At 67.7% G+C, this 55,086-nt stretch carries 60 protein-coding genes and 1 tRNA gene (2 of these 61 running past the window's edge); 31 read left to right on the forward strand and 30 right to left on the reverse strand.

Going from position 1 to position 55,086, the window contains the following annotated elements; translation table 11 throughout:
- Positions 1–117, reverse strand: partial view of an iron-sulfur cluster assembly scaffold protein gene (locus BW981_RS11960; RefSeq protein ID WP_076439375.1) — the 5' end (the start) only. 330 nt of this gene lie to the left of the window's left edge; the window shows 117 of its 447 coding nt (coding positions 1–117); its start codon is at positions 115–117; its stop codon lies off the left edge, out of view.
- Positions 118–281: 164 nt separating this feature from the next.
- Between BW981_RS11960 and folE the strand changes: the two genes are divergently transcribed.
- The 3 genes from folE (at position 282) to BW981_RS11975 (ending at position 2,533) form a co-directional block, all read left to right on the forward strand.
- Positions 282–923 carry a GTP cyclohydrolase I FolE gene (folE, locus tag BW981_RS11965; protein ID WP_076439377.1) on the forward strand — a complete coding sequence of 214 codons (642 nt, stop codon included), beginning with the start codon at positions 282–284 and terminating at the stop codon, positions 921–923.
- Entirely contained in the window at positions 920–1,327 is a 408-nt protein-coding gene (gene hisI, locus BW981_RS11970) for a phosphoribosyl-AMP cyclohydrolase (protein WP_076439379.1), read from the forward strand. Before folE ends, hisI begins: the two co-directional genes overlap by 4 nt.
- A 195-nt stretch (positions 1,328–1,522) precedes the next feature.
- Positions 1,523–2,533, forward strand: a complete 1,011-nt coding sequence (locus tag BW981_RS11975; RefSeq protein ID WP_244560301.1) for a patatin-like phospholipase family protein — start codon at positions 1,523–1,525, stop codon at positions 2,531–2,533.
- A 21-nt stretch (positions 2,534–2,554) separates the two neighbouring features.
- On the opposite strand, the gene BW981_RS11980 is transcribed toward BW981_RS11975, so the two are convergent.
- On the reverse strand, positions 2,555–2,986 hold the full coding sequence (locus BW981_RS11980; RefSeq protein ID WP_076439381.1) for a CBS domain-containing protein: 432 nt from the start codon (positions 2,984–2,986) through the stop codon (positions 2,555–2,557).
- 191 nt (positions 2,987–3,177) lie between these two features.
- Positions 3,178–3,990 carry a rhomboid family intramembrane serine protease gene (locus BW981_RS11985; protein WP_076439383.1) on the reverse strand — a complete coding sequence of 271 codons (813 nt, stop codon included), beginning with the start codon at positions 3,988–3,990 and terminating at the stop codon, positions 3,178–3,180.
- Positions 3,991–4,268: 278 nt separating this feature from the next.
- Between BW981_RS11985 and BW981_RS11990 the strand changes: the two genes are divergently transcribed.
- The 3 genes from BW981_RS11990 (at position 4,269) to BW981_RS12000 (ending at position 6,610) form a co-directional block, all read left to right on the forward strand.
- Positions 4,269–4,844, forward strand: a complete 576-nt coding sequence (locus tag BW981_RS11990) for a PAS domain-containing protein (protein ID WP_175624107.1) — start codon at positions 4,269–4,271, stop codon at positions 4,842–4,844.
- A gap of 116 nt (positions 4,845–4,960) precedes the next feature.
- On the forward strand, positions 4,961–5,539 hold the full coding sequence (locus BW981_RS11995; RefSeq protein WP_244560302.1) for a PilZ domain-containing protein: 579 nt from the start codon (positions 4,961–4,963) through the stop codon (positions 5,537–5,539).
- 423 nt (positions 5,540–5,962) lie between these two features.
- The gene (locus tag BW981_RS12000; protein ID WP_076439385.1) at positions 5,963–6,610 is read left to right on the forward strand and encodes a transglutaminase-like cysteine peptidase; all 648 of its coding nucleotides are present in this window, start codon (positions 5,963–5,965) and stop codon (positions 6,608–6,610) included.
- Between the two features lie 139 nt (positions 6,611–6,749).
- Here the strand turns inward: BW981_RS12000 and BW981_RS12005 are convergent, their stop codons facing one another.
- Positions 6,750–7,280 carry a gamma carbonic anhydrase family protein gene (locus tag BW981_RS12005; RefSeq protein ID WP_076439387.1) on the reverse strand — a complete coding sequence of 177 codons (531 nt, stop codon included), beginning with the start codon at positions 7,278–7,280 and terminating at the stop codon, positions 6,750–6,752.
- A gap of 91 nt (positions 7,281–7,371) precedes the next feature.
- Positions 7,372–7,698, reverse strand: a complete 327-nt coding sequence (locus BW981_RS12010) for a DUF6949 family protein (RefSeq protein WP_076439389.1) — start codon at positions 7,696–7,698, stop codon at positions 7,372–7,374.
- 263 nt (positions 7,699–7,961) lie between these two features.
- On the opposite strand from BW981_RS12010, the gene BW981_RS12015 reads away from it, so the two are divergent.
- Together BW981_RS12015 and BW981_RS12020 are read left to right on the forward strand one after the other, a co-directional pair.
- The gene (locus BW981_RS12015; protein WP_076439390.1) at positions 7,962–9,209 is read left to right on the forward strand and encodes a GGDEF domain-containing protein; all 1,248 of its coding nucleotides are present in this window, start codon (positions 7,962–7,964) and stop codon (positions 9,207–9,209) included.
- A 178-nt stretch (positions 9,210–9,387) separates the two neighbouring features.
- Positions 9,388–10,107 (forward strand): hypothetical protein, encoded by a 720-nt coding sequence (locus tag BW981_RS12020; RefSeq protein WP_076439392.1) that lies wholly within the window; start codon positions 9,388–9,390, stop codon positions 10,105–10,107.
- A gap of 120 nt (positions 10,108–10,227) precedes the next feature.
- Here BW981_RS12020 and BW981_RS12025 read toward each other — a convergent pair whose 3' ends face one another.
- A complete protein-coding gene (locus BW981_RS12025; RefSeq protein ID WP_076439394.1) occupies positions 10,228–10,440 on the reverse strand; it encodes a DUF3126 family protein in 213 nt (70 codons plus the stop codon).
- A gap of 153 nt (positions 10,441–10,593) precedes the next feature.
- Here BW981_RS12025 and BW981_RS12030 point away from each other — a divergent pair, with 153 nt between their 5' ends.
- The 3 genes from BW981_RS12030 to prmB all read left to right on the forward strand — a co-directional run bounded on the left by BW981_RS12030 (position 10,594) and on the right by prmB (position 13,403).
- Positions 10,594–11,973 (forward strand): serine hydrolase domain-containing protein, encoded by a 1,380-nt coding sequence (locus tag BW981_RS12030; RefSeq protein ID WP_076439395.1) that lies wholly within the window; start codon positions 10,594–10,596, stop codon positions 11,971–11,973.
- A gap of 59 nt (positions 11,974–12,032) precedes the next feature.
- A complete protein-coding gene (locus BW981_RS12035) occupies positions 12,033–12,425 on the forward strand; it encodes a GFA family protein (protein WP_076439397.1) in 393 nt (130 codons plus the stop codon).
- 75 nt (positions 12,426–12,500) lie between these two features.
- Positions 12,501–13,403, forward strand: a complete 903-nt coding sequence (prmB, locus tag BW981_RS12040) for a 50S ribosomal protein L3 N(5)-glutamine methyltransferase (protein ID WP_076439399.1) — start codon at positions 12,501–12,503, stop codon at positions 13,401–13,403.
- A 116-nt stretch (positions 13,404–13,519) separates the two neighbouring features.
- Here the strand turns inward: prmB and BW981_RS12045 are convergent, their stop codons facing one another.
- Positions 13,520–14,842, reverse strand: a complete 1,323-nt coding sequence (locus tag BW981_RS12045) for a serine hydroxymethyltransferase (protein WP_076439401.1) — start codon at positions 14,840–14,842, stop codon at positions 13,520–13,522.
- Between the two features lie 117 nt (positions 14,843–14,959).
- Between BW981_RS12045 and BW981_RS12050 the strand changes: the two genes are divergently transcribed.
- Positions 14,960–15,853, forward strand: coding sequence for a LysR family transcriptional regulator (locus BW981_RS12050; RefSeq protein WP_139333741.1), 894 nt, complete (start codon positions 14,960–14,962; stop codon positions 15,851–15,853).
- Here the strand turns inward: BW981_RS12050 and cysE are convergent.
- Both cysE and BW981_RS12060 read right to left on the reverse strand, forming a co-directional pair.
- Positions 15,817–16,665 carry a serine O-acetyltransferase gene (gene cysE / locus BW981_RS12055; protein ID WP_076439402.1) on the reverse strand — a complete coding sequence of 283 codons (849 nt, stop codon included), beginning with the start codon at positions 16,663–16,665 and terminating at the stop codon, positions 15,817–15,819. The genes BW981_RS12050 and cysE overlap by 37 nt on opposite strands.
- 188 nt (positions 16,666–16,853) lie before the next feature.
- Complete coding sequence (locus tag BW981_RS12060; RefSeq protein WP_076439404.1) at positions 16,854–17,621, reverse strand: alpha/beta fold hydrolase; 768 nt, start codon at positions 17,619–17,621, stop codon at positions 16,854–16,856.
- A gap of 110 nt (positions 17,622–17,731) precedes the next feature.
- Between BW981_RS12060 and BW981_RS12065 the strand changes: the two genes are divergently transcribed.
- From BW981_RS12065 to BW981_RS12080, 4 genes are all read left to right on the forward strand, one after another.
- Positions 17,732–18,718: a heparan-alpha-glucosaminide N-acetyltransferase gene (locus tag BW981_RS12065; protein ID WP_175624108.1), complete on the forward strand. Its 987-nt coding sequence runs from the start codon at positions 17,732–17,734 to the stop codon at positions 18,716–18,718.
- A gap of 107 nt (positions 18,719–18,825) precedes the next feature.
- On the forward strand, positions 18,826–19,077 hold the full coding sequence (locus tag BW981_RS12070) for a zinc-finger domain-containing protein (RefSeq protein WP_076439406.1): 252 nt from the start codon (positions 18,826–18,828) through the stop codon (positions 19,075–19,077).
- A gap of 97 nt (positions 19,078–19,174) precedes the next feature.
- Positions 19,175–20,350 (forward strand): FAD-dependent monooxygenase, encoded by a 1,176-nt coding sequence (locus BW981_RS12075; RefSeq protein WP_076439408.1) that lies wholly within the window; start codon positions 19,175–19,177, stop codon positions 20,348–20,350.
- Positions 20,351–20,408: 58 nt separating this feature from the next.
- Positions 20,409–20,729, forward strand: a complete 321-nt coding sequence (locus tag BW981_RS12080) for a hypothetical protein (RefSeq protein WP_076439409.1) — start codon at positions 20,409–20,411, stop codon at positions 20,727–20,729.
- Between the two features lie 56 nt (positions 20,730–20,785).
- Here the strand turns inward: BW981_RS12080 and BW981_RS12085 are convergent, their stop codons facing one another.
- Complete coding sequence (locus BW981_RS12085) at positions 20,786–22,051, reverse strand: CNNM domain-containing protein (protein ID WP_076439560.1); 1,266 nt, start codon at positions 22,049–22,051, stop codon at positions 20,786–20,788.
- A gap of 107 nt (positions 22,052–22,158) precedes the next feature.
- On the opposite strand from BW981_RS12085, the gene BW981_RS12090 reads away from it, so the two are divergent.
- The 4 genes from BW981_RS12090 to BW981_RS12105 all read left to right on the forward strand — a co-directional run bounded on the left by BW981_RS12090 (position 22,159) and on the right by BW981_RS12105 (position 23,862).
- Positions 22,159–22,833 (forward strand): DUF938 domain-containing protein, encoded by a 675-nt coding sequence (locus tag BW981_RS12090; RefSeq protein ID WP_244560303.1) that lies wholly within the window; start codon positions 22,159–22,161, stop codon positions 22,831–22,833.
- Positions 22,834–22,878: 45 nt separating this feature from the next.
- Positions 22,879–22,964 (forward strand) — tRNA-Leu (locus tag BW981_RS12095).
- A gap of 125 nt (positions 22,965–23,089) precedes the next feature.
- Positions 23,090–23,347, forward strand: coding sequence for a hypothetical protein (locus BW981_RS12100; protein WP_076439411.1), 258 nt, complete (start codon positions 23,090–23,092; stop codon positions 23,345–23,347).
- Between the two features lie 176 nt (positions 23,348–23,523).
- Positions 23,524–23,862 carry a hypothetical protein gene (locus BW981_RS12105; RefSeq protein WP_076439413.1) on the forward strand — a complete coding sequence of 113 codons (339 nt, stop codon included), beginning with the start codon at positions 23,524–23,526 and terminating at the stop codon, positions 23,860–23,862.
- Between the two features lie 30 nt (positions 23,863–23,892).
- Here the strand turns inward: BW981_RS12105 and BW981_RS12110 are convergent, their stop codons facing one another.
- The 3 genes from BW981_RS12110 to BW981_RS12120 form a co-directional block, all read right to left on the reverse strand.
- Positions 23,893–24,552: a DUF1190 domain-containing protein gene (locus BW981_RS12110; RefSeq protein WP_076439414.1), complete on the reverse strand. Its 660-nt coding sequence runs from the start codon at positions 24,550–24,552 to the stop codon at positions 23,893–23,895.
- A 45-nt stretch (positions 24,553–24,597) separates the two neighbouring features.
- Positions 24,598–26,163: an AMP-binding protein gene (locus BW981_RS12115; protein WP_076439416.1), complete on the reverse strand. Its 1,566-nt coding sequence runs from the start codon at positions 26,161–26,163 to the stop codon at positions 24,598–24,600.
- Positions 26,164–26,256: 93 nt separating this feature from the next.
- Complete coding sequence (locus BW981_RS12120) at positions 26,257–29,052, reverse strand: phosphoenolpyruvate carboxylase (RefSeq protein ID WP_076439564.1); 2,796 nt, start codon at positions 29,050–29,052, stop codon at positions 26,257–26,259.
- 238 nt (positions 29,053–29,290) lie between these two features.
- Here BW981_RS12120 and BW981_RS12125 point away from each other — a divergent pair, with 238 nt between their 5' ends.
- Positions 29,291–30,184 carry a DMT family transporter gene (locus tag BW981_RS12125; RefSeq protein ID WP_076439418.1) on the forward strand — a complete coding sequence of 298 codons (894 nt, stop codon included), beginning with the start codon at positions 29,291–29,293 and terminating at the stop codon, positions 30,182–30,184.
- A gap of 21 nt (positions 30,185–30,205) precedes the next feature.
- Here the strand turns inward: BW981_RS12125 and gpt are convergent, their stop codons facing one another.
- The 3 genes from gpt to BW981_RS12140 all read right to left on the reverse strand — a co-directional run bounded on the left by gpt (position 30,206) and on the right by BW981_RS12140 (position 32,568).
- Entirely contained in the window at positions 30,206–30,715 is a 510-nt protein-coding gene (gpt, locus tag BW981_RS12130; protein WP_076439420.1) for a xanthine phosphoribosyltransferase, read from the reverse strand.
- 117 nt (positions 30,716–30,832) lie between these two features.
- Entirely contained in the window at positions 30,833–31,594 is a 762-nt protein-coding gene (locus BW981_RS12135; RefSeq protein ID WP_076439566.1) for a competence/damage-inducible protein A, read from the reverse strand.
- A 122-nt stretch (positions 31,595–31,716) separates the two neighbouring features.
- Positions 31,717–32,568: an FkbM family methyltransferase gene (locus BW981_RS12140; RefSeq protein ID WP_076439422.1), complete on the reverse strand. Its 852-nt coding sequence runs from the start codon at positions 32,566–32,568 to the stop codon at positions 31,717–31,719.
- Between the two features lie 123 nt (positions 32,569–32,691).
- Here BW981_RS12140 and map point away from each other — a divergent pair, with 123 nt between their 5' ends.
- The 8 genes from map (at position 32,692) to BW981_RS12180 (ending at position 41,268) form a co-directional block, all read left to right on the forward strand.
- Positions 32,692–33,516, forward strand: coding sequence for a type I methionyl aminopeptidase (gene map / locus BW981_RS12145; RefSeq protein ID WP_076439424.1), 825 nt, complete (start codon positions 32,692–32,694; stop codon positions 33,514–33,516).
- Between the two features lie 62 nt (positions 33,517–33,578).
- On the forward strand, positions 33,579–34,331 hold the full coding sequence (gene radC, locus BW981_RS12150; protein ID WP_076439568.1) for a RadC family protein: 753 nt from the start codon (positions 33,579–33,581) through the stop codon (positions 34,329–34,331).
- 12 nt (positions 34,332–34,343) lie between these two features.
- Positions 34,344–34,697, forward strand: a complete 354-nt coding sequence (locus tag BW981_RS12155) for a DUF488 domain-containing protein (RefSeq protein ID WP_076439426.1) — start codon at positions 34,344–34,346, stop codon at positions 34,695–34,697.
- A gap of 178 nt (positions 34,698–34,875) precedes the next feature.
- A complete protein-coding gene (locus BW981_RS12160; protein WP_076439428.1) occupies positions 34,876–36,291 on the forward strand; it encodes a circularly permuted type 2 ATP-grasp protein in 1,416 nt (471 codons plus the stop codon).
- Positions 36,292–36,361: 70 nt separating this feature from the next.
- Entirely contained in the window at positions 36,362–37,303 is a 942-nt protein-coding gene (locus BW981_RS12165; RefSeq protein WP_076439430.1) for an alpha-E domain-containing protein, read from the forward strand.
- A 63-nt stretch (positions 37,304–37,366) separates the two neighbouring features.
- Positions 37,367–38,194, forward strand: a complete 828-nt coding sequence (locus BW981_RS12170; protein ID WP_076439570.1) for a transglutaminase family protein — start codon at positions 37,367–37,369, stop codon at positions 38,192–38,194.
- A gap of 41 nt (positions 38,195–38,235) precedes the next feature.
- A complete protein-coding gene (locus BW981_RS12175) occupies positions 38,236–38,985 on the forward strand; it encodes a proteasome-type protease (protein WP_076439432.1) in 750 nt (249 codons plus the stop codon).
- 126 nt (positions 38,986–39,111) lie between these two features.
- Positions 39,112–41,268, forward strand: coding sequence for a putative bifunctional diguanylate cyclase/phosphodiesterase (locus tag BW981_RS12180; protein WP_076439434.1), 2,157 nt, complete (start codon positions 39,112–39,114; stop codon positions 41,266–41,268).
- Between the two features lie 13 nt (positions 41,269–41,281).
- Here BW981_RS12180 and BW981_RS12185 read toward each other — a convergent pair whose 3' ends face one another.
- The 3 genes from BW981_RS12185 to BW981_RS23065 form a co-directional block, all read right to left on the reverse strand.
- The gene (locus BW981_RS12185) at positions 41,282–41,881 is read right to left on the reverse strand and encodes an exopolysaccharide biosynthesis protein (RefSeq protein ID WP_076439436.1); all 600 of its coding nucleotides are present in this window, start codon (positions 41,879–41,881) and stop codon (positions 41,282–41,284) included.
- A gap of 196 nt (positions 41,882–42,077) precedes the next feature.
- Entirely contained in the window at positions 42,078–42,347 is a 270-nt protein-coding gene (locus BW981_RS12190) for an usg protein (RefSeq protein WP_076439438.1), read from the reverse strand.
- Between the two features lie 65 nt (positions 42,348–42,412).
- Positions 42,413–42,772 (reverse strand): hypothetical protein, encoded by a 360-nt coding sequence (locus BW981_RS23065; RefSeq protein WP_175624110.1) that lies wholly within the window; start codon positions 42,770–42,772, stop codon positions 42,413–42,415.
- Here BW981_RS23065 and bcsS point away from each other — a divergent pair.
- Complete coding sequence (bcsS, locus tag BW981_RS12195; protein ID WP_348521405.1) at positions 42,681–43,280, forward strand: cellulose biosynthesis protein BcsS; 600 nt, start codon at positions 42,681–42,683, stop codon at positions 43,278–43,280. The two genes, BW981_RS23065 and bcsS, sit on opposite strands and share 92 nt — an antisense overlap.
- 26 nt (positions 43,281–43,306) lie before the next feature.
- Here bcsS and BW981_RS12200 read toward each other — a convergent pair whose 3' ends face one another.
- The 11 genes from BW981_RS12200 to BW981_RS12250 all read right to left on the reverse strand — a co-directional run bounded on the left by BW981_RS12200 (position 43,307) and on the right by BW981_RS12250 (position 53,760).
- On the reverse strand, positions 43,307–44,920 hold the full coding sequence (locus BW981_RS12200; RefSeq protein WP_076439442.1) for an NTP transferase domain-containing protein: 1,614 nt from the start codon (positions 44,918–44,920) through the stop codon (positions 43,307–43,309).
- Positions 44,921–44,927: 7 nt separating this feature from the next.
- On the reverse strand, positions 44,928–45,620 hold the full coding sequence (locus tag BW981_RS12205) for an XdhC family protein (protein ID WP_076439445.1): 693 nt from the start codon (positions 45,618–45,620) through the stop codon (positions 44,928–44,930).
- A gap of 1 nt (position 45,621) precedes the next feature.
- Positions 45,622–46,251: a LysE family translocator gene (locus BW981_RS12210; protein ID WP_076439448.1), complete on the reverse strand. Its 630-nt coding sequence runs from the start codon at positions 46,249–46,251 to the stop codon at positions 45,622–45,624.
- Positions 46,251–46,598, reverse strand: a complete 348-nt coding sequence (locus BW981_RS12215; RefSeq protein ID WP_076439450.1) for an XdhC family protein — start codon at positions 46,596–46,598, stop codon at positions 46,251–46,253. Before BW981_RS12215 ends, BW981_RS12210 begins: the two co-directional genes overlap by 1 nt.
- A gap of 146 nt (positions 46,599–46,744) precedes the next feature.
- Positions 46,745–47,944 carry a vWA domain-containing protein gene (locus tag BW981_RS12220; RefSeq protein ID WP_076439453.1) on the reverse strand — a complete coding sequence of 400 codons (1,200 nt, stop codon included), beginning with the start codon at positions 47,942–47,944 and terminating at the stop codon, positions 46,745–46,747.
- Positions 47,941–48,321 carry a nuclear transport factor 2 family protein gene (locus BW981_RS12225; RefSeq protein WP_076439456.1) on the reverse strand — a complete coding sequence of 127 codons (381 nt, stop codon included), beginning with the start codon at positions 48,319–48,321 and terminating at the stop codon, positions 47,941–47,943. Before BW981_RS12225 ends, BW981_RS12220 begins: the two co-directional genes overlap by 4 nt.
- A gap of 91 nt (positions 48,322–48,412) precedes the next feature.
- A complete protein-coding gene (locus tag BW981_RS12230; protein ID WP_076439572.1) occupies positions 48,413–49,333 on the reverse strand; it encodes an AAA family ATPase in 921 nt (306 codons plus the stop codon).
- Between the two features lie 35 nt (positions 49,334–49,368).
- A complete protein-coding gene (locus tag BW981_RS12235) occupies positions 49,369–49,956 on the reverse strand; it encodes a LysE family translocator (protein WP_076439458.1) in 588 nt (195 codons plus the stop codon).
- 14 nt (positions 49,957–49,970) lie between these two features.
- Entirely contained in the window at positions 49,971–50,774 is an 804-nt protein-coding gene (locus BW981_RS12240) for an FAD binding domain-containing protein (RefSeq protein ID WP_076439461.1), read from the reverse strand.
- A 17-nt stretch (positions 50,775–50,791) separates the two neighbouring features.
- Positions 50,792–53,155: a xanthine dehydrogenase family protein molybdopterin-binding subunit gene (locus BW981_RS12245; RefSeq protein WP_076439463.1), complete on the reverse strand. Its 2,364-nt coding sequence runs from the start codon at positions 53,153–53,155 to the stop codon at positions 50,792–50,794.
- 104 nt (positions 53,156–53,259) lie between these two features.
- Positions 53,260–53,760, reverse strand: coding sequence for a (2Fe-2S)-binding protein (locus tag BW981_RS12250; RefSeq protein WP_076439465.1), 501 nt, complete (start codon positions 53,758–53,760; stop codon positions 53,260–53,262).
- Positions 53,761–54,056: 296 nt separating this feature from the next.
- On the opposite strand from BW981_RS12250, the gene BW981_RS12255 reads away from it, so the two are divergent.
- On the forward strand, positions 54,057–55,086 hold the 5' portion of the coding sequence (locus BW981_RS12255; RefSeq protein WP_076439468.1) for a methyl-accepting chemotaxis protein. The gene runs 329 nt beyond the window's last position; 1,030 of the gene's 1,359 nt are visible here — the first part of the coding sequence; the start codon lies at positions 54,057–54,059; the stop codon falls past the right edge of the window.

Here is a 55,086-nt window from a genome sequence, read left to right on the forward strand (position 1 = left end):
CGAACCACAGAGCTTGGAATGGGCGCGGGCCGTCGCGTCCGGAGATGGCAGGCGCTCCAGCAGCGGAATATTCGCTGCGAGGGAGAGAATGCGCTTGTTGTAGACGTCGTCCAGCATGGCAGCTTCCCGTCTGCGGGCTGGCAAGCCCGCTCCGCGCACCAATATAAGCTTGATCGCGATGCGGCGGGAGGGCATGGACGCTTCCTCTCGCTGCATGGCGGGATGTTGCCGCTGGCCTGCGCCGTACGAGGGCATGACAGGCACCGAATGCGAGGCGAATCATGACCTCAGTGGTCAAGACCCTGCCGGTCGGCAGGGCCTCCCCCGCCGCCGACAAGATCATCGGCAGGCGGCCGACGCGCGAGGAGGCCGAGGAGGCCGTCCGCACCCTCATCCGCTGGGCCGGAGACGACCCTGCGCGCGAGGGTCTGGCCGAGACGCCGCAGCGCGTGGTCAAGGCCTATGGCGAGCTCTATCGCGGCTATGGCGAGGACCCGCGCGACATTCTCGATCGCGTTTTCGAGGAGGTCGAGGGCTATCAGGACATGGTCCTGGTCCGCGACATTCCGTTCCATTCGCATTGCGAGCATCACATGGCGCCCTTCTTCGGCAAGGCGCATATCGGCTATTATCCGTCCGGCGGCGTGATCGGGCTCTCCAAGCTTGCCCGCGTCGTCGAGGTCTTCGCCCGCCGCCTGCAGACGCAGGAGACGATGACGGCCCAGATCGCCGATGCGATCGAGGACAGCCTGAGGCCACGCGGCATCGCCGTGCTGATCGAGGCCGAGCATATGTGCATGTCGATGCGCGGCGTGCAGAAGCAGGGGTCCTCGACCATGACCAGCCAGTATCGCGGCCTGTTCCGCGACGATCCCGCCGAGCAGGTCCGGTTCTTCACCATGGCCAAGGCGCCCGGGCTGTGACGACCCCCTTCCCGCCCGCCGCCGACAAGCACGCGCTCGAAGAGGGCACGGCGCTGAGCCCGCGCTTCGATGCCAACGGCCTCGTCACCTGCGTGACCACGGACGCCGAGTCCGGCGAACTGCTGATGGTCGCCCATATGAACGCCGAAGCGCTGCGGCGTTCGATCGAGACCGGCGAGGCCTGGTACTGGTCGCGCTCGCGAAGGGAACTCTGGCACAAGGGTGCGACCTCCGGCCAGATCCAGACCATCGTCGAGATGCGGGTCGACTGCGACCAGGACGCGCTCTGGCTCAAGGTCAAGGTAGCGGGCGACGGCGGATGCTGCCATACCGGCCGCCGCTCCTGCTTCTACCGCATCCAGCCCCTGCGCGAACAGGGCGCCGAACCGCTGCGCTTCGCCTGACGGTCCCGACCATCCGCCATGTCGCGGCTGGCCTTCACCGGATCGTCAAGGCCCGGCGATAATCGATGGCGGCCGCGGCGTTCACCATTCGCTCATCCAGTCCTGCCATCCTCGATGGACGGCGGAGGGCTGGAACCGATGTTCTGGGACGGTGTCGCGCGGCGGGCTTCTGGTCTTGGCGGAGGTGGTACCGCGATGAATGATGGAAGCGCGGCGGTAAAGCCGGTCGATTCGCGCCACTCACAGCCTCGCGGCGGCCGTCCGCGGATCGGCCTCGCGCTCGGCGGCGGCGCCGCGCGCGGCTGGGCCCATATCGGTGCGCTTGAAGTCCTGGTCGAGGCCGGATTCGCCCCGCAGGTCATCGCCGGCACCTCGATCGGCGCGGTCGTGGGCGGCTGTTATGCGGCCGGCAAGCTCGACGAACTCAAGGCCTTCGCCACCGGTTTGACCAAGCGCCGTGTCGTCGGGCTGATGGATTTCCATATCGGCGGCGCCGGACTGATCTCGGGCGGCAAGCTGAAGCGCCTGCTCGAGCGCGACCTTGCCGACATGCGGCTGGAGGATCTGCAACAGCGCTTCGTCGCCATCTCGACCGAGCTGGGCACGGGCCACGAGATCTGGCTGACCCATGGCCCGCTGATCGAGGCGCTGCGCGCCTCCTACGCCCTGCCCGGCATCTTCGACCCGGTGAAGCTCGGCGGGCGCTGGCTGATGGATGGCGCGCTCGTCAATCCGGTTCCGGTGACCGCCGCCCGCGCGCTCGGCGCCGACATCGTGATCTGCATCAACCTGAACAATGATCTCGCCGGCCGCGGCACCGTCATCCAGAATCACGGCTCCGAGCCCGATGTCGAGCCAGCGGAGGAACTCGTGCCGGAGCTCGAGGTCCGCCCCAGTTCGCACTGGTTCACGGGCATCACGGGCGCGGCCCGGCGGGTGCGCAATCTCGTTGGCCGCGCCAGCGAGAACCGTCCCGGCCTCGCCGGCGTGATGATCGACGCCTTCAACATCACGCAAGACAGAATCTCGCGCTCGCGTCTGGCCGGCGATCCGCCCGATGTGATGCTGGGGCCACGCCTCGGCCGCGTCGGCCTGTTCGATTTCCACAGGGCCGAGGAGACCATCGCCCTCGGGCGCCAGGCGGCCGAACGCGCATTGGACGAGATCGAGGCGGTGGTCGCGGCGAACTATCTCCCGGCGGGCTGAGCCGCCGGGAAACGCCGGCGCTCAGGCCATCGCGATGTATTCGCGCATCGCCTGGCTTTCGGCCTCGATCGCGGCGACGCGATGCTTCACGACGTCGCCGATCGAGACGATCCCCGTGACGCGGCCATTCTCTACCACCGGGACGTGACGGAAGCGGCCCATCGTCATGATCTCCATCAGCTCGTCGACGCTGGTCTGCGGCCGGCAGGTGACCACCTTGGCCGTCATGACGCTGGAGACGGCGCTCTCCAGCGCAGCCTCGCCCTTGGCACCCAGAGCCCGGATGATGTCGCGCTCGGACAGGATGCCCACCAGCGCCCCGTCGGCGCCCATCACCACCACGGCACCGATGCGCTTTTCGCTGAGCGTCTTGATCGCCTCGGCCAGCGTCCGGTGCGGCAGCACAGTGACGAGATCTCGGCCCTTGTCGTTGAGAAGCTGCTCGACATGCATGGAAAGTTCCTCCTGCTCGCGTGCCGTTGGCCGGCACGCTTTCCGCGGATGCTTCCCAGGCTGCCGGCGAGCTCACGATGCCGACAGGCCCGGAAACGCTTCGCAATCGCTGGCAGTGTGGGCGAAGACAGGGGCGCAGGCAAGGCGGCCGATGCCAGCCGCCGGGAGAACCTGAAGCCGGCGAGAGAGCTTCAGGCCCGTCGCGGCGCGCGGTCGAAGAGCGGGAACAGGAACAGCCCGACGAGGAAGCCGCCGATATGGGCCTGCCAGGCGATGCTGGTTTCCTCGCCGAAGATCGGCACCAGCCCGGCGCCGAACAGGATGTTGGTCACGAACCAGATCGCCGTGAACAGCAGCGCCCGCGAATTGCGCCAGAGCCGGCCGAGCGGCTCGATCGGGATAGACCGCACGACCGCGTCGTTCCCGAGCGCTCCGAAGCGCAGGCCAGGCGCGAAGACGAAGCGGATGGCCGCTGCCGTCGCCCCCGAAATGCCGGCCGAGGCACCGACCAGGGGCAGCACGTCGAGGTCGCGCGTCCACCAATGCAGCAGCGCGCCGCCGACCGTGCAGAGGGCGAGCAGGTTGAGGAAGCGGCCGGCCCCCAGCCGCCGAGCGACCGGGCTGCCGAAGGCGGCGAGCCAGAGCCCGTTCGAAGCAAGGTGCATCCAGGAGCCGTGAAGCAATCCGTAGGTCAGCAGCGTCCACAGCCTGACGCCACCATCGGCGAGCAACAGACGCACCAGTTGCAGTTTGTCCGCCACATTCTGCCCTGCGGTGGACTGAGCCAACGCGTTGACCACCTCGTCGATGCGCTCCGGTTGGGCCCACAGCGTCAGCCGGGCAGGCACGAAGGCGAGCCAGGAGATCACGGCATAATCGTCGATGTCGGAGAGCAGCCCTCGCCCGGCCTGAATCAGCGCGAGGATGACCAGGAGCCAGACGACGACGGGGGGCAGGTTGAGTGCGGGCTCGTGCGCCGGCGGGCGGGGATCATAGGGGGCCATCGGGCGCCACAGTTGCCGAAGGCGCAGGCCGGCGCAAGCGCGTTTGCAGCCGCGGCAGCCCGGCCGTCATGCCGGGCATTTTATGTTTCATCCACAGCGGCAATACTTTGTTAACCCTACCGGCCCGCTCGCCTCCCCCGACTCGGATGGGGGTGGCAAGACGGCATGGCGGATGCGTCCTCGATTCCCTGAAGGACTGTTTCGTCCCCCGAGCGTACGATTCTGCGCCATCACGGCACGCGGAGCGGCTCGCAGGGGGACGCCGGCTGAAATGGGCGATGATGAAGAACACGAGCACACGTCTGGTCTTCGACTATTGGGACAAGCTGCGCGGCGACCGCTCGGCCCCTGAGCGTGGCGAGATCGAACCCGGCGCTCTTCGCCACGCGCTGGCGGACACCTTCGTGCTGGAGAACGAGCCGATCGGCCCCGTCTTTCGCCTCGCCGGCACGCGGCTTTGTGCCCTGACCGGCCACGAGCTGCGCGGGCGCCCGTTCACGGCGCTCTGGCCCGATGTCGAATCGCAGGCCGATATGCGCCGCCTCGTCCAGACGGTGATGGACGAGAGCGCCGGCGCGGTCGCGGGCCTCTCCGGCGAGACCAGCACCGGCCTGCCGATCTATCTGGAGCTGATCCTCCTGCCGCTGCGCTATCGCGGCCGCACCCATGCTCGCGTCATGGGCGCCCTGTCCCCCGCTTTGACGCCGGACTGGCTCGGGCTCGACACGGTCGCAGGCATGCGGATGATCTCCCTGCGCATGCTCTGGCCGGCCGCCGCGTCTCGCCCGTCAACGCCGGAGCCCCAGCGTACCGCCCCCCCTCGCCTCGTCGTCCTGCCGGGCGGCCGCGCCTGATCCTTAAGCGGATTTTGCGTCACGGAACGGTCCGTTAACCGCGACTCTTCTAGACTCGGCTCGAATTCAAGCTGGTCATGATGTTGAGCGCGCTCCAAACGCCCAGAACGGCAACGATGCCGCAGGAACGCAGGCGCCACCACCGGATGAAGGTGGTGCTGCTCGGCCGCTACATGCTGCCCAATCGCATGGAGTATCCCTGCCAGAGCATCGATATCTCGCCGGGCGGCCTCCACCTGGCCGCGCCAGCCAAGGCCGCGCCGGGCGAGCGCGTCATCGTCTATCTCGAACATCTGGGCCGCATCGAGGGCACCTGCGTGCGCACCACGATGGAAGGCTTCGCGATGACCATCACCGCGACCAGCCGCAAGCGCGAGAAGTTCACCGCACAGCTCACCTGGCTCGCCAACCGCGAGGAGCTGGGCCTGCCGGAAGACCGGCGCCACGAGCGCATCGTGCCGCGCAATCCGCGCTCGCTCCTGCTCCTCGATGACGGCACGGACCACCCCGTACGCATCATCGACATCTCGCTGTCCGGAACCGCGATCTCGACCGATCTCGACCTGCCGGTCGGCACCGCGGTCAGGATCGGCAGTACGCCGGCGCGGATCGTCCGCCGTTTCGACGGCGGCCTTGGCCTGGAATTCCGCTTCCCGCTTTCGGCCGACCTGCTCGACGAGAATCTCGAGCTCTGAGCGCCCGCCGCTCGGGCGCGCTGAATCCTGACCTGAAGCAAGTCAGTATCTGCGGCGCGCGCTGTTGCTCGGCGCGCCATCCCCGACCAGCTCTGACCTGGGCGCCCGCCGGCGCCGCCGCTCCCGACGCACATCCGCGCCTCGCCCGAAAACCTCTTGAGAACCCTGTATCGGTGGCGGGCTGGACTCGCGCCGGGAGTAACACTTCAGTAAGCTAACCGTCCCCTAAACGTCTTCCGGCTATCCACCGTTAATTTTGTATTGCCGCATCGTCGAGAAAAGTTACCCGCCGATTTGATCCGAATTGATGCTGATCCTGATCGGCAGATCACGCCGCGCGAATACAGACAATTTGACGCTTTCACTTCAAGCGAATTCCATCGGCGCAGCAGCATCGTCTCCCCGGGACAGAAAGGGGACGACATGCTCCATCATCGACTTGACCTTCGCCACAAGCTGACCGGCGCCGCGCTGGCCTTCGCGTTCGGCCTCGGCGCCGCTGGCGTCGCCCAGGCGCAGAGCGCTCCCGGCATCCCGGTGGCGAGCGCGCCGGCTACAGCTTCCGGCGAAGCCCGCGCGCCCTATGCCTGGGTCGATTTCTGCAAGCGCATGCCGTCCGAGTGCCGGCTGGACACCCGCGAGCCCGAGCGCGTCGAGCTGAACGCCAAGAGCTGGAAGACGATCGTCGCGGTCAACGGCAAGGTGAATCGCGAGATCGAGCCGGTCACGGACGAGGAGCATTGGGGCGTCGTCGACCGCTGGGACATTCCGACCGACGGCAAGGGGGACTGCGAGGACTATGTCCTGCTGAAGCGCAAGCGCCTGGCCGAGGCTGGCGTGCCGCGCCGCGCCATGCTGGTCACGGTCGTGATCGACGAGGAGAATGCGGGCCACGCCGTGCTGATGATCCGCACCGACAAGGGCGACTTCATGCTCGACAACAAGCGCAACGCGATCCTGCCCTGGAGCCAGACGGGCTATGTCTACGTCAAGCGGGAGTCGCAATACCAGACCGGCTGGACCTCGCTGGGCGGCCAGCAGTCGCCGACGGTCGCCTCGGTCCAGCGCTGAGAATTCGAGCGGCGCCTCCAGGGCGCTGCTCGCCAGGACGACGAGGCCCGGTCACGTCCCCACCCACCCGTCCCAGGCCGGGCTTCGTTGAAGGGCCGGTTTCCCGCCGCAGGGAAGCCGGCCCGCTTCTTTTTTGCCCTCAGTCGATGCGGCTCAGGCCTGCAGCGAACTGCTTCCAACGGGCGACGTAGCCGCGGGCCGAGGCGGCGATCCCCTCGGCGGCCTTGTCGTCCAATGTGCGGATCGCGCGCGCGGGCGCGCCGACGATCAGCGAATTGTCGGGGAATTCCTTGCCCTCGGTCACCAGGGCATTGGCACCGACCAGGCTGTTGCGCCCGATCTTAGCGCCGTTGAGCACCGTCGCCCCCATACCGACGAGGCTGTTCTCGCCGATCGTGCAGCCATGCAGGATGGCCCGGTGCCCGATGGTGCAGCCCGCGCCAATCGTCAGCGGAAAACCCATATCGGTGTGCAGCACGCAGCCTTCCTGGATGTTGCTGTCGGGTCCGATCGCGATCCATTCATTGTCGCCGCGCAGCACCGCGCCGAACCAGATGCCGACCCCGGCCGCGATCCTCACACGGCCGACCACATGGGCATCGGGCGCCAGCCACCACTGGCCTTCGGCCGCGGTTTCAGGACGGGTCCCGTCGAGCGCATAGAGCGGCATGGGGCGTTTCTCCAGATCGCGTTTCAGCGCCGTCGAAGCGGACCGGAACGGTCGCGCCGACGCCCGAGGATTCAGGCGGAGGGCCGCCCGGTCAAGCGGTGATGACGTGAAGCAGGTCGAGCACGACGCGGCCTGACGCCATGCTCCAGACCCCGGCGATCATGCTGGCGAGCATGACGAACAGGAAAGGTCGTCCCTCGATCCGCCGGCCGCGCACCGTGTTGCGCAGGATCAGGAAGGGCGCGCTGAAGATCACGACCGGGACACTCGCGACCGCGGCGAGCCCACCCTCCTGCAGCAGCTTGAAGTCGGCCCGCCTTGCGGTGAACAACTCGAAGGCACTCGCCAGCAGGCCGGCGAAGGCAAAGCCCAGCAACAAGGACTGCAGGGCCTCCAGCACTTCGGGGCGGATGAACATGGCGTGGCCTCTGGCTGTGCGAATGCGCCGGACCCTGCCTCATGGTTTACGAACGGTGAAGAAAAGTCTTAATCAATAGTAAACGAGCATGGTTAACCGCAGGCGCAGCGCGGCGCGAATGTGCCTGGCCGCCGCGGAAGAGCAGATGCTCCTGTTGCCCCAAGGCCGCTCCACTTGCTACTATCGCTCCGGGCGAAACCGAAGCCGATCTCTGCGTCGCTCATCCTTCCGTAACGTCAGGCTTTCGGTGCATTGATCTGACGATGTCCGGTATCATCCTCCTCCTGACGCAGGCCCTGATCTATTTCGGCGTGATGGCCACGCTGTTCCGCCTGCGGCACGCGATGGGGCTGGGCGCCTTTCTCTGCGCGCTCGGCGTGATGCATTTCCTGGAGACCTATCTCGCGGCGGTCTTCTTCATCCAGCTTCCATTCGGCCTGCTCTCCCCAGGTTCGACCGTGCTGTTCTCCGGCAAGCTGGCGATCATCCTGATGTTCTATATCCGGGAGGACGCCGAGGCCGTGCGCCAGCCGATCTACGGGCTGCTGATCGGCAATTTCCTGATGGTCGCGCTGGTTCTGACGCTGCGGCTCTATGGAGCCCCCGTCTCCCTCCCCGGCTACAATCCTGATCTCGTGCTGATCGACGAGATGGGCGCGCTGATGATCTGGGGCACCTCGCTGCTCTTCATCGATGCGATCGCGATCATCCTGCTCTACGAAAAGCTGCATACCCTCCTGCCGCGTTCGGTGGTGCTGCGCGCGGGCGTGAGCCTCGCGCTGATCCTGACGTTCGACCAGGTCGGGTTCTTCATCGGCCTGCATTACATCGCGGGCACGCCCTGGGACGCGCTGGCCGGCGGCTGGATCGCCAAGATGGGTGCGGCACTGGTCTACAGCGCCCTGATGGGACTGTATCTCTCGGTCCTGGAACGCGACACGGCCGAGACCGCGCCGTTGCCGCTATCCGACATCTTCCACAAGCTGACCTACCGCCGCAAATACGAGGAGCTTCTCGGAACCAGCGGGCGCGATGCGCTGACCGGCGCGCTGACTCGCGAGCGCTTCGACAGCGTCGGCCTGGCCATGCTCGGCCGCGCGGTCGCGATGAGGCGCCCGCTGACCCTGGCCCTCGTCGATGTCGATCACTTCAAGAGTATCAATGACCGATACGGCCACATTGCGGGCGACGAGGTGCTCACCCGCATCGTCGAGTGCCTGCGGGCAGAGATGCGGGCAGAGGATCGAATCTTCCGCTATGGCGGCGAGGAGTTCGTCGTGCTGTGCGAGAACATGCCGCATCCAGCGGCGATCGCCTATGCAGAACGGTTGCGGGCCTCGGTCCAGCGCACGCTGTCGGTCGAATTCGCGGCCGCTCCCACTGTGAGCATCGGACTTGCCACCTATCCGGACGACGCCGCCAGCATGCGTGATCTCATCGCCCATGCCGACCGTCATCTGTACGAGGCCAAGCGGCTCGGGCGCGACCGCGTCGTCGGGAATGTCGGCTGAGGCCCCGGTGGGCAACGCAACTCCCGCTTCGGCGCAGTCGGGCGGGCAAGCCGGCTGATCGTTCGGAGCGGAGCTTTGTCCCGAGCCTGCCCCGGATCGCATCCGGCCGCTTATGGTTTACGCGCCGTTAAGCGCCCGGTGATTCAGTGGCGGCATGGCCGTTGCGAGACCACAGAACATGACCGCGTCGCTTCCCCATCACCTGCCCGGGCATCAGGCGACTGCCTTGACCGCCATGGTGAGGACGCGCCTGCAGCGCACCGCCCCACCGCTTCCGCGTGCCGACCTCGCCCTGGTGAAGGCCGCCTCCGCGATCATCGCCGCCGGCGTCGCCGCAACGGCGCTTGCAACCTACCTCACCCACCGAAAGCCGGAGCCTGTCGACACGCTGCAGCCGGCCCGCGTCGGCGATGTCGCGCTGATGATCCCGAAGGAGCTGACGGGGCTGGACGAGAATGACGGCACAGGTCGTCTGGTCGGCATGGTCCGCCTACGGCTCGCCTGGCCCGACCTAGGGCCGGCGCATCCGCAGGACAAGCGCCGCCTGCTGATCACGCTGAGCCCGCCCGACAAGGTCAACGAGCCGGCGCGCCAGCTCGCCACCTATGCCCGCTTCCTCACCCCGACCGTCTGGTCCAATCCCGGCGGCCTCGTCGTGCGCGGCTTCCGCAAGGGTTCGCCCTTCGAGGGCGACGAGTTTTACGTTTCGGTGCCGGACGGGCGCGGCTTTGCCGCTCGTTGCCCGGTCGACACCGGCAGCAACCTCGACGAGCCCTGCCGCGTCACCTTCCAGCACCGCGGCATGGACGTGAACATCCGCTTCCCCCGCACCATCATCGCGGATTGGGCGGTCATGCTGGGCGGCGTGCGCCGCACGCTCGACGGGCTGATGCGGTAGGACGGATCGTCATTCTCGGGCGAAGCGAAGCGCAGGCCCGAGACCGCACGCAGGATGAGGTGCCGGAACCTCATTTTCGACGATGCTCGGGTCAAGCCCGAGCATGACGGCCTTGAAGCTTCAATCCTCGAGATCGACGTCGAGGATCGCCATGGTGAAGTTGAAGGAGCGGTCGCCATCCTCGTCGTCGACATGGATGATGCCGATATACTCTTCGCCCATATAGACCTCGGCCGAATCGGTCTTCTTCATCCGCGCGCGGACGCTGATATTGGCGTTGTTGAAGGTCTTGCGCAGATAGGCCTGCAGCTTGGCGAGTTCGGTCTTGTCCACGATGCTAAGTCCTTTCGATTGGCGGGAGCGATGCCACGCCGCGCCGGAGAGGGCAAGCGAAAGCCGGCCGTCCCGCCTTGCGCCGGCGCCGCTTGCGCTGTGATCCATGACCCTTAGCATGCGGGTCGAACTGCTCCGGCATGGATCCCAACGATGAAGCCCTGGCTCTCCCCCGCCCTCGCCTATGTCGAAAGCTGGCTCGCGTTCCAGCGACGGCACCACGATCAGCCCGGCGTCTCGGTCGCGATCGCCGAAGGCACGCAGATCGTGCTGGAGGCCGCCTTCGGCAGCGCCGATCTCGCCACGGGCGAGCCGCTGACGCCCCGCCACGGCTTCCGCATCGCCTCGCATTCCAAGAGCTTCACATCGGCGGGCATCCTGCGCCTGGTCGAGGACGGCCGGCTCAGGCTCGACGACAAGGTCGGCTCCCTGATCGACGGGCTGCACCCGGAGATCGCCGCCGTCACCGTCGGCCAGGTTCTCTCCAACAGCGCCGGCCTGACCCGCGACGGGCCTGATGCCGGCCAGTTCCTCGACCGCAAGCCCTATTGCGACAAGGCCGAACTGCTGCGCGATCTGGCCGCCCCGCCGGTTTTCCCGGCAGCGCAGCGCTTCAAATACTCCAATCACGGCTTCGCCCTGCTCGGCCTCGTCATCGAGGCGGTGACCGGGCAGAGCTATCCGGAATGGATCACCGACGAGGTGATCGGCAGGGTCGGGCTGACCGAGACAAAGGCCGACATCGAACTCTGGGGCGAGCGCCCGATGGCGAAGGGGCATAGCGGCCGGCAACCGCTCGACCGGCGCGTCGTCATCCCCGGCGACAACCCCTGCCGGGCGATGATCTCGGCCGCCGGCTTCGTCTCCACGGCCGCCGATACCGCCCGCTATTTCGCGCAGCTTTCTCCGGCCGCCGGAGCCTCGATCCTCTCCCCGCTGAGCCGACGCGAGATGAGCCGCCGGCTTTGGCCGGACGAGGAATCGGCGCTCGGCCGGCATTACGGCCTCGGCACGATTTCCGGCGGCGATGGCGACTGGCGCTGGTTCGGCCATTCAGGCGGCTTCCAGGGTTTCATCACCCGCACCTGCATCTTCCCGGGCCAGAATCTCACCGTCAGCGTGCTCACCAACGCGGTCGACGGGCTCGCCCATCCCTGGCTCGACGGCATCGCCCATATCCTCAGGACCTTCGCGGAGCGCGGCGCGCCGCCGGCGTCGGCCGCCGATTGGCGCTGGCGCGGCTGGTCGATCTGGGGAGCGACCGACCTCGTGCCGGTTTCCGACCGCGTGCTCGTCGCCAACCCGGCGCTGCTTGCGCCCTTCCTCGATACGTTCGAGGTGACGCTCGAAACGCCCGACGAAGGCCGCGTGACCAAGGGATCGGGTTTCGGCAGCCCGGGTGAGTCCGTCAGGCTGGTCCGGGATCAGGCCGGCAAGATCCAAAATGTGCAGTTTGCCGGCGGCCGGTTGGTCGATGAAGACGCCATCAGGTCGGAGATGCGCGGCCGGTACGAAGCCGGCGCCGGTCGTTGAAACCCGATCGGGCTCGCCCCGGTTGAAGTGGCTGTCGGGCGATCGGGCGGGAGGTTTCGATGGAGCAGGAGAGAGGCGGTTGCCGGTGCGGCGCGGTGCGCTTCGCTGCGGAGGGCGCGCCTTATCGCGTCGGCATCTGCCATTGCATGGATTGCCGCAAGCAGCACGGCGCGCTGTTCCAGGCCTCCGCGATCTTTCCTGAGGATGCGGTCGCGATCGAAGGGGAAACCCGCGCCTACGAGGGGCGTCATTTCTGCCCCCGCTGCGGCTCGCAGGTCTTCGCCCGCAGCGCCGACGAGATCGAGCTCAATCTCGGCGCCTTCGACGACATCGACCGGTTCCAGCCGACCTATGAGCTCTGGACCATCCGCCGCGAATCCTGGCTGCCGGACTTCCCTGTGAAACATCGCTACGAGCGGGACCGCGCAGGGAGCGGCCGCAGCGAGGACTGAGCACGGCACTTCCATGGCTGGCGCGGTTCCGTTTCGGCCTGTAAGAGGCGGCACCTCCCGCCAACAGCGAATGCCATGACCGCCATCGACGACCTGATCACGCTGCGCGACCTGCTGCGCTTCGCCGTCTCGCGCTTCAATGTGGCGGGCCTCAGCTTCGGCCACGGCACCACCAATGCGCTGGACGAGGCGGCCTTCCTCCTGCTGGAGGCGCTGAAGCTGCCGGTCGACGACATCAATCCCTGGCTGGACGCGCGCCTCACCCGCCTGGAACGACAGAGCCTGCTCGACCTGATCGAGGCGCGCGTGACGACCCGCAAGCCGGCCGCCTATCTGGTCGGCAAGGCTTACATCCACGGTCTCGGCTTTCGCGTCGACGAGCGGGTGATCGTGCCGCGCTCCTATATCGGCGAACTGCTGATGCGCGGCGTGCTCGAATCGGAAGGCCTCGGCCTGGTGCCCGAGCCGGAGGCGATCGGCAGCGTGCTCGACCTCTGCACCGGCTCCGCCTGCCTTGCCATCATCGCCGCCGGCCGCTTTCCCCAGGCGCAGGTCGATGCCGTCGAACTCTCGCCGGATGCGATCGAGGTCGCGAAGCTCAACATCGCCGATTACGAGATGGGCGAGCGCGTCCATCTGCTCCGGGGCGATCTCTTCGCGCCGTTGAGGGGCCGTCGCTACGACCTGATCATCGCCAACCCGCCCTATGTCAGGGCGGAGGAGGTCGCGGCCTTCCCGCCGGAATATGGCGCCGAGCCGCAGATGGCCCATATCGCCGGCACCGACGGGCTCGACCTCGTCCGCCGCATTCTCGCAGAGGCGCACGGCCATCTGAACCCGGGCGGCGCCCTGCTCTGCGAAGTCGGCACCGGGCGCGAGGCGCTGGAAGCGGACTACGACCTGCCCTTCACCTGGCTCGACACCGAGGACAGCGAGGCGGAGGTCTTCTGGATCGCGGCGGAGGACCTGCCGGGCTGACCCCATGCGTCATTCTCGGGCTTGCCCCGAGAATCTTCCGAAGCCACGGCTCGGGAGCCGCATCTGCACGAGATGCTCGGGTCGAGCCCGCGCATGGCGGCGCGGCCATTCCGTGCTCACCGCATGAAATGCAACTCGCGGAACCGGCCGCGGAAGGCCGTCACATCCTTCGCGATGGCATCGGCGGGGCGCGAGCCGTTCAGCCCCTCGGCGATGTAGCCGGCGAGTTCCGGCATGTCGGCCGCCGTCATGCCGAAGCGCACGATCTCCGGCGTGCCGAGCCTGAGCCCGTTGACGTCTCCCGGAACCTGAGTGGCCGGCAGGCCGATGCCGCAGGAGAGGATGTTCACCCCGCGCAGCCGCTTCGCCGCCGCCTGCCCGCCGCCATAGGCGGCCGCCTCGATCGCGAACTGGTGCGAGGTCGTCATGCCGCGGTCGCGGGCGAAGACCGGCACCTGCCGCTCCGACAATGCCTCGGCCAGGGCCTTCGCCGTCCTTGCCATCTCCTGCGCATAGTCCCGGCCGAAGGCCTTCCAGTCGAGCAGCGAGATCGCCAGCGCGGCCGATTTCGCCGCGTCGAAATTCGCGGTGAGCCCGGGATAGGCGATGGCATCGAGCTTTTCGGCGATGGCGGCGTCATTGGTGACGATCAGGCCCGAAGGTGGGCCGCCGAGGCTCTTATAGGTGCTCATCGTCATCAGATGGGCGCCCTCCGCCAGCGGCTGCTGCCAGCCATGGCCCGCGATCATCCCCGACATATGCGCGGCGTCGAACAGCACCAGCGCGCCGACCTCGTCGGCGATGGCGCGGATCTCGCGGATCGGATGGGGGAAGAGGTTGAGGCTGCCGCCGATGGTGATCATCTTCGGCTTCAACCGCAGCGCGTCCGCCCGCAGCCGCTCGACATCGACGGTATACTTCACCGGATCGACGGGCGCCGGATGCGTGACGATGCCGTAGAGACCGGCCGCTCCGGCGCCGTGATGGGTCACGTGTCCGCCGATCTCGCCCGTCGGCGCGATGATGCAGTCGCCGGGCTTGGCGGCGACCATGAAGGCATAGAGATTGGCGATCGCGCCGGACGGCACCCGAATCTCGGCATATTTGGCGCCGAAGACCTCGGCCGCGAGTTCGGCAGCGACGATCTCGATCTGCTCGATCGCCTCCAGCCCCATCTCGTATTTGTCGCCGGGATAGCCGAGCGAGGGCCGCGCCCCGATTCCGGCCGAGAGCAGCGCCTCGGCCTTGGGGTTCATGACGTTGGTGGCGGGGTTGAGGTTGACGCAGTCGCGCTCGTGGATCGCGCGGTTCTCGGCGGTGAGCGTTGCGATGCGCTCGGCGATGGCGTCGAGCGGCTGGCCGGCGGTCTCGCCGGCGACCCGCTGGATGTAATCCTCACTCGCCTGCGGCACCCAGCCGCGCCGTTCCAGAGCCGTCATCGCCAATTCCCCGCCTGTCGTTCCTGGCCCTCATAACAGCGGTTTGCAGGCGAGCGCGCAAACGAGTATTCATCGTCGGAAGACTGAGGAATTCTCAGCCTCTGCCAGGAATGATCCTTGTCCGTCAGGCCGCCGCGCCCACGCCTGCCCGCGCTCAACGCCCTGCGCGCCTTCGAGGCCGCGGCGCGCCTCGAAAGCTTCGCCAAGGCCGCCGACGAACTCGGCGTGACGCCCGGCGCGGTCACGCAGCAGGTCAGGCAATTCGAGGCCTGGCTCGGCTTTCCCGTCTTCCGCCGCCTGCCGCAGGGGGTGGTGCTGACGGACGCCGCGCGCGAGGCCCTGCCGCGGCTGACGCGCGGCTTCGACATGCTGGGCCAGGGCGTTCAGGCGCTGCGGGAGGCGCGGCCGTCCCGCCCGCTCGCTATCGCCGCCCTGCCCTGCATCGCCCAGCTCTGGCTCTCGCCGCGCCTGCCCGCGCTGCAGCAGGCCTTTGCCGGCCTGCAGGTTTCGGTGGCAGCGATGGAGGAGGTCCCGGATCTGCGCCGCGAGCCTTACGATCTCACCCTGTTCTACGGACCGTCGTCCGGCACCGACGCCATCCTGCCCGTCTGCGCTCCCGCCCTGGCGACACGACTCGCCACCCCAGCGGATCTTGAGCGTGAGACGCTGCTTCACGATGCGGTCTGGCGGCACGACTGGGCGCGCTGGCTGAGCTTCGCCGCTCCGGATGCCGGCATCGATGCCGCGCGCGGTCCCGCCTTCTCGCTCTACAGCCTGGCGCTCGACGCCGCCCTGGCCGGCGCGGGCGTCCTGATGGGCCGCCTGAGCCTGATCGGTCCGCCGCTGGAGACCGGGCGTCTGGTCGCGCCCTTCCCGCACGCGATGCCGACGCCGGACGCGCTGGCGATCGCCTGCTCAAGCTCATCCGGCGCCCATCGCGAGCGGCAGGCGGTGCTGGATTGGTTGTCGGCCGCTCAGATGCAGCCGCCGCAATCGCCTTCGAGGATCTGATCCATCGAGCGCGACGGCTCGGCGCATCCGGCCTCGCCCACCACCTTGGCCGGCACGCCCGCCACGGTCTTGTTGCGCGGCACGGCCTGGAGCACCACGGAGCCCGCAGCGACGCGACTGCACTGCCCGACCTCGATATTGCCGAGGATCTTGGCACCGGCGCCGATCAGCACGCCCTTGCGAATCTTGGGGTGGCGGTCGCCCCCCTGCTTGCCCGTGCCGCCCAGGGTCACGCCGTGCAGCATCGAGACATCGTCCTCGATCACCGCCGTCTCGCCGACGACGAGCCCGGTCGCGTGGTCGAGGAAGATGCCCTTGCCGATGGTCGCGGCCGGATTGATGTCGGTCTGGAAGATCTCCGAAGACCGTCCCTGCAGGTAAAGCGCGAAATCGCGCCGCCCCCGTCCCCAGAGCCAATGTGCCAGCCGGTGGCATTGCAGGGCGTGGAAGCCCTTGAAGAACAGCACCGGCTCGAGCACGCGGTAGCAGGCCGGATCGCGATCCAGCACGGCCACGACATCCGCGCGCATGCCGGCACCGATCGCCGCATCGTCGGCGAGCGCCTCGGTGAAGGCCTGCTCGATCAGGTCGGCCGGCACGGACGGATGCCCGAGCCGTGTCGCGACGCGATGCGCCACCGCCGCCTCGAAGCTCGGCTGGTTGAGCACCGAGGCCATGATCAGCGTGCCCAGCGCCGGCTCGGCCGCCACCGCGACCTCGGCTTCCGCGCGCAGGCGCGACCAGGTCGGATCGACCCGGTCGAGACCGCTGACGGGGTCACGACGTTCTGCGACGGAGCGTCCGGCTGGCATGGTTGCTCTCCGATACGGGCCTGCGGCGGAAGGACATTCTAGCATCCGAACGGGCCTCTTGCCCAAGATGAAAGGCGCCGCTGCCCTTCACCGATATGAGATGCGCTGAATCAAAGTCAAAGCATCTCGCGACAAGTCGCGAGAAAAGAAAGATTTTCTCCGGCCAGGCCGGCAGCGGTGCACCGCGATCACAAGCGAGCGAGGAAGGCCAGGACCGCCTGCTTGTGGCTCTTGTCGCCGACGGCGAGATTGTGGTCGCGCCCTTGGATGGCGAAGGATTCCGCGTCGGGAATGAGCTTTGCCAGTTCCGGCCCGGAGCCGGAGACGGCGTCGGTCGTGCCCACGCTGACCAGAGTCGGGACCGCGATCTGCCCCACCTGCTCGGCGCTCAGCGTCTGGCGCGAGCCGCGAATGCAGGCGGCGAGTGCCTTGAGGTCGCTGCCCGTCTGCTCGGCGAAGGCGCGGAACATGCGCTGCATCGGGTCGGTCAGGGTATCGAGCGAGGGCGCCTCCATCGCGTCCGCGATCCCCAGCGGCAGCCCGACGCCCTCCACCAGATGGATGCCGAGCCCGCCGAGCAGCAGCGCATTCAGCCGGCGCGGATGCGCCAGCGCCAGATGAGCCGAAATCCGCGCGCCCATCGAATAGCCCATCACCGCCACGCGCGGGATGTCGAGATGGTCCATCAGCCGGCGGACATCCTCCGCCATCACATCGGAGGAGTACGCGGCGGGCTCGTAGAGCTTCTCGCTCTGCCCGTGGCCGCGATTGTCGAGCGCGACGACGCGGTAGCCGGCATGGGTCAGCGTCTTCGTCCACTGGGTGTTGACCCAGTTGACGGCATGGTTCGAGGCGAAACCATGGACCAGGACGATGGTCTCGTGTTTCGGCGTCTCGCCGGTCGGGGCGAGATCGACATAGGCGATCCGCACGCCATCGGAGGAAAAGCTCTGCATCGCTCGGTCAGTCCAGCCTGTCTTGCCGATGTCCCTGCCACGAGAGGGCGACTTTGGGTAGCTGCAGCCGAGCCTCTTGCGTATGAGCCGGGGCCATGGGACCCACAGCCATGACCGAGCCAGCCCCGACGCCCGCGCCACCCGCGGCGCCGCCGCCGATGCGCGGCGCGCGCTTCGCGCAGGTCGATGTCGCGCGCGGCATCGCGCTGCTGGCGATGTTCGTGTTCCATTTCGCCTATGACCTGTCGAATGCCGGCCTGATCGAGACCGACATCGCCTTCGAGCCCGGCTGGCGCTGGTTCGCGCGCTGCATCGCCGGCTCCTTCCTGACCCTCGTCGGCGTCAGTCTCGTGCTGGCGACGCGCAGGGGCCTGAACCGTGCCTCCTTCCTGAGGCGCCTCGCCATGGTCTCGGCCGCCGCTCTCCTGGTCACGGCCGGCACCGTCGTCGCGATGCCCGCCAATTTCATCTTCTTCGGCATCCTGCACCATGTCGCGGTGGCGAGCGTGCTCGCCTTGCCGTTCCTGCGCCTTCCGGTCGCCAGCGTGATCCTTTCGGCCGCGGTCGCCTTCGCCCTGCCCTCCCTCGTCGCAAGCCCGGTCCTGGATCAGAGCTGGGCGGTCTGGCTCGGCTTCTCGCGCCTTCCGCTCCAGACGGCCGACTTCGTGCCGGTCTTCCCCTGGTTCGGCTGCGTCCTCACCGGGATCGCGCTGGCGCGGATCGTTCTCCCCCGCATCGAGGACAGCGCGGTGGCGAGCTGGCGCCCGCGCCTCCTGCCCGTCCGCATCCTCGCCTGGGGCGGCCGTCACAGCCTGCTGGTCTATCTCGTGCACCAGCCGCTCTTCATCGGACTGATCATGCTGGCGGCGCAGGTAATCGCACCCGTGCCTCGCGAGGAGAGCCGGTTCCTCGGCGACTGCCAGGCGACATGCGTTCGCTCCAATGCGGACGAAACGCTCTGCCGGGATACGTGCGCCTGCACGGTGGCGGGCCTCAAGCGCGAGAACCTGTGGGGCAAAGCGCTCGCCGATCAGCTCTCGGCCGAGGAGACGGCGCGCCTCAGCCGCCTCGCCCAGGCCTGCCTGCGCGGGCCCTGACGGCCTCCATGAGGCAATTCGCGCCAGCTTCCGCCGCGATCGGCTCTGGCATCCCGCAACGCAACCGGCTAGGTTGCGCCCACATTCGAGCCTGAAGAGCGACGACCATGGCCGAGCACGGCATTCCGCATTTCCAGAACGATTCCGGCGTCGGGACGATCCATATCGGCGCGCGCGAATTCATGTGCATCGGCGCCAAGCCGCCCTTCGACCACCCGCATGTCTTCCTCGACATGGGCGCCGATTCCGAGATCGTCTGCCCCTATTGCTCGACGCTCTACAAATACGATCCGGCGCTGAAGGGCGGTGAGACGAATCCGGCCGGCTGCGCCTGGCACGACACGCCCAAGGCGGCCTGAGCCCACCGATATTTCGCCATCGCGCGGGCTCTGAGGGGCGCCCGCGCGCACTGTCAGGGCCGCGCTGTCGCGGCCGCCGCTGGAAAGGCATGATGCCGTGGCCGCTCCTCATATCGTCATCGCCGGCGCCGGCATCGGCGGCTTGACGGCGGGTCTGTGCCTCGCCCGGCGCGGCATCGCGGTCACCATCGTCGAGAAGCGCACCGGCTTCGGCGAGCTCGGGGCCGGCCTGCAGATCTCGCCGAACTCCGGCCGCGTCCTGGACGGGCTGGATCTGGCCCTGCCGCTGAAGCGCGTCGCAGTCTCCTCCCGCGGCCTGACGATTCGACGCTGGCGCAGCGGCGCCGAGCTTCTGGCGATGCCGGTTACGCAGGAGCCGGGAGAGCCGCCCTTCCGCCTGCTGAAGCGCAACGACCTCCACACCGTCCTGCTCGACGCCATCCGGGCGATGCCGAACATCCGCCTGCTGGTCGGGCGCGGGGTGCAGGACGCGGCACAGGATGCCGAAGGCGTCACGATCACGCTCGACGGCAAGAACGGCGAGCCCCTGCGCGCCATCGCGCTGATCGGCGCCGATGGCGGCCGCTCCCGCGTGCGCGAACTCGCGGGCGACACCGCCCCGCCGGTCTTCACCGGCTACGAGGCCTGGCGCACCGTGCTGCCCGCCACCGGCGCGGAGATTCCGGGCGTGACGCTGCATCTGGGGGCCGGCCGTCACGCCGTGCACTATCCGGTCGCGGCCGGCCGCGAGATCAATCTCGTCATCCTCCGGCAGGCGCAGGAGGCGCGCGAAGGCTGGTCGCGCGAGGGCGACCGCGCTTTGCTGCTCGACCATGTCGCGAAGGCCTCACCCGCCCTGCGCGACCTCGCGCGCTCGGCCCCCGGTTGGCTGGTCTGGTCGCTGTTCGACCGCGCGCCTGCGGCCATGGCGAAAGGCCGGATTGCGCTCATCGGAGACGCGGCCCACCCCGTCCTGCCCTTCCTCGCCCAGGGCGCATCGCTCGCGATCGAGGACGCGGCGGTGCTTGCGCGGCATCTCGCCACGACGCTCGCCAGCGACGGGAATGCCGGCGTGGCGACGGCCCTCGCCACCTTCGCGGCCGCCCGCGCCGGCCGTGCCGCACGCGTCCAGAGCGAAAGCCGCAGCAATGGCCGCACCTATCATCTCGGCCTTCCGCTGAGCCTCGGCCGCGATCTCGTGCTGCGCAGGCTCGGCGCCGAGGGCATGCGCGCCCGCTATCGCTGGCTCTACGACTGGCGCGAGGAGGCCTGATCTCGCGCTCGCCGCAATTCGTTCCTATCTCTGCGTCAGGGAAGGGACCTGAAACGACATGATCCGAACCAATCTGTTCGACCAGCTCAATCGCCGCCCCGCCGGCATGCCGCGTTGGGCCGCCTGGCTCGCCATGGCGGCGAGCTTCGCCGTCGGCATCACGCTGTTCCTGGTGGCGGCAAGCCTTGCGCTGATCCTGATCCCGGTCGTCGCGCTCGCCGGCGCGATCGCGATCTGGAGGCTGAAGGCCAGGCTCAAGGCCGCCGGCTTCGACGACCGCGCCGACCCCTTCGCGGGTCAGGCGAGGCCGCAGGGGCGCATCGAGATCATCGACGCCGAGTACCGGATCATCGAGCCCGGCGAGCCGCCGCGCCGCTGACGCGCCAGGACCGAAGCAAGCGGCTTTGAGACCGAAGCGGCTTGGCGCATCCCTGCTCAGTCGATCCGGCTGAGCAGGATCTTGTCGATGCGACGCCCGTCAAGATCGACGATCTCGAAGCGCCAGTGATCCTTGTCGAAGGTCTCGCCGACATTCGGCAAATGGTTCATCTCGGCCAGGATGAAGCCTGCGACGGTCTGGAAATCGGCGTCGCGCGGGACGGGAATCCCGAACTCGTGCGAGAACTCGTCGACCTGCATCCAGCCGGCGACCAGGAAGGAGCCGTCCTGCCGCTGGACGACGGCGGGCTCGCTCTCCTCTTCCTCCTGGAAGGCGCCGGTGATCGCCTCGAGCACGTCGCCGGGCGTGATGATGCCTTCGAAATGGCCGTATTCGTCGAAGACCAGCGCCATGTGCACCCGGCTCATGCGGATTTCGCGCAGCACGACGAGCGAGCTGGCCGTATCCATCACGACAGGCGCCTCATGGATCTGCTTGCGCAACGACGCGATGTCGCCGCGCCCCGCCAGGAAGTCCAGAAGCTCCTTCACGATCAGCACGCCGATGATCGCGTCGGATTCACCATCATGGACCGGCAGGCGCGAGCGGCGCGTCTCGCGCAGCTGCGTGCGGATCTCCTCAAGCTCGTCGGAGAGATCGACGGTCTCGACCTCCCGGCGCGGCGTCATCAGCGCCCTCGCCGAACGGTCCGCAAGCCGCATCACGCCGGAGATCATCTCGCGCTCGTCGCGCTCCAGCACGCCGGCCGTTTCGGCCTCGGCGATGATGGTGCGCACCTCTTCCTCGGTGACCCTCTCCTCGGATTCGCCCTTCTGCCCGAGCAGCCGCAGCACCGCCTTGCCCGAGATGTCGAGCAGGAACACGATCGGAGCCCCGACCCGCGCGATCAGAAGCATCGCCGGCGCAACACGGGCGGCGACCTTTTCCGGATCGCGCAGCGCGATCTGCTTTGGCACGAGCTCGCCAAGGATGAGCGAGAGATAGGTGATCAGGACGACGACGGCACCGACGCCGAGCGTATCGGAGACCGACTGCGAAAGCCCTTGTCCCACCAGCCATTCCGAGAGGCGCGCACCGAGCGTCGCGCCCGAAAAGGCGCCGGACAGGACGCCGACCAGCGTGATGCCGATCTGTACCGAGGACAGGAAGCGGCCGGGATCTTCCGCGAGGCGCATGGCGGTGGCGGCGCCTTTGCTACCTTGATCGCTCAGAACCTTGAGCCGCGCCGGCCTTGATGAGACCACTGCGAGTTCCGACATGGAGAGCAGACCGTTGATCACGGTCAGCGCCACGACGATCAGAATTTCGGTTAACAAAACCAGCCTGCGAACTGCGAAAGCCACAACGTCTGGCGGCCCGCTTCCGCGCTCCTTATAGCGTATTGCCGCCCCGACGCGATGGGGGGCCCATGATTATTCGCGAGGCGCCGATGGCGAGCGACAGGCCAGCATTCTGGAACCCGGCCGAACAGGGCACCGCCCCCGCGCTGGCAAAGCTCAGCGCCCCGGCCGCGGCCCGTAACCGCGACGCGATCCTCGCCATCCTGCGGGAGATCCTTCCGGCGCAGGGCCTTGTGCTGGAGGTCGCCAGCGGCTCGGGCGAGCATGTGGTGCATTTCGCCCGTTCCCTGCCCGGACTGGTCTTCCAGCCCAGCGACCCGAGCCCGCAGGCGCGGGCCAGTATTGCCGCCTGGGTGGTTGAAGCTGATATCGCCAACATCCGCCCGCCACTGGCGCTCGACGCCTCCGCCGCGGCCTGGCCGGACATCGCGCCCGACGCGGTGATCTGCATCAACATGGTCCACATCGCGCCCTGGAGCGCGGCGGAGGGCCTGTTCCGCCACGCAGGCGAAGGGCTCGCTGCGGGCGCACCGCTCTATCTCTACGGCCCCTTCAAACGCCCGGACTGCCCGCTGGAGCCGAGCAATGCGGCCTTCGATGCCAGCCTGCGCGAGCGCGACCCGCAATGGGGCCTGCGCGATCTCTCCGCCATATCCGCTCTGGCCGAAGCCAGCGGGTTCGCTGCGCCGGAGATCGCCGAGATGCCCGCCAACAATCTGAGCCTGACCTTCCGCAAGCGCTGACGGCGCTTGCGTCGGCGCCGCCTCGCCGCTACCGCTCGAAACCGTGCGGACGTGGCGAAACTGGTAGACGCAAGAGACTTAAAATCTCTCGGCCTCTGGCCGTGCGGGTTCGATCCCCGCCGTCCGCACCATTCGGCCTCCAAGCCCATCGCCTTCCCCTGCCGCGTTCGGATTGGAACGCGGAAGCCCATCCGGCGTTCGGGTCCTGAACGCCCTCAGCGGGCGCAGATGCAGAAACGGGGCAGATGGGCCGACCATGATCAAATCATCCTTGACCAGCCTGGCGGGCGTGTTCGTGGCACGCGAAGTCGGGAAAGGGGCCGTGCCCGCAGCCTTGTCCGTGCCGCTGAGCCTGCTCATCGCGCGGCTGCCGGGGCCCGTCCTTCTGCTCGGCGCCGCCGGCTACGGCGCCTACCGCCTCGCCGCAGCGTCCCGCGCCTCGCGGAAGCCCTCGCAGACGGCAGGCGAGAAGCCGCGCAGGCGTGCAGCCCGCACATCGATCGCCAAGAGCTGAACAGGACGGAGCGCGCTGAACACAACGGAAGTGTCCTTCCCGCGAATCCGTCCGGCCGCCTTTTCCCGGCGGCCGGACGCGAGATCGGGGCCGTGGCCCTGATGCCCCGGAAGACCGCCGCCGGACTGGCCTGATGGTTGCTGAATGATGAACGAAGCAACCCAGGATGTACCCGGATGGCACAGACTTCTCCCAAAACGAATGCCGGCCGCGGCAAGCGCAGCCGCCTCGCCGCTTCCCGCGCGAGGAAAAGCGCACTGGCGGGCAGCGTCTGCGCGGTCGCGCTGCTGCTTTCGCAGGAGAGCCAGGCCGACTTCCAGGTCGACACCCGCTATCATCCGGACGGTCGCACCACCGTGGTTCGCCGGATCAAGCCTCTGAACTTCTCGCTCGGCACCACGCCCGATGGCCCGGCCCCGTCGAACGACTGCCCCGGAAGCGCTTTCCAGATCGCCAATCCCCGCGATGGCGAGCCTGCCTGTGTCGGCTATGTCTACCGGCGTCGGCCGCGCTGACCCTCTGGCCCGCGTTCCTCGGAGTGCCGCTCAACGCTTGTGCGCGGGCTTGTACCATTCCACGCCATCGGGATCGACATAGAGACCCGGTGGAACATCCGCGCCGATCGATTCTTCCTTCATCGGGACGCGTTCGGTGTCATCGTGGATCCCGGCCGGCTTCGTCGCCGTCTCCGGCGTGTCCTTGATATGCCGACGCGAGCTGCGAGCCGCATGGCTGACGACGCCGACGATGCGGCCTTGCCCGACGACGCGCTCCTGCAGTTCCGCCACCGGCCGCCCGGCAAAAGCGATCTGCGTTGCACCCTCGATCACCGGCAGGGCCTTGCCGCTCGCCCCCTCGCCGGTGACGCGCACGCCGAGGAAGCGCGGCACATAGGTTGCGCCGCCCTTGCCGAACGATTCCCAGCCTCCGGCCGAAACCATCTGCGCGGCGCAGCGCTTGTGAGCGCGCTCGCAGGCCGTGCGTGAGGCATAGCGGGGAGTTTTCTGAAGAAACTCCGCCCGCGCATTGCGATAGGCGAATTCGCACTGCTCGGCCGTCAGCTTGCCGGCGGCGACGCATTCGTCGCGCCGGACATAGACGCTGCCGCCCGCCTGCGCCGCAAGATCGGACGGCCCCGCCAAAGCGAGAGCCGGGGCGAGCGTCGCCACGCGCAGCATGGACAGGGCGGATGCCGGAATCATCATGCGATGTAACAACATTACGATTATGGCTTTAAAGCAGCTATGGCTTTAAAGCAGCGAGCGGCGTGAGGCGGCGAGCTCACGAGTCGCGCCGTAATCGATCTTGCCGTTGCCGAGAACCGGGATCGCCTGCGTCACCAGAATCGCACGCGGAACCCAGAGCTCGGGAAAACCCTCTTCCTTGGCCGCCTCCTGGAGCGCGGCGCGGTCGGCGTCGGGCTTCTCGGTGATCAGCACGAGCTGCTCCCCCTTTCGCGCGTCCGGCAGGCCGACCACGACGTGGTTCTGGTCCGGCCAGAGCTTGGCGATCATCGTTTCGACGGCGGCCAGCGACACCATCTCTCCGCCGAGTTTGGCGAAGCGCTTGGCCCGCCCACGGATCGCGACGAAGCCCTCGTCCAGCACCACGATGTCGCCGGTATCGTGCCAGCCGCCTTCGGGCGGAACGATACGGCCCGGCTGTTCGGGATCGAGATAACCGGCCATGACGTTCGGGCCGCGCAGGCGCAGCCGGCCGCCCTCATGGATGCCCTCGACGGGGTCCAGCACCGCCTCCAGCCCCGGCAGAAGCTTGCCGACCGTGCCCTCGCGCATGGCTTGCGGCGTGTTGACCGCGATGACCGGCGAGCATTCGGTGCAGCCATAGCCTTCGAGGATGGTGGTGCCATAGGGCTCCCACATCCGCTTCGTCTCGGCCTTCACCCGCTCGCCTCCGGCCACGACATAGCGGACGCTCTTCAGGTCGTCCGGCGCCGCGGCGCGCGCATACCCCTGGAGAAAGGTATCGGTCGCGAGCAGGAAGGTCGCCTTCATGTCGCCGATCAGCTTGGGAACCTGCTTGTAGTGCAGCGGGCTCGGATACAGCACCACCTTCATGCCGTGCAGCAGCGGCACCAGCAGCCCCGCCGTCAGCCCGAAGGAATGAAACGCCGGCAACGGGTTCATGAACACGTCGCGCTCCGAGATGGCGCCGGCGGCATGCGCGAAGACCTGACGGGCATTGGAGACGAGGTTGGCATGGCTCAGCACGACGCCCTTCGGGATTCCCTCCGTGCCGGAGGTGAACAGGATCACGGCCGGCTCGTCCGGCTTGGCTTCGTAGCGCTGGTGAACCAGGCCGGGGGCGAGGCTGCTCAGCGCGCCCCGCGCCTTGTCGAGGCTGGTGATCTCCTTGCGGACATCTTCCAGATAGATCACGCGCCGCCCCTCTCCGAGCGCGGCGATCTCCTCGTCGAGCTCGCCCTTCTCGACGAAGCGGCGCGAGGTCACGATGGTCTTGAGCTGTGCCAACGCGCCCGCCGCGCGCAGGTTGCGCACGCCGGCCGTGAAGTTCAGCATCGCCGGCACGCGGCCATAGGCCATCAGCGCGAACACCGTCACCGCCATGCCCTGCATGTTGGGCAGCAGCACGCCGACGGTCTCGCGCTCCGAGGTCACCGCTGCGAGCTTGCGCCCCAGGACCAGCGCGCCCAGCACCAGCCGGCCATAGGTGATTGGCTGCCGTTCCGGGTCCTCCAGCGCGATGCGGCTCTTGCCGTGGCGCGAGACGGCCTGCAACAGGGCCCGGAACACGCTGATGCGCGCGCCCGCGGCGTCGAAAGGGGTGGCGGCCATGCCGGCTCGTCTCCGTCGGCGTTTCCTCGCAGGTGAACGTAGTGGCACCGGCGCCGGTTGCAATGAGGATGGGCCGCCGCGGATGAGCGGCGTCTACCCGAATGCCCCGATTTCGTGCTGGATCGCACCCGAGATTTCGCGGATCAGCGCGAAGGATTGCAGCATGGGGCCGAGCACGTCGCGGTGCAGAGCCTCATAGGTGCCGCCGTCGCGCGGACCCGCGGGCTCGCCGAAATCGAGGCCCAGCGTCGGGTCGGGATCGCGCGGGAAGATCTCGCCGAGCAGCTTGAGCGAGGCGGGCACGTCGAGCGTCAGCAGCCGCTCGACCAGGAGATCGCGCGTCATCCCGCCATGCGGCCGGAAATCGGGGATATGCGCGAAGGACAGCCAGATGCGGTGGATCGCGGCCAGTCTCAGCGCATGCAGGGCCGCCAGCCTCACCGGCATTGCCGGCACGTCGTCGGCGGCGAGCCTCAGCTTCAGCGCGTCTGACGAGAGCCGCCAGAACAGCCGCCGCAGCGCCGGGGCCAGCTCCAGCCGCGACAGCGCATCGGCCACCGCGAGCAGCTCGTCGCGGCGGTGCTCGCGCAAGGTGCGCCGCGCCCGGTCGAACCAGCTGCCCGGGTCGAGCGTGTCGAGATAGGCGCGCAGCACGTCGAGGTCGCTATGGCCCATCGCAGCGGCGGCGAGGCGATAGGCTCGGTCGAAGCGCGGTGACTGCTCGCGCATCGAGCGGAACAGGTCCGGCGCGCGGGAAGCGGCATGGCCGATGCCGTGCAGGCTGTTGGCCATCCAGCCGAGCTGCTGCAGGATCGCGTTGTTGGGAATGGCGCGCAATTCGCGGGGATGGCGGATGCGAACGGACCCGATTCCCTCCGACTGCCGCGCCGCCGGGCGCGAGCCGGTCTTGTCGAGCAGGGCCGGCCCGAAGGTACCGATCAGCGCGGCATAGCCGGGGTCGTCGACCAGCGCGTTCATCTCCTCGCGCACGGTCTGGAAGAACTCGCTGGCGAAATCCGGCTCGTCATAGATCGGGTCCGGTCCCTCGGCGGGGGCGGCGAACACGGCTTCTGCCACGCGCGCGACCGTAGCGCCTGCCAGCTCCGGCGTCCCGAAGAGCAGATAGCCATCGCTGCCCTGGAAGCTGGTCTCGCGCACGGTGCGCAGGCTCGCCCTGGCGAAGGCCGCGCGCGCATAGGCGGGATCGAGATAGGCCAGCCGGTCCGCGAGGCTGCCGGGGTGCGCGCCGCGACCGACCGATTCGCCATGGGTGTCGAAGATCACCAGCTCGATAGTGCCCAGGCCGTAGCGCGCCAGCAGCTCGGCGATGCGGATGCGCAGCCGCTCCACCCAGAAGGTCGCCGCGACCTGCCCGATATAGCGGCCGGAATCGGAATACCCGAACTGGATGCAAAGACGGCCAAGTCGCTTGAGATAGGCCCGGAAATGCGAGCTGCGCAGTGCCTCGTCGATGATGCGTGGGCCCTGCTCCAGCGCGTCCGAGGTCTCGAACAGCGGCGAGATCTCGATCTTGTCGGCGATGCCGAAGCGGCCGGCCAGCCACAGCGCGCAGAGTAGCGTGTAGCCCGTCTCCGTCTCCGCGATCAGGAATCGCACCGGCCGCGACCCGTCGAGATGCTTCACGATCTGCGTGATCGTCATCATCATCCGCGCCGCAGAGGAGCGCTCGGCAGCCAGCGCACCGAAATCGATCGCGACCGGCGAGACCGCATCGAGCGCCGCATTGGCCGCGGCGAGGAAGGCGCGCCGCTGGGCTGGCTGGGCCGGGTCCTCGTCCGACGGAATGACGCCGCGCAGCGCATTGTGGAGTTGCGAGGCGTTGAGCCGGAAATGCGGCAGCGCGATCGAGACGCCATGCGCCACGACGCCGGCCCGGATCAGCGCGAGCGAAAGCCGCGTCTGATCGTCTTTTGCCGCTGAAACGGCCTGTCCCAGTGCCGCCAGCAGCGGGGCGGAATCCGGCAGGGCCGCCTCGCGCTCATGGATGAGCGCCAGCGCGAAGGCCTGCAGGGCTCCCAGTGCCGGCTGCGTGCCGATGGGTGGCGCGAGCGCGAGCTGGCGCCTCACGGCCGCGAGCGCCTCTGCAACGAGGCCGCGCAGCGCCGCCGTCTCCGGCACGTCCGGCAGCTTCTCCAGGATACGCGCGAACTGCCCGTCCTTGGATTCGAGGCGGTAGCGCAGCGTGTCCCACCAGCCGATATCGGTGCGCCCGTCCGTGTCGCAGCCGACCCAGGAGGCGAGGATGACCGGGCGCGGCGCGAGCCTGGCCCAGTCCTGCGGCCAGCGAGCTCGCGCCTCGCTCAGGAAAGCGGCGTTGAGACGGTCGATCGCGTCGCGCGCCTGACGGACGGCAAAGCGCGCCTGCTCGAACTCGTCCTGCAGGGTGATGCGGTCATCGGGCCGAAAGCTGAGATCGGGACTTTCGACCACCGCACCGGCCGGGCGCCCGGAGGCGAGGTCGGCCAGCGCATGGGCGAGCTTGCGCTGCATGCCGAAGGTTGGGTGCGCGGTGAAGACGGCGCCGAAGCGCGTCCGCTCGACAGCCGCCGCAAAGGCCGCCAAGCCTCCCGCCTCCTCCGCCTCTTGCCTTGCGATCTCCGCGAAGGCGGGCTCGGGGTCGCGACCGAGCTCGACATAGCGGGACAGCCGCTCCGCCCGCTGTGCGATCGCCTGCTTGCCGAGCCGCCGCACCAGCTCCAGCGCAGCCTCCGCTGTCAGATCGCCCCGGTCCATCAACCGCGTCAGCCACAGCGTGACGCGCAGGATCGGGTTGCCGAAGGGATCGTCGCGGGCGTCCAGGCGCGCCTGCTCGATCTTGTCCTGCAGTTCATCGGCCAGAGCGACGATATCGATCGGCCGGCCCGGCATTCCCAGGGTCTTTGCCGCCATCGCGATCGCCTCCCCCTCGGCGCCTTCGGCGCCTGCTTGCTGCATTGCAGCATCCATCGTCGATCAGGGCAAGCATGGCCTCGCCGGAAGGCGGCGGGGGCGAGCGACTTTGCTCCTCCATGATTTCCGCAAGGGGCCGGCTGCGCCGGACAGCATTGCCGCGGCCTCGGCAGGCCGGCATAGCCGGAGCTTGTTTTTTGCCCAGAGGCTTTCCGACATGGTCCTCCGCACGCAATGGATCGGCATCCTGTGCGGCCTCGCCTGCGCGCTGATCTGGGGTGTCCAGGCCGTGGTCTCGCGGCACGCCATGCTGGTTGGCCTGGCGCCGGCCGATGTCGCGATCCTGCGCTTCGTCGCGGCGTCCATCGTGCTGCTGCCCTGGGCGCTGAAGAACGCCCGCCCCTTCCCCGTCGGGCGGCTCGGCTGGAAGCGCGGCTGGCTGATGGCCATCCTGATCGGGCCACTCTACAGCCTGATCCTCGTAGGCGGAGCCTATTTCGCCCCTGCCCTGCATTCATCCATCATCTCGCCCGGCCTCATCCCGGTCTTCACCGCGCTGCTGGTGGCCATCATCGTCGGCGAGCGCCCGGGCCCGCTGCGGCTGGCGGGACTGTTCGTCATCGTGCTGGGGATCGCCGTGTTCTCCCGCGACGCCCTGCTTTCCGTGCCCTCGCGGCCGGATGCCTGGATCGGCGATCTGCTCTTCGTCCTGATCGCGGTGCTGTGGTCCATCTTCGGCCTGCTGGCGAGGCGGTGGGGCGCCAGCTCGATGGAGATCACCGTCGCGTCCTGCATCCTGTCGCTGCCGCTCCTGGCCATCATCGCCATCGCGATGCCGATCCACATGGCCTCGGTCCCGGCCGGGGAACTGCTGCTGCAAGCGCTCTATCAGGGCGTGCTGGTCGGTGCGGTGGCGCTGTATCTCTACGCGCGCTCGGTCGAGACGCTGGGAGCGGCTCGGGCCACGCTCTTCCTGCCCCTCGTCCCGGTGATCACCGCCGCCTGCAGCGCGCTGCTGCTCTCGGAGAGCCCGACGCCGACCGAGATGATCGGGATGGCCATCGTGGTCACCGGCATGCTGGTCGCGTTCCGCTCGCCCTCGACCGGCTGAAACGGCCCTGCCCGCTCCGGATCAGCCCTTGTGCCCCTTGGCGATGGGCTCGACATAGGTCAGCGCCATGTCCCAGGGGAAATAGATCCAGGTGTCCTGGCTCACCTCGGTGACGAAGGTATCGACCACCGGCACGCCGGCCGGCTTGGCATAGACCGTGGCGAAATGCGCGTTGGGGAGCATCTCCCGCACCACGCGGGCGGTCTTGCCGGTATCGGTCAGGTCGTCGACGACGAGCACGCCCTTGCCCTTGCCGTCGCCCACCGCCTTGATGCTGGGCGCGATATCCTTCAGCACTTGGAGTTCGGTCTGGTTCTTGTAGTCGTGATAGCTCGCGATGCAGACCGTCTCGATCAGCCGCAGGCCCAGCTCGCGGCAGATGATCGCCGCCGGAACCAGCCCGCCCCGTGTGATGCAGACCATGGCCTCGAAAGGCCCCTTTTCGGCAAGTCGCCAGGCCAGCGCACGGGCGTCGCGGTGGAACTGGTCCCAGGAGACCGGGAAAGCCTTGTTCGAGGTCGGTTCGGCCATGACGGAGCGCTCCGGGACTGATCGCGCGAACAGCGCATCCCTGTCCGAAAAGCCCAAACGCGGCCGGCTGGCAAGGGCCAGCCGCCGCCATCCCCAGCGCAGGCGCCGGAAAGACCGCTAGGCTTTCGGCTGACGCTCCCGCTCGACCATCGCCTTCACCTCGTCCATCGCGGCCTGAAGCATCTGTGCATCGCGCGAGCGGACGACGATGTTGGTGTCCGGCCCGGTCTCGCTCCAGAACGGATAGGAGCCGATCGAGACGCCCGGATGCGCCTTGGCGATCTCGGCGAGAGCCCCGCCGATATCGCCCTCCTTCAGCCCGGCACGAACCGTGTCCGAGAGCACCTTGACCCCCGTCTTCAAGGTCGGGGCAACCACGTCCATCATCGCCTGCATGATCGAGGGCACGCCGGCCATCACATAGACATTGCCGATGTTGAAGCCCGGCGCCTTGGAGATCGAATTCGCGATGAGTTCGGCGCCCGCGGGAATGCGCGCCATCCGCAGCCGCGCCTCGTTGAGGTCTGCTTCCGAGAAGCGCTCGCGCAGCATCGCGACGGCGCGCGGATCGTGGTCGATCGAGACGCCGAAGGCGGCCGCCACCGCGTCCGCGGTAATATCGTCATGCGTCGGGCCGATGCCGCCGGTGGTGAAGACATAGGTGTAGCGGGCCCGCAGCGCGTTCAGCGCCGCGACGATCTCGTCGGTCACGTCCGGAACGACGCGGACCTCGCGCAATTCAATGCCGATATTGGTGAGATATTCGGCGATATAGCCGATGTTCTTGTCCTTGGTCCGCCCGGACAGGATCTCGTCGCCGATCACCAGGATCGCCGCCGTCACGATGGATTTCGGCGCTGCGGTTTCGTTCTCGGACATCTCGGCCTCCTGGCGTGCGCTCGCGCGCACGAACGCGGCAGCGATGCACAACAGCTAGTTCATCGAAGGGAAAAGACAACGCCGTCCGCACGGCCTGTCATGCGGCCAAGTCGGCCCGCATGTCAGCCGGCGTTGCGCTCGAACAGCAGGTTCAGACGGGTCTGCAGCACCAGCCGGTAGCCGCTGCGTTCGAGCAGGCCGACGAGGTCGCTCTGCCAGCGCTGGCGCGAATCCTCGATGACGATGAAGCCCGGCCAGAGGGAAGCCGGCGCATCGCGCAGGAAAGGCTCCAGAATCAGGTCCTCGGCCCCCTCGACATCGAGCTTGACCGCGTCGATGCGCTCATAGCCCTCGCCTTCGACGAGGGCGAGCAACGTCGTCGCCGGCACCTGGACGCTGCGGCCGGCACTGGAGTTGAGGATGCGCACGCTCGATTCGCCGCGATTGGCAGGGTCGATGAACAGGGTGAGCTCGCCCGGCTTGTCGGCGAGCGCGCAGGCCACGGCCTTCACCGTGCCGAACGGGTTCTGCGCGATGTTGAAAGCCAGCCGCGCGAAGACGTCGGGCTGAGGCTCGACGGCCAGGATGCGGGCGCTGCGACCGGCATGGGCCGCCACGAACAGGGAATAGGCGCCGATATTCGCGCCGATATCGATGAAGGTGAAGCCATCCCGCAGGCGCTTCAACAGCATCTCCCGCTCGACAGGATCGAAGTACTGCGGCGTGAACAGCACGCGCTTCTCGCAGACATTCCCATCGGGATAGAGCCGCATCCGCGCGCCAAGCGACTCGATGTCGACCGGCGTGCCCTGGAGCGCGCGCAATCCGATACGGCGCAGCGCATAGGCGACCTTGCGGCCGAGAAAGCTGTCGGACGCAGCCCGGGTACGGGCGATGATCCTGGAGAGGAGGGCTTTGGGCGCGAAGGCGCCGAAGGGGCGGTCTTCCACCGGATTCTGTTCGGATATGGCCATTGCGCCAGCCTGATACACCGTGGCGCAGCCGAGCACCAGCCGGGCGATGGTCCGGCGCGGCCAAGCCGCTTGCCTCCCCCTGTAAACGCAATAGATATGAGGCAGAGGAGTTTCCTGCGCGCGATGACATTCGAAGACACCATCGGCCGGTCGCGCTCGCGCGAGCCCGTCATCAAGATCCACGGGCCCGAGGCCTTCGCCGCCTTGCACAGGGCCGGTCGGCTGACCGCGGCCGGGCTCGACATGCTCGGCTCCTACGTCAAGCCCGGCGTCACCACCCAGCGCCTCGATGAGCTCGCCTTCCAGTTCGCGATGGACAATGGCGCCTATCCGGCGACCCTGTTCTACCGCGGCTATACCAAGTCGATCTGCACCTCGATCAACCATGTCGTCTGCCACGGCATCCCGGACGACAAGCCGTTGCGCGAGGGCGACGTCCTCAACATCGACTACACCCTCATCGTCGATGGCTGGCACGGCGACTCGAGCCGGATGTACGGCGTCGGCGACATCTCGCGGAAGGCCGAGCGGCTGATCGAGATCACCTATGAAAGCCTGCTGCGCGGCATCAAGGCCGTCCGCGCCGGCGCGCACACGGGCGATATCGGCTTCGCGATCCAGCGTTACGCCGAAGCCGAGCGCTGCTCCGTGGTGCGCGACTTCTGCGGCCACGGCATCGGCCGCCTCTTCCACGACGCGCCGAACATCCTGCATTACGGCAGCCCCGGCGAAGGCGTGGAGCTCAAGTCCGGCATGGTCTTCACCATCGAGCCGATGATCAACCTCGGAAAGCCGGGCGTGAAGATCCTGTCCGATGGCTGGACGGCGGTGACGCGCGACCGGTCGCTCTCGGCCCAGTTCGAGCACCAGATCGGCGTGACCGAGACAGGCTGCGAGATCTTCACCCTTTCCCCCGGCGGCCTCGACAACCCGCTCGCTCCAAAATGAGCCGGCGGGCGGGCAAGGGACAGCAAGCCGAGCCCTCGCCTGCCGGGCTGTTTGCGGAAGCCATGCCGAGACCAGCCACGGCCCAGGCGCTTCTGCCCGAGGCTCTCGCCGATCCGCTCCCGCCCGCCGGCCCCTCGTCGGCCGCCCCGCATTATCACGGCCACCGCGACCGGCTGCGCGCCCGCTTCCAGGAGGGCGGCGCGGATGCGTTGCCGGACTACGAATTGCTGGAGCTGCTGCTCTTCCGCTCGATCCCGCAGCGGGATGTGAAGCCGCTCGCCAAGGAGCTGATCCAGCGCTTCGGCTCCTTCGGAGAGGTGCTGGCCGCACCCATCCCGCGCCTGACCGAGGTGAAGGGCGTCGGCGAAGGCGTCGCTCTCGACCTCAAGATCGTCGAGGCCGCGCTGAAGCGCATGGCCAAGGGCGCGGTCGCCAAGCGGCCGGTCCTGTCCTCCTGGTCGTCGGTGCTGGACCACTGCCGCATGGCGATGGCCTTTGCGGAGCGCGAGCAGTTCCGCATCCTCTTCCTCGACAAGAAGAACGCGCTGATCGCCGACGAAGTCCAGCAGACCGGAACGGTCGATCACACGCCGGTCTATCCGCGCGAGGTGATGCGCCGCGCGCTCGAGCTCTCCGCCTCGGCGATCATTCTCGTCCACAATCACCCTTCCGGCGACCCGACGCCCTCCGGCGCCGACATGCGGATGACCCGCGAACTGGTGGACATCGCCAAGCCGCTGGGCATCGCCATCCACGACCACATCATTGTCGGCCGCGACGGCCATGCGAGCTTTCGCAGCCTGGGCCTGATCTGACCGGAGGCGCTGATGAAGCTGCCGATCAAGCGTGTCTATGACGAAACTGCGCCCGGGGATGGAACGCGCATCCTCGTCGATCGGCTCTGGCCGCGCGGCGTGCGCAAGGAGCGCGTCGATCTTTGGCTCAAGGACATCGCGCCGAGCGATGCGCTGCGTCACGCGTTCCATGGCCAACCCCAGCATTGGGAGGCCTTCTGCGCGGCCTATGCGGCCGAACTCGGCGGCGCATCGGCCCAAGCGGCGCTCAATCGTCTTCGAAACGCCGTGCAATCGGGGCCGGTGACGCTGCTCTACGCCGCCAGGGACGAGGCTCGCAACAACGCCGCCGCGCTGCGCGACTGGCTCCTCCTTCGTGAGGGTTAGGCAAGTCTGCCGCCGGGAAGCGCGAGCCTCGGCCCGACCGCCTGGTGATGGGCCGGCATGAGAGCCTGTCATCCTGCTTAAATATAAGGCAGCACGCGACATAGGGCTGATCACGCAGCCTCTTCCCCAAGGCGAGCGAATGGGCATAGGCTGGCCTAAACAGGGGACAACAGCCTAGATGGTCGCGTTCGACGAGATGACCGGCTCCGGCGCCGAATTGAGGCCGGCCTATGAAGCGCTCGACCGTTGGCTCAAGGAAACTCCCGCCGATCAACTGGCGCTGCGCCGTTCCCAGGCCGAACTGTTCTTCCGCCGCATCGGCATCACCTTCGCGGTCTATGGCGATGAAGACTCGACCGAGCGGCTGATCCCCTTCGACATCATCCCGCGCGTCCTGACCAAGCCGGAATGGACGAAGCTGGAGAAAGGCCTGCGCCAGCGCGTCACCGCGCTGAACATGTTCCTGGCGGACGTCTACGGGCCGAAGGAGTGCCTCAAGGCCGGGATCATCCCGCCCGACCTGGTGTATCGGAACGCCTGCTACCAGCTTGAAATGGTCGATTTCAAGGTGCCGCACGGCGTCTATTGCCACATCGCCGGCATCGACGTGGTCCGTGTGGACGCGGACACCTTCTACGTCCTGGAAGACAATGCGCGCACCCCTTCCGGCGTCTCCTACATGATGGAGAACCGCGAGGTGATGCTGCGGCTCTTCCCGGAGCTGTTCTCGACCCACCGTGTCGCACCGGTTGACAATTACCCGGACCAGCTTCTGGCGACGCTGCGCTCCGTCGCTCCGCGCAGCGCCCCCTCCGATCCGACGATCTGCCTGCTGACGCCCGGGCAGTTCAATTCGGCCTTCTACGAGCACTCTTTCCTTGCCGACAAGCTCGGCGTCGAACTGGTCGAGGGCTCGGACCTGCTGGTCAAGGACGACGTCGTCTACATGCGGACCACGCAGGGGCCCAAGCGCGTCGACGTGATCTATCGGCGCATCGACGACGACTTCATCGACCCGCTGGTCTTCCGCGGCGACTCCGTGCTGGGCGTGCCGGGGATCATCGGCGCCTACAAGGCCGGCAACGTCACCCTGGCGAACGCCGTCGGCACCGGCGTCGCCGACGACAAGGCGGTCTACAGCTACATGCCGGAGATCGTGAAGTTCTTCACCGGCGAGGAGCCGATCCTGAAGAACGTCCCGACCTGGCGCTGCCGCGAGCCGGAGGCCAACGCCTATGTGCTCGACAATCTGGAGCACCTCGTCGTCAAGGAGGTCAACGGCTCGGGCGGCTACGGCATGCTTGTCGGCCCGCACGCCAACAAGGCGCAGATCGAAACGTTCCGTCGCAAGCTGAAGGCCCAGCCGGAGGGCTTCATCGCGCAGCCGACGCTGGCCCTCTCGACCTGCCCGACCTTCGTGGCCTCCGGCGTAGCCCCGCGCCATGTCGACCTGCGCCCCTATGTGCTGTCCGGCGCCAACGGCATCTCCTGCGTGCCCGGCGGCCTGACCCGCGTTGCGCTGAAGGAGGGCTCCCTCGTCGTGAATTCGAGCCAGGGCGGCGGCACAAAGGACACCTGGGTACTCGATGCATGATCTGCCCGTCTCCCCTCCGCCCGCCCCGTCCTCAGGGGTGCGAGAGATCACAAGAAGGCCTGAGTTGACCATGCTTTCGCGTACTGCCGACAGCCTCTACTGGGTGTCCCGCTATGTTGAGCGGGCCGAGTATCTCGCGCGGATTCTCGATGCCACCACCCGCCTGACCAACCTGCCGCATGCCTATGGCGGCGCGGGGACCGAATGGCAGAGCGCGGTCTCCACCGCGGGCTGCGAGGACACCTTCGCCAAGGCCTATGGCGAGGCGAACGAGCGCAATGTCTGCGACTTCCTGACGTTCAACCCGGACAATCCCTCCTCCATCCGCAACTGCCTCGCCCAGGCGCGCTCCAATGCACGCGCCGTGCGCACCGCGCTGACCTCGGAGATGTGGGACGCCATCAACGGCGCCTGGCTGGAGTTGCAGCGCTTCGAGAAGACCAGGATGGATCGCGAGGAATTCGCTCGCTTTCTCGACTGGGTGAAGAACGTCTCGCTCGTCTTCGACGGCTCAGCCTACCGCACCATGCTGCGCGATGACGGCTACTGGTTCTCGCGGCTCGGCGTCTATGTCGAGCGCGCCGACAACACCGCCCGCATCCTCGACGTGAAATACCATGTGCTGCTTCCGGCCAACGAGCAGGTCGGGGGCTCGCTCGACTATTTCCAGTGGACCACCGTGCTGCGCGAGGTCTCGGCGCTGACGGCTTATCACTGGGTCTATCGCGAGGCGGTCAAGCCGATCCTCATCGCCGACCTGCTGATCCTGAACCGGCGCATGCCGCGCTCGCTGGCCGCCTGCTACGAGAGCATTTCCCGCTTCCTGGATTCGCTCGGCGACGCTTACGGGCGGCAGGGGCCGGCCCAGCGCCAGGCGCGCAAGACACTGGCCAATCTCAGCAACACGCGGATCGACGACATCTTCCAGCATGGGCTGCATGAGTTCATCGAGGACTTCATTACCGAGAACAACCGCCTCGGGAACACCATCTTCGAGCAGTATCTGCAATGAACCGCTCGCGTGGCGGGCTTCATCGGCATAGAAGCCCTCTGCGGTAACGGCCCGGACTGGATCATGCGGATCAGGATCTCTCACACGATCAGCTACGAATATGCCGAGCCGGCCCGGCACATCACCCAGATCTTGCGGCTGACGCCGCTAGATCATGACGGGCAGCATGTCATGTCCTGGCGCATCGAGCCCAGCATCGACGGCCGCATGCGCGCCACCCGGGACGCGCATGGCAACGTCGTGCACTCCTTCTATGCGGACGGGCCGATCTCCTCTCTCTCCATCCACATCGACGGGGTCGTGGAAACGACCGATCTGGCTGGCGTGGTCCGCGGCGGCATCGAGCGCGTGCCCTGCGATGTCTATCGCCGCGACACGCTGCTGACCGAGCAGGACGAGGCGTTGCGCAGCTTTGCCGAAGAGACCGCAGGGGGCGCCGGCACGGAGCTGTCGCAGATGCACGCGTTGATGGCGGCTGTGAACGGGCGCATGACCTGCGTCGACGCGACCGGGCGGACCGGCGTCGGAGCGGCAGCGGCCTTCCAGGCGAAGGAGGCGATCGCACAGGACATCGCGCATGTCTTCATGGCCTGCGCCCGGCATCTTGGGCTGCCCGCCCGTTATGTCTCGGGCTATGTCGCACAGGCCGAAGACCTGCCCCATGCCAACGGGGCCCATGCCTGGGCCGAGGTTCACTTCGACGACTATGGCTGGATCGGGTTCGACTGCGCCAACGCCATCTGTCCGATCGACACCCATGTCCGCGTCGCCGTGGGACTGGATTTCGCCGACGCCGCGCCGGTCCGCGGCGCGCGCCAGGGCGGCGAAGGGGAATTGCTCAACGTGCTCGTCAGTGCCCGCGAGGCCGAAGGCCGCCTCTCCAATCAGTGATCCCCTCCCGGCGGGAGCCCGGACAGACAGGATAACGCCCCGTGACCTATTGCGTCGGAATCCTCGTGCAGGACGGCCTCGTCATGATCGCCGACACCCGCACCAATGCCGGGCTCGACGACATCTCGACCTTCCGCAAGCTCCATGTCTTCAATTGGCCGGGCGACCGCAGCTTCGGCCTGATGACGGCCGGCAATCTCTCGATCACGCAATCGGTCGTCAGCCTGCTTCAGGAAGGCCTTCCCAATCCGGAGACGGGCGAGCTCGACACATTGCAGGCGACCAGCTCGATGTTCCGGGCCGCGCAGTTCGTCGGCCGCTGCATCCGTCACGTCCGCGAGTTCGACGGACCGGCGCTGAAGGAGGCAGGGGTCAAGTTCGAGGTCTCGATGCTGTTCGGCGGCCAGATCAAGGGGCAGCCGATGCGGCTCTTCATGGTCTATGGCGCCGGCAACTTCATCGAATGCGGCGCCGATGCGCCCTTCCTCCAGATCGGCGAGCACAAATACGGCAAGCCGATCCTCGATCGTGCCATCACCTTCAAGAGCCATCTCTACGATGCGCTCAAGGTCGGCCTGATCTCGATGGATTCCACGATGCGCTCCAATCTCGGCGTCGGCCTGCCGATCGACATGGTGGTCATGCGCCGCGACGCTGACGATCTGGAACTCAACCGCCGCATTGAGGCCGGCGAGCCCTATTTCCATGATCTGCGCGAGCGCTGGTCGGCGGCTCTTCGGGCCGCTCACACGGCGATCCCCCGCCCGCCCTATGGCCCGCCCGCCGCCTGACCTGCCATCCGGCAACGGGATGTCAATCTTTGCCCCGTTATTTCAAGACGGTGCAACGTCTCCGGACAGGGAATGCCTCAGGCTCCTTCAGCGGCGAAGATAACGAATGCGGGCTCATCGGCCCGCATGTTTGCGAGCACCGTCACAACGCTGGGCGTCGCCTTTCTGTTGCTGATGGCGGCTGGCGCGGGCGTCGTCATCGCGATCACGCGCGAGGCCAACCGCCTGGAGGCCCAGCGGCAGCACGAGCGCATCGAGGCCGCGTTTCGCCATCAGATCAGGTTCGAGGAGGCACGTCTCGAGAAGCTGGTGATCACCAGCGAGCTTCAGGAGGCGCTCGGTGCCTCAGCTCCGAGGACCGCGATCCGGACGGCGTTCGAACAGTTGCGCGGGCGTCTCGCCGAGTTCGAAGGCGCCTATCTCGTATCGCCCGGGGGAACCGTCCTGGCCGGGCTGGAGGGGGGCCTTCCGGCCACCCAGTCCGACTACACGCGGGTCCTCGGTTTCAGCCCCTTCGTCCCGGGCGCGCCTGCCGGCAGGCGCACTGTGGCCGGGGGAAAGGCCAATTGGTCCACGATTGCCGAGAATGGCCATGAGGCCGCCCTGCTGATCGTGATGGATCTCGGCCGCATCACCACGCCCCTCACCTCCCCCATCCTCGGCCCGCTTTCGCTGGTCGCCTATCGTCGCGTTTCGAGCACCACGCTCGCCGAGTTGGCCGCCGGCTACCGCATGGGCGAGATCAGGCTGGTCACGGCGCGGCCCGACGACCCGGTTGCGAGCCTGCCGATCGCCGCCCCGGACGGCGGCGTCGCGACCTGGCTGACCTGGACCCCGGCGCGCCCCGGCGATGTCATGCTCGAGCGCTTCCTGTGGGCGGTGATCGCCATCGCCGTCCTGTTTTCCGGGATCTTTATCTTCATCGTCCAGCGGCTGCGCGCCTCCGCCATCCAGATCGCCCTGCGCGAACGCGAGATTCATCGGCTCGCCGGTCAGGACGAGTTGTCCGGGCTGCCCAACCGCCGCAGCTTCGACATCGCGCTCGACACTGCCCTGTCGAAGGCCGAGAGCCCGGAGGGCGGGCTGGCCGTGCTGCTCATCGACCTCGACCGCTTCAAGGCGGTCAACGACACCTATGGTCATATCGCCGGCGACGACCTGCTCCGGCAGGTGGCGCAGAGGCTGCTCGGGCTCGTCTCCCCCGGAGACGTGGTGTCCCGCTTCGGCGGCGACGAATTCGGCATCATCCAGTCCCGCTCGCCGACGCCGGCACGCACGGCCACGCTGGCCGGCAGCATCCTCGACTCGCTGACCGAGCCGTTCCAGGTCCAGGGCGTCGAGATCACCATCGGCTGCTCGGTCGGGATCGCCTCGGCTCCGCGCGACGGCACCGACCGCCAGACGGTCCTGCGCCTGGCCGATACCGCGCTCTACGAGGCCAAGAACGGCGGGCGGAACCGCTACGCGGTGTTCCAGCAGCAGATGAACCGTTCGCTCCAGGTGAAGCGCATGGTCGAGGACGACCTGCGCAACGCGATCGAGCGCGACGAGCTGCAACTGCACTACCAGCCCCAGGTTTCGGCCGACGGCCTCACCATTGTCGGCGTCGAGGCGCTCGTGCGCTGGCCGCATCCGCGGCACGGCATGGTCCCGCCATCGGAGTTCATCGGCATCGCGGAAGAGCGCGGGCTGATCATGCCGCTGAGCGAATGGGTGCTGCGGCGCGCCTGCACCGAGGCCCAGCGCTGGCCCGGCCTGCGTCTTGCCGTCAATGTCTCGCCGATCCAGTTCCGCCACAAGGACTTCGTCGCGAACGTTCTGCGCATCATCGAAGAGACCGGCTTCGATCCGACCCGGCTTGAGCTGGAGCTGACCGAGGGCGTCCTGATCGAGGATGCCGACGCCGCCGAAGCCGCGATGATGGATATCCGCGCGCAGGGCGTGGGCCTGGCGCTGGACGATTTCGGCACCGGTTATTCGAGCCTGATCTATCTGCGCCGCTTTGCCTTCGACAAGATCAAGATCGACCGCATCTTCCTCGAATACATGGAAGCCACCGGCGAATCGGCGATCCTGGTGCACTCGATGGCGCATCTGGGCTGCGCCCTGGGCCTGCGCGTCTGCGCCGAAGGCGTCGAGACGGCGGAGCAGCACCGCTTCCTGCAGGCCGTGGGCTGCCACGAACTGCAGGGCTTCCTGTTCTCGAAGCCTGTTCCGCCCGCGCAGATCGATCAGTTGCTGCTGCAGGAAAAGCCGTTCGCCCAAATCCTCGCCGCAGCCTGAAGCGCGGATCGGCTCAGAACAACAGCTCCTGGATGCCGCTGAAGATCGCGTAGGCGAAGCCGGCGCTGAGCACGAGGCCGACGGCGCCGAGCACCGCACCGGCGAGAATGAGCACCCCATCCCGCTCGACGAGGCCGAGCCCGACAAGGCAGACCGCGACGCCCAGCGGAATCTGCCCGATGAACGGCGCCGCGACGATCAGCCCAAGCGCCAGCACCAGGATCAGCAACCCCAGCACCGGCACGGCCAGGCGGCCACCGAGCATCGTCAGCCGCGGGCGCGAGAACCGTTCCAGCCAGGTCAGCGGCGGCAGCGCCCGGCCGATCGCCCGGTTGAGTTCCGGCTTGCCGATGCTGCGTGACAACAAGGCCTGCGGCAGCCACGGGATCCGGCGGCCGAACAGCATCTGCAAGGCGACGAAAGCCAGCACGAGCCCGCAGACGAGCGGGATCGGCGGCGGCATCGGCAGGCAGTTGGGCAAGCCCAGCAGAACGACCAGCAGCGCATAGGCGCGGTCCTGCAACGCCGCCACGATCGTGCCGACGGCAACCCGCTCGCCCGGTAACTGGGCGAGCGCTTTCAGGAGTCCGGATGTGCGCAGGGGAGAAGACAACCGAGGGGGCCGTGCCGCAGGAGGCGCCTGCCGGAGGGAGAAACCGCCCTCATGGCTGTTTCGTCCCATCGATGCGGACGCATGGACCGGCCGTCACGCTTCGCGATCCGACCGGCACGTCCTCTAGCATGCCCGCACGAAGCCCAACAAGCGCGCGCCCCGCAGACGCTCATGCGGGGAGCTCAAGGCCGGTCGTTCAATGCAGCGTCAGGACACCGTTGACGTTCCTGATCTCGGCGGGCCGCAGCAGCCGAGAATGGGCGACGGTGACCGAGTGGAGCGGCCCTTCCAGTTCGCGGCGCCAGAAATCCAGGAATTTCTGAAGCACGGGGAAGCGCGGCGCCAGATCGTATTGCTGCCAGACATAGGTCTGCAGGACGCTGCGGTGGTCAGGTATTCGGTAAAGGATCGTCGCCGTCGTCAGGCCGTAGCCTTCGAGCTGCCTGATGAAATCCTCTGAAACCATCGCCAACTCCCTCGATATGCGAAAGAAAGCTTAGCCGGCCATTCCGTCAGGCTGCGCCCGCCTGGTTAACAAAGCCTTGCCAAGTCTTCGGCGAACTGTTGCAATTCAGCCTCGGCACGGCTGAGGCGTGCGTGCCGGCGCAGGCGGGGTTGGTGCGTGGCGTATGCGTGGGCAGGGGCGCGTCGGATCGGGCTGGCGATAATCGTCGCCGCCTGCCCGCTCAACGCCGCTTTTGCCGAAGACGACGAGGAAGACTCCGAGCCGTCCCCCATCTCGATGGTGATCTTCGGCTCCATGGAGACCGGGCCGCGGAAAACCTTCGCCTCAATCGGCATGAAGCGGGCGATCGGCAGCGGCGGTCTCGCACGCGATGGCTGGCGCCTCTTTCTCAAAACCGGAGCCTCGCAGGAGCCGACGCGGCGCATGAGGCCTCGCGGCACCACCTACAAGGCCGAGAGCCAGGCGATGCTGGGCTATGAATGGCGCATCGGCGACAGCTTCGTCGCGCTTTATGCCGGCTCCGACACCGAGAGCGTGCAGCACAGGCGTCCCTTCGGCGTGACGGTTACACCGACGCGCTATGGCGGCCGGATCCAGGCCGATCTCTGGTCGACGCCGATGGACGGCATGATGGTGCAAGCCGGCGCCTATGTCTCGTCGTTGGGGGGGCGCTTCTGGGCGCGTGCGGCGACGGGCTGGCAATTGCCGGCGAGCATCCCGATCGGCTCGCGCGTCTATGTCGGACCGCAGTTCTATATCGGGCCGGAGATCGAAGCCTATCGCGAGAATGGCTATTCGAAACTGCGCGCCGGGCTTCATCTGACCGGGCTGCGTGCCCTCGGTGTCGAATGGCGCGTCTCGGCAGGCTGGCAGCAAAGCAGCGCCAAGGCCTCGGAAGCCTATGCCACGATCGGCGCGCACTGGCTGCGCTGACGCTGCACATGCACTGCAACGCCCCGTCAGGGCGCACGGCCATCCTTGAGCGCCTTCAGCGCTTCCGGCGTATCGACATCGATCGCGATCGCCGGATCGTCGAACGGCACTTCGATGACGCGCTCGCCTGCTTCCTCCAGCAGGCGCCGCGCCCCTCGGTCGCCGGTCAGCAGCTCCACCGCCGGGAAAAGCTCGCGCGCCAGCAGCACTGGATTGCCGCGATTGCCCAGCAGGGTCGGAACGACCGCCCTGGCCTCGGGCTGGCTCCGGAACGTCTCGACCAAGGGCAGGATCACCTCGGCCGTGACATTGGGCATGTCGCCGAGAGACACGACGGTGGCGGCAGCCTCGCCCGGCAGCGCGGCGATACCGGCCCGGAGCGAGCCTGCGAGACCGGCAGCGTAATCGGGATTATGCACGAAAATCGCTGTCAGCCCCGCCAGCGCATCCTCGACCTGCTCACGCTGATGCCCGGTCACGACGATCACCGGGTCCAGCCCGGCCGAGAGCTGCGCCTCCACCGCATGACGCAGGATCGGCTTGCCGCGCAGGGGCTCCAGCAGCTTGTTGCTTGGCCCCATCCGCGTCGAGCGGCCGGCGGCGAGGACGATGCCGGCGACCGCGCCCACCGGGGCCTCGGCCGGCGTGCGCGGCTGCGGGCGCGAGACGATTTCCATCAGCAGCCCGCCGACGCCCATGCGCTGCACGTCGCTGCGCCCGACCGGGATGCCGGCAAGATGCCGCTGCAGCACCCAGTCGAAGCTGTTCTCCCTTGGCGAGCGCGCGCAGCCCGGAGCGCCGATCACAGGCTTTCCGGCAAGTTCGCCGAGCATCAGCAGGTTGCCGGGATCGACCGGCATGCCGAGATGGCTGACGGTCCCGCCCGCCTCCACCAGCGCCTGCGGGATCACGTCGCGCCGGTCTGTGATCGCAGAGGCGCCGAAGACGACGATGATGTCGGCCTCGCCCGCGGCCTGCTCGGCCAGCGCGGCAGCCAGCGGCGCGGCCTCGTGCGGAACGCGGATGTCGGCGCAGAGAGCGGCATCGGCCGGAGCCAGCCGCTCCTGCATCACCCGCAGCGTCTTTTCGACGACGCCGGGTTTCAACCCCGCCAGCAGCGTCGAGATCACCGCGACCTTTGACGGGCGATAGGCGGCGACCGAAACGGCCGCTCCGCGCTTCAAGGCGGCGAGCGCCGCCTCGATCTGCCCCTCTGGCACCGCATAGGGAATGATCTTGACGGTCGCGACCAGTTCGCCCGCGACGACCGCCTTCAGCGCCGGCAGCGTCGCGACGGTGATCGCCTCGTCCACCGCGTTGAAGGCATCGATCGCGGCGACATCGATCTGCAGGACGCCGGCCGTTTCCGCGAAAAGATTGACGCGCCCGGTGAACGGCTTCTCCGCGCGGATTCCGCTGCCTTCGAGCCGCCGCGCGAGCCGCTCCGCGGCCGTGTTCTCGTCGATGTCGTCCGGATCGAGCCGCACAGCCACGATCTCGCTCACGCCCGCCTCGGCAAGGCGGTCCGCGATCTCGGACGTCACCACCGCACCCTTGCGCAGGCTGATGCTGCCGGCGCGGATGCTGTGGACCGCGACGCAGCCCACCGCTTCGCCAACCGGGACCGTGCCGAATTTCATCGCCGGCTCAGGCCGGCTTGCGGCGCGGGCCGCGCAAGGTCGAGACGATCTCGGCCAGGATCGCGAGCGCGATCTCGGCCGGCGAGACGGCGCCGATATCGAGCCCGATCGGCGCATGGATGCGCGCGGTCGCAGCCTCGTCGAAGCCGGCGGCGACCAGCCGCTCCAGTCGCTTGCCATGGGTCTTCCGGCTGCCGAGCGCCCCGACATAGAAGCAGTTCGACCGCAGCGCGGAGACAAGCCCCGGATCGTCGATCTTGGGGTCGTGGGTCAGTGCGACGAAGGCGGTATAGCCGTCGAGGCCGATCCGCGAGATCGCCTCATCCGGCCACTCGGGCAACAGGGTCACGCCGGGAAAGCGCTCGGGCGTCGCAAAGGCGCTGCGCGGGTCGATGATGACGAGGTCGAGATCGAGCGCCTTCGCCATCGGCGCCATCGCCTGCGAGATATGCACCGCCCCCGTCACGACGATGCGCGGATGCGGCGCCTGGACCGTCAGGAAGAAGGACGTTCCCTCCGCCTCCACCATGCCGCTCTTGCCCATGCGCAACTGCTTGTCGAGCTGGGCCGCCAGCGGATCGGCATCGATCTCGCTTTGCCTGACGAGGCGCTGCGCTCCGCTCGCCATCTCGGTGACGAGGATGGTGGCGCGGCGAGCCTGCCGCTCGGCATTGAGCGCGGCGAGAAGGGAAAGGTCCATCTCAGCCCCGATCCGTCGCGAGCTTGAGGCCGAGCGCGATCATCAGCGAGCCGCCGATCCAGCGCCCGAAGGCGAAGCCCGCCCTCGTCTTCTTCATCGCGGCCATGACGAAGGACGCGCCGAAGACGGTGACGAGATCGGCCGAGGAAAAGGCGAAATTGACGAGCGTCCCGAGGATGAGGAACTGCGCCCAGACCGGCAGCCAGCCCGCCGGATCGACGAATTGCGGCAGGAGCGCAATGAAGAACAGCGCGACCTTCGGGTTCAGCACCTCGACGATGAAGGAATCGAGCAGCGCCCGCCTCACCGTCTTGGGGGGGGCCAGCGGCTGGTCGACGGCAGCGAGCCGGGAACGGATCATGCCGATGCCGATCCAGATCAGATAGAGCGCGCCGGCGATCTTCACCGCCACGTAAAGCTCCGGCACATGCTTGAACACGGCAGAGAGGCCGAAGGCCGCAGCCAGGACATGGACATAGCAGCCGAGATGGATGCCGAGCATCGCCATCAGCCCGGCCTTGCGACCATGGCTGATGGTCTGGGCAGCAGTGTAGAGCAGCGCCGGCCCGGGGAAATAGGCGACGAGAAGCGTCACCGTCGCGAAGGCCAGCAGGGTTTCCCAGGATGCCATCAGCCCCGCGCCTCCAAAGTGCCGGCCCGCACGGGCTCGACATAGACCTTGATGCGGCCGCCGCAGGAGAGGCCGACCTGCCAGGCGGTCTCGTCCGCGACGCCGAATTCCAGCATGCGCGGCTTGCCGTCCGCAATCACGTCGGTCGCCTCCGAGACCACCGCTCCCTCGACGCAACCGCCCGAGACCGAGCCGAGGAAGTTCCCCTCCCCGTCGATGACGAGATGCGAGCCGACCGGCCGGGGCGCCGAGCCCCAGGTCTCGACCACCGTCGCCACCGCAACCCCGCGCCCGGCCCGCGCCCATTCCTCGGCGGCACGCAGGATGTCGGTATCGGTGCTGATCATGTCTGGAACTCCGCTTGCAGACGGACCATCGCCAGCGCCAGCGCGGCGAAGCAATCCAGGGCGACCGGGCGGAGCGCTTTCACCCCGTCCCCCTTGGATGGCTTCGTTGCGTCGCTCCTCGCAATGACGAAGGAGGATATCATGCCTCAACCGGCCCGCTTCAGCCACAGGCGCGGATCGCTCTCCCGCCCTGCGTCGCGGGAAAGGGCCGCGCAAAGATCGGCCATGGCGGCGAGGTTGTGGATCGGCCGGAACGAGTCGACATGCGGCAGCATCGCCCGGATGCCGCTGGCCCGCGCCGCGAAGGCGTCATAGCGCAGCAGCGGGTTGAGCCAGACCAGCTGCCGGCAGGAGCGGTGCAGCCGGTCCATCTCGAAGCCGAGCTCGTCGTCGAGATGCCGCTCCAGCCCGTCGGTGAAGAGCAGCACGACCGCTCCGCCCGCCAGCACGCGCCGCGACCAGATGCGATTGAAATCGTGCAGCGCTGTGGCGATCCGCGTGCCGCCTTCCCAATCCGGAGCGGCCTTGCCGGCGAGAGCCAGCGCCTCGTCGGGGTCGCGCGCCTTCAGCATGCGGGTGACGTTGGTCAGCCGGGTGCCGAAGACGAAGGAATGCACATGCCGGCGCTTTTCGGTGAGCGCGTGCAGGAAATGCAGGAAGATGCGCGAATACTCCGCCATCGAGCCGGAAATATCGACCAGCGCCACGATGGGCGGATGAACCTCCCGCCGCTCGCGGAAGGCGAGATCGATCGACCCGCCCCCGCCGCGCAGCGAGCGGCGGAAGGTCCGGCGCGGATCGATACGGTCCCCTCGCGCGGCCGGCACGAAACGGCGTGTCCGTACGGCGTCGTCTGGAAGCCGCAGATCGGCCATGAGCTGCTTTGCCCGGGCGATCTCGGCAGCGCTCATCTGCGCGAAATCGCGCGATTTCAGCATTTCGCGGTCGGAGACGGTGAGCCGCGCCGTCAGCTCCGTCAGCTCGCGCGGCGGCTCCTCCTCGCGCGGCGGCGGCGCGAAGGCTTCGGCCACGCGCAGCGCGCCGGCCTCGGCCTTCTGCGGGGCGCTGTCGGCGGCGGGCGAGACCGGCGACATCTGCGCCATGATCTTCTCGATCAGGTTGCGGCGGCGCCAGAACAGCCGGAAGGCTTGCTCGTAGAGCGCGCTGTCCTCGTGCTTCTTCACGAAGATCGCATGCAGCGTCCAGTAGACGTCGTCACGCCCGCCGAGCGCCCCTGACCCAAGCGCCTCGACTGCCTCGGCGATGGCGCCCGGGCCGACCGGCAGCCCCGCCTTGCGCAGCGCGCGGGCGAAATAGGCGACGTTTTCCGGAAGCTTGCCGGTCACGGGCCGGCCGTCTCGGTCATGAACACCTTCTGGACGATCTGCCATTTGCTCTCGACCTTCAGGAAGGAGAGCAGATCGGTGAAGTAGCGTGGCGGCATCTGGCACTTGACCTTCACCAGCGCCAGCGTCGGCCCGACGAGGTCGATGGTCAGGATATGATCGCCGCGCACCATGCCGGCCGCCTTCGGCGAGGGGCGCTCGCGCACCGCCTTCAGCCATTCGTCGCGCGGGACGATCTTGATCGTGCCGTCCTCCTGCGCCGTGGTCAGCGCCGAGGTCGGATGGAAGGCGTGTTCGAGCTTGGTGGTGTCGCCCTCGTAGAGGCCGTTCAGATAGGTCCAGGTCACCGCCTCGATCGCCCTGAGATCGTTGTACATGGTCGTTCCTCCGGCTGCCTTGTGGGACAATCCTTGTCTAGCCGCACCGCCTTGCGCGATCCTTGATCTGCCGCAGCCGGATGACGGAAGCTCAGCCGCGGGCCTCGCTCCTCGCCTGATCCAGAAGTTCCTTCACCTTCGAGCCCTGCATCGTCTGGATATCGTCCTGATACTTCAGCAATGCACCGAGCGTGTCGGAGACGATGGCGGGGTCGAGCGCCACCGCGTCGAGCTCGACCAGCGCAGTCGCCCAGTCCAGCGTCTCGGCGACGCCCGGCGCCTTGAACAGCTCCTCCTTGCGGATCGCCTGCACGAAGGAGACGACCTGCTTCGAGAGCTTCTGCGGGGCGTCCGGCAGCTTCGCCTTGAGGATCGCGAGTTCGCGCGGCGCATCGGGATAATCGACCCAATGATAGAGGCAGCGGCGCTTCAGCGCGTCGTGAATCTCGCGCGTGCGGTTGGAGGTCAGGATCACGATCGGCGGCTGTTCCGCCTTGACCGTACCGAGCTCCGGAATCGTCACCTGAGCATCGGCCAGCACCTCGAGCAGGAAGGCCTCGAAGGCTTCGTCAGTCCGGTCGAGTTCGTCGATCAAGAGGATCGGCGGGCCGCCCGCCTGCGGCTCGAGCGCCTGCAGCAAGGGCCGCTTGACCAGGTATTTCTCCGAGAAGATGTCGCTTTCCAATCGCTCACGATCAGCAGCCGCGCCGCCCGCTTCCGCGAGCCGGATCGCCATCATCTGCCCGGCATAATTCCACTCGTAGACGGCGGAGGAGAGATCGAGCCCCTCATAGCATTGCAGCCGGATCAGACGGCGGCCCAGCGCCGCGGCGAGCACTTTGGCGATCTCGGTCTTGCCGGTGCCAGCCTCGCCCTCCAGCAGCAGCGGCCGCTTCATCCTGAGCGCCAGGAAGAGCACCGTCGCGAGCGGGCGGTCGGCGACATAGCCCTGGCCCTGCAGGAGCGCGAGCGTCTCGTCGATCGAGCCGGGGAGCGAGGGGGTCTCAAGCATCGCGAACTGTCCTGACATAGGCTCCTGGGATCGGCTCATCGCGTCGACCAGGCGAACCACAGCGCAACCGCGGCCATGCCGAGCGCGGCACCGCGACGGATCGCACGCTCGCGATCCGGATGGAAGAGCAGAGCCCGCGCCTGGCTGGCACCCAGAACGAGCATGGCATGGACGGCCGTGGCGATCACCACGAAGACCGCGGTCAAAAGCAGCACCTGCTGCTGCGGCGCCGGTGTCGGCAGAAACAGCGGAATCACCGCGACATAGAAGATCGCGGCCTTCGGGTTCAGCAGATTGGTGACGAGGCCGCGACGAAAGGACACCGCCATGTCCGCCGCTCCGCCCGCCGGAGCGTCGCGCCAGGAATCATAGGCCAGCCAGAGCAGATAGGCGACGCCGCACCAGCGCAGGGCGGCAGCGAGCCCGGGCACGGCATCGCTGACGAGGCCCATACCGAAAGCTGCGGCAGCACCGAGGAGGGCCAGCCCGAGCGCGACGCCGGCCACGGCGGCAAGGCCGGCGCGGCGTCCTTGCGCCAGGCTCAGCGCCACCAGATAGCCCATGTTCGGCCCCGGGGTCAGTTCGGAAATCAGGGCCGTGACCACGAATTCCCAGAACCGCACCGGCCTGCTGCGGATTACTTGCCGATCGCCTGCGCCACCGCCTGCTTCGCCATCACCCCGATCAGATGCGCGCGGTATTCGGGATCGGCGTGCATGTCGCCGTTGATGCCCTCGGCGGTGTGCTTCAGGCCCTCCAGAGACTTCGGCGCGAAACGCATCTTCAGCGCGGCCTCGGCCTCGGGCCAGCGGAAAACGCCGCCCTCGCCCGCACCCGTCACCGCCACCCGCACCTCGCCGCCGCGCTTGGCGACGAAGACGCCGACCATCGCATAACGAGAGGCCGGGTTGCGGAACTTGGCATAGCCGGCGCGCGAGGCGACCGGGAACGACACCCGCGTGACGATCTCGCCCTCTTCCAGGGCCGTCTCGTACAGCCCGGTGAAGAACTCCTCGGCAAGCAGCTTGCGCTTGTTGGTGACCACGGTCGCGCCGAGCGCCAGCAGCGCCGAGGGATAGTCCGCCGCGGGGTCGTTGTTGGCGACCGAGCCGCCGATGGTGCCGCGATGGCGCACATGCGGGTCGCCGATATGGCCGGCGAGATAGGCGAGCGCGGGAATCGCCTCCTGCACCTCCGGGGAGGCCGCCACCTCGGCATGGGTCGTCATCGCGCCGATGACGACGTTGCGTCCCTTGCGGACGATGCCCTTGAGGTCCGGGCAGGCACCGAGATCGATCAGCGCGGAGGGCGCTGCAAGCCGCTGCTTCATCGTCGGCAGGAGCGTATGTCCACCGGCGATCAGCTTGGAATCCTCCTTCTTCAGCAGAAGGGTCGCGGCCTGCCGGGCGCTTGTCGGCTTGTGGTAGGTGAAAGCGTACATCGTCCTGTCCTCTCAGCTCACTCGGCCGCCAGGCGGCTGATCGACTTCTGCGCCGCGCGCCAGACCGCCTGCGGCGTCGCCGGCATCGCGATGTCCTCATGGCCGAGCGCATCGGTGATGGCGTTGATCACGGCCGGGGGCGAGGCAATGGCACCCGCCTCCCCGCAGCCCTTGATGCCCAGCGGGTTGGAGGGGCACGGCGTCACCGTCATCCCGACATCGAAGGACGGCAGGTCGTCCGCACGCGGCATGCAGTAATCCATGAAGCTGGCGGTGACGAGCTGGCCCTCGGCGTCGTAGCGCGCGCCTTCCAGCAGCGCCTGCCCGACGCCCTGGGCGATGCCGCCATGGACCTGCCCCTCGACGATCATCGGGTTGATGATGTTGCCGAAATCGTCGACCGCCGCCCAGCGCTCGATCCTGGTCACGCCCGTCTGCGGATCGATCTCCAGCTCGCAGATATGGACACCGGCCGGGAAGGTGAAGTTGGTCGGGTCGTAGAACGCGCCCTCCTTCAGCCCCGGCTCCAGCTCCTGCCCGTTGAACTTGTGGGCGACATAGGCCTGCAGGGCGCAGGAGCCGAAATCGAGCTTGCGGTCCGTCCCCTTCACCGAGAAATGGCCGTCCGCGAAGTCGATATCGGCCTCGTCGGCCTCCAGCACATGGGCCGCGACCTTCTTGCCCTTGGCGATCACCTTGTCGATCGCCTTGAAGATCGCCGACATGCCGACCGCGCCGGAGCGGGAGCCATAGGTCCCCATGCCCATCTGCACCTTGTCGGTGTCGCCATGGATGATCGAGACATTGTCGATCGGGATGCCGAGCCTGTCGCTGACCAGCTGGGCGAAGGTCGTTTCATGCCCTTGGCCGTGGCTGTGCGAGCCGGTCAGCACCTCGACCGTCCCCACCGGGTTCACCCGGACCTCGGCCGATTCCCACAGGCCGACGCCGGCGCCGAGCGACCCGACGGCCGCCGAAGGCGCGATGCCGCAGGCCTCGATATAGGAGGAGAACCCGATGCCGCGCAGCTTGCCGCTGCGGGCAGAATCCCGCTTGCGCTTGCCGAAGCCCTTGTAGTCGATCATCTCCAGCGCCTTCTTCATCGAGGCGCCGTAATTGCCGGCGTCGTACATCATGATGACCGGGGTCTGGTGCGGGAACGACCTGATGTAGTTCTGCATCCGGAACTTGGCCGGGTCCTTGCCGAGCTGGCGGGCGGTGACCTCCATCAGCCGCTCGATCACGAAGGTCGCCTCCGGCCTCCCGGCGCCGCGATAGGCATCGACCGGGGCGGTATTGGTGTAGACCGCGTCCACCTCGCAATAGATCGCCGGGATGTTGTACTGGCCCGACAGGAGCGGCGCATACAGATAGGTCGGCACCGAGGAGGAGAAGGTCGAGAGATAGGCGCCGAGATTGGCCTTGGTATGTACCTTGAGACCGAGAATCCGCCCGTCGCCATCGGTCGCGAGTTCCGCATGGGTGACGTGGTCGCGGCCATGCGCGTCGGAGAGGAAGGCCTCGGTACGATCAGCCGTCCACTTGACCGGCCGGCCGACCTTCTTCGCCGCCCAGACGCAGACCGTCTCCTCGGCATAGATGAAGATCTTTGAGCCGAAGCCGCCGCCGACGTCCGGCGCGATCACCCTGAGCTTGTTCTCCGGCGCGATGCCGATGAAGGCCGAGAGCACCAGCCGCGCCACATGCGGATTCTGGCTGGTCGTGAACAGCGTGAACACGCCGTCGCCGGCGTCGTAGTCGCCGACCGCCGCGCGCGGCTCCATCGCATTCGGCACCAGGCGGTTGTTGACCAGGTCGAGCCTGGTAACATGGGCAGCCCCTGCGAAAGCCTTGTCGGTCGCGGCCTTGTCGCCGAGATGCCAGTTGAACACGGTGTTGTCCGGCGCCTCGTCATGGATGACGGTCCCGGCCCCGGCCGCCGTGGCGGTATCCACCACCGCCGGCAGTTCCTGGTAATCCACGACGATCGCTTCGGCGGCGTCCTTCGCCTGCGCCAGCGTCTCCGCCACCACCACGGCGACATGATCGCCGACATAGCGCACCTTGCCCTGGGCCAGCGCCGGATGGGCGCCCGCCCGCATCGGCGAGCCGTCCTTGTTGTGGATCATCCAGCCGCAGATCAGCCCGCCGATCTTGTCGGCCGCAAGGTCGGCACCGGTGAAGATCCCGAGGACACCCGGCATCGACGCTGCGGCGCCGGTGTCGATGCCGCTGATCGTGGCATGGGCATGCGGCGAGCGCAGGAAATACGCATGGGCCTGGCCCGGGCGATTCACGTCGTCGGTATAGCGACCCTGGCCGGTGATGAAGCGGTGGTCTTCCTTGCGGCGGACTGCGGCGCCGATACCTGTTGCGGACATGGTGTTCCCTCCAGAACGCCTCTTCGCGGGCGCTTCAAGCCATGGGACTCGAATAACGGAACGGAGGCCGATCCAGCGCCGCGCGCAGGGCCGGCAAGGGCGGCTTACTCGGCCGCCTGGCGAACCGGCATGCCGGTCTTGCCCATCGCCTCGGCGCCGGCGGCGATCGCCTTGACGATGTTGTGGTAGCCGGTGCAGCGGCAGATGTTGCCGTCGAGATCCTCGCGGATCGTCTTCTCGTCCAAGACGTGGCCGCGGCGGTTCACCATGTCGACGGCCGCCATGATCATGCCCGGCGTGCAATAGCCGCACTGCAGCCCGTGGTGTTCGCGGAAGGCCTCCTGCATCGGATGCAGCGTGTCTCCGGCGGCCAACCCCTCGATGGTCGTGACGGCCATCCCTTCGCAGGCGATGGCAAGCGTGGTGCAGGATTTCACCGCCTTGCCGTCGACATGGACGACACAGGCGCCGCACTGGCTCGTATCGCAGCCGACATGGGTCCCGGTCAGCCGCAGATTCTCGCGCAGGAACTGCACCAGCAAGGTGCGGGGCTCGACATTGCCGGTGACCGGCTTGCCGTTCACCGTCATCGATACGGTCGCCATCCTCTTCCTCCATAAATCCGGGTCTGCCGCCCGGCTGGTGACATCTCTGCAGTCGCCTTGATGGGCGATCCGCAAAGACCGAGCCTCTTCTTGGAACGGCTATAAATCGAATGTGGACCCGCGAAATCCCGCGGTCAAGCCGGCCCGCCTTTTTGAAGAGGCCACGTTTGGCGGCGAAATCTGCGCGTTCTGCCGTTTCCGCTACGTCCCTTGCGCAACCTCAGCGTGTGCGCGCATTTCCGTTTCCACATTTTTAAGAGAGACGGGTCAGCATGGGCTGAAATCGGATTTCTCCAGTGCCAGACCGCCCTTCGCTCTCGACAGCCGAGCAGATCCAGAGCCGCCTGCGCGCCATCGGCTGGAACGCGGGCCAGCGCGCGACATTGGCTCGCTATGGCAAGCTGGCGGACCCGTTGATCGATCCCCTCGTCGAGGAGGACTTCGAGCGGGTCTTGCGCATAAACCCCCTGGCAGACGCCAAGCTCCTGCCTGTGAGCGAGGAGCTTCGTGCCCTCGAGAAGAGCCATGCCCGGCTCGTCTTTGTCGGCGCTTTCGACGCCGAATACGTGGCGTCGGCCGAGGCGCTGTGCCAGCTGGAGCTGCGCGCCGAACTCGGACCCAAGCCCCGGGTGTCACTGGCGATGGCGCTGATGCAGCGGCTGGCCCGGATGTGCTGGCGCAGCCAGCTCTTCCAGCCGCGGCGCCTGGCGGCCGAGCTCTTCGTCGTCGAGCGCATTCTGACCTTCGACGTGACCACGGCGGTGAGCATTTCCGATGAATTCCGCGTGCACCGCGCCGAGCGTCGCGCGCGCTTGATCAACGAGGCCACCCAAACGCTCGGAACGCATATGGGCGAACTCGAGGGCAGCATCGCTGCCGCTGCGGGCCAATTCGGCTCGACGGCTGAGGAGACGGCCCACGCGACGGATTTCATCAAGACCGCGCTGGGGGAGGTTGCCGACGCCGCGACGCTGGTCCGCGAGAAATCCGTTCAGACAGCCGCCGCGACGGAAGAGATGTCAGCCAACATCGCCGAGATCGGGCAGCGCGCCCATACCAGCCTCGTCGTCGCCCAGCGGGCCGTGGCGGATGCCGATCAGATGAACCGGGTGGTGGCGCGCCTGCAGGAGGCGACGGGCAGCATCGGCGCCGTGGTCGGCATGATCGCGGACATCGCGGCGCAGACCAATCTCCTGGCCCTCAACGCAACCATCGAGGCCGCCCGTGCCGGCGAGGCCGGGCGCGGCTTCGCCGTGGTGGCGGCCGAAGTGAAGTCGCTGGCCACCCAGACGGCCAGCGCCACCAGCGACATCGCCGTGCAGATCG

The sequence above is a fragment of the Allobosea sp. TND4EK4 genome (assembly GCF_900156025.1).
Classification (GTDB): domain Bacteria; phylum Pseudomonadota; class Alphaproteobacteria; order Rhizobiales; family Beijerinckiaceae; genus Allobosea.

Coding starts and splice junctions, on each gene's coding strand:
- cysE (WP_076439402.1), bottom strand. CDS start 16,665: ATGCCAGCCGGACGCTCCGTCGCAGAACGTCGTGACCCCGTCAGCGGT.
- radC (WP_076439568.1), top strand. CDS start 33,579: ATGCCGAGACCAGCCACGGCCCAGGCGCTTCTGCCCGAGGCTCTCGCC.
- BW981_RS12080 (WP_076439409.1), top strand. CDS start 20,409: ATGATCCGAACCAATCTGTTCGACCAGCTCAATCGCCGCCCCGCCGGC.
- BW981_RS11975 (WP_244560301.1), top strand. CDS start 1,523: ATGAATGATGGAAGCGCGGCGGTAAAGCCGGTCGATTCGCGCCACTCA.
- gpt (WP_076439420.1), bottom strand. CDS start 30,715: ATGGCCGAACCGACCTCGAACAAGGCTTTCCCGGTCTCCTGGGACCAG.
- BW981_RS12000 (WP_076439385.1), top strand. CDS start 5,963: ATGCTCCATCATCGACTTGACCTTCGCCACAAGCTGACCGGCGCCGCG.
- BW981_RS12180 (WP_076439434.1), top strand. CDS start 39,112: ATGTTTGCGAGCACCGTCACAACGCTGGGCGTCGCCTTTCTGTTGCTG.
- BW981_RS12210 (WP_076439448.1), bottom strand. CDS start 46,251: ATGGCATCCTGGGAAACCCTGCTGGCCTTCGCGACGGTGACGCTTCTC.
- BW981_RS12030 (WP_076439395.1), top strand. CDS start 10,594: ATGAAGCCCTGGCTCTCCCCCGCCCTCGCCTATGTCGAAAGCTGGCTC.
- BW981_RS12225 (WP_076439456.1), bottom strand. CDS start 48,321: ATGTACAACGATCTCAGGGCGATCGAGGCGGTGACCTGGACCTATCTG.
- BW981_RS12140 (WP_076439422.1), bottom strand. CDS start 32,568: ATGGCCATATCCGAACAGAATCCGGTGGAAGACCGCCCCTTCGGCGCC.
- BW981_RS12135 (WP_076439566.1), bottom strand. CDS start 31,594: ATGTCCGAGAACGAAACCGCAGCGCCGAAATCCATCGTGACGGCGGCG.
- BW981_RS12035 (WP_076439397.1), top strand. CDS start 12,033: ATGGAGCAGGAGAGAGGCGGTTGCCGGTGCGGCGCGGTGCGCTTCGCT.
- map (WP_076439424.1), top strand. CDS start 32,692: ATGACATTCGAAGACACCATCGGCCGGTCGCGCTCGCGCGAGCCCGTC.
- BW981_RS12205 (WP_076439445.1), bottom strand. CDS start 45,620: ATGGACCTTTCCCTTCTCGCCGCGCTCAATGCCGAGCGGCAGGCTCGC.
- BW981_RS12160 (WP_076439428.1), top strand. CDS start 34,876: ATGGTCGCGTTCGACGAGATGACCGGCTCCGGCGCCGAATTGAGGCCG.
- BW981_RS12170 (WP_076439570.1), top strand. CDS start 37,367: ATGCGGATCAGGATCTCTCACACGATCAGCTACGAATATGCCGAGCCG.
- BW981_RS12120 (WP_076439564.1), bottom strand. CDS start 29,052: ATGCCGGGCCGGCCGATCGATATCGTCGCTCTGGCCGATGAACTGCAG.
- BW981_RS12070 (WP_076439406.1), top strand. CDS start 18,826: ATGGCCGAGCACGGCATTCCGCATTTCCAGAACGATTCCGGCGTCGGG.
- BW981_RS12100 (WP_076439411.1), top strand. CDS start 23,090: ATGATCAAATCATCCTTGACCAGCCTGGCGGGCGTGTTCGTGGCACGC.
- BW981_RS12230 (WP_076439572.1), bottom strand. CDS start 49,333: ATGCTTGAGACCCCCTCGCTCCCCGGCTCGATCGACGAGACGCTCGCG.
- BW981_RS11985 (WP_076439383.1), bottom strand. CDS start 3,990: ATGGCCCCCTATGATCCCCGCCCGCCGGCGCACGAGCCCGCACTCAAC.
- BW981_RS12240 (WP_076439461.1), bottom strand. CDS start 50,774: ATGTACGCTTTCACCTACCACAAGCCGACAAGCGCCCGGCAGGCCGCG.
- BW981_RS12125 (WP_076439418.1), top strand. CDS start 29,291: ATGGTCCTCCGCACGCAATGGATCGGCATCCTGTGCGGCCTCGCCTGC.
- BW981_RS12065 (WP_175624108.1), top strand. CDS start 17,732: ATGACCGAGCCAGCCCCGACGCCCGCGCCACCCGCGGCGCCGCCGCCG.
- BW981_RS12010 (WP_076439389.1), bottom strand. CDS start 7,698: ATGTTCATCCGCCCCGAAGTGCTGGAGGCCCTGCAGTCCTTGTTGCTG.
- BW981_RS12090 (WP_244560303.1), top strand. CDS start 22,159: ATGATTATTCGCGAGGCGCCGATGGCGAGCGACAGGCCAGCATTCTGG.
- BW981_RS12245 (WP_076439463.1), bottom strand. CDS start 53,155: ATGTCCGCAACAGGTATCGGCGCCGCAGTCCGCCGCAAGGAAGACCAC.
- BW981_RS12060 (WP_076439404.1), bottom strand. CDS start 17,621: ATGCAGAGCTTTTCCTCCGATGGCGTGCGGATCGCCTATGTCGATCTC.
- BW981_RS12115 (WP_076439416.1), bottom strand. CDS start 26,163: ATGGCCGCCACCCCTTTCGACGCCGCGGGCGCGCGCATCAGCGTGTTC.
- BW981_RS12005 (WP_076439387.1), bottom strand. CDS start 7,280: ATGCCGCTCTATGCGCTCGACGGGACCCGTCCTGAAACCGCGGCCGAA.
- BW981_RS23065 (WP_175624110.1), bottom strand. CDS start 42,772: ATGCGCCGCGTCGGCTCCTGCGAGGCTCCGGTTTTGAGAAAGAGGCGC.
- prmB (WP_076439399.1), top strand. CDS start 12,501: ATGACCGCCATCGACGACCTGATCACGCTGCGCGACCTGCTGCGCTTC.
- BW981_RS12105 (WP_076439413.1), top strand. CDS start 23,524: ATGGCACAGACTTCTCCCAAAACGAATGCCGGCCGCGGCAAGCGCAGC.
- BW981_RS12020 (WP_076439392.1), top strand. CDS start 9,388: ATGACCGCGTCGCTTCCCCATCACCTGCCCGGGCATCAGGCGACTGCC.
- BW981_RS12155 (WP_076439426.1), top strand. CDS start 34,344: ATGAAGCTGCCGATCAAGCGTGTCTATGACGAAACTGCGCCCGGGGAT.
- folE (WP_076439377.1), top strand. CDS start 282: ATGACCTCAGTGGTCAAGACCCTGCCGGTCGGCAGGGCCTCCCCCGCC.
- BW981_RS12200 (WP_076439442.1), bottom strand. CDS start 44,920: ATGAAATTCGGCACGGTCCCGGTTGGCGAAGCGGTGGGCTGCGTCGCG.
- BW981_RS11995 (WP_244560302.1), top strand. CDS start 4,961: ATGCCGCAGGAACGCAGGCGCCACCACCGGATGAAGGTGGTGCTGCTC.
- BW981_RS12215 (WP_076439450.1), bottom strand. CDS start 46,598: ATGATCAGCACCGATACCGACATCCTGCGTGCCGCCGAGGAATGGGCG.
- BW981_RS12110 (WP_076439414.1), bottom strand. CDS start 24,552: ATGATGATTCCGGCATCCGCCCTGTCCATGCTGCGCGTGGCGACGCTC.
- BW981_RS12250 (WP_076439465.1), bottom strand. CDS start 53,760: ATGGCGACCGTATCGATGACGGTGAACGGCAAGCCGGTCACCGGCAAT.
- BW981_RS11990 (WP_175624107.1), top strand. CDS start 4,269: ATGATGAAGAACACGAGCACACGTCTGGTCTTCGACTATTGGGACAAG.
- BW981_RS11980 (WP_076439381.1), bottom strand. CDS start 2,986: ATGCATGTCGAGCAGCTTCTCAACGACAAGGGCCGAGATCTCGTCACT.
- BW981_RS12015 (WP_076439390.1), top strand. CDS start 7,962: ATGTCCGGTATCATCCTCCTCCTGACGCAGGCCCTGATCTATTTCGGC.
- BW981_RS12165 (WP_076439430.1), top strand. CDS start 36,362: ATGCTTTCGCGTACTGCCGACAGCCTCTACTGGGTGTCCCGCTATGTT.
- BW981_RS12045 (WP_076439401.1), bottom strand. CDS start 14,842: ATGACGGCTCTGGAACGGCGCGGCTGGGTGCCGCAGGCGAGTGAGGAT.
- BW981_RS12190 (WP_076439438.1), bottom strand. CDS start 42,347: ATGGTTTCAGAGGATTTCATCAGGCAGCTCGAAGGCTACGGCCTGACG.
- bcsS (WP_348521405.1), top strand. CDS start 42,681: ATGAAGCGGGCGATCGGCAGCGGCGGTCTCGCACGCGATGGCTGGCGC.